The organism is Blautia sp. AM23-13AC (assembly GCF_003435675.1).
Lineage (GTDB): Bacteria > Bacillota > Clostridia > Lachnospirales > Lachnospiraceae > Fusicatenibacter > Fusicatenibacter saccharivorans.
Window position 1 is genome coordinate 1 of sequence record NZ_QTUL01000010.1, and the last position, 57671, is coordinate 57671.

The window sequence follows — 57671 nt, forward strand, 5'->3', positions numbered from 1 at the left end:
TTTATTTTATCACAGAACTTTTCGTTTGTCAAGAACTTTTTTAATTTATTTTTTGAAGCTCTTTCGAACTTCTCTGCTGTTCTCTCGATCAGCAACTCGTTTATTTTAGCAAACTCATTTACTTTTGTCAAGAACTTTTTTCAAGTTTTTTGAAGCAGTTTTTGCAACCCGCGGCAGCCACCCGGCTCCGAACTAGGTTTTTCTGTTTCAAAGAAACTCATTCGCATCAGCTCTCGCTGACAGCTTAGTTATAATAACACCGCCCAAAGCAAAAGTCAACACCTTTTTTCGAATTTTCTTATTTTTAGAAAAATATAGTTAATTCTGCATATTTTGTATTTTATCTGAATTTTTTAAAAAAAGACCGTACGCATCACACGCCGATCCTTTTTCCACAACTTCCTTCTAATTTTTCCCCACGCGCAGAATCGCATCCTGAATATTTTCCACCGGAATCAGTGCGATTCCACCGATTTTCTCCACGGACTTCATGCAGACAGCAGGTAAAATCACCCGCTCGAAGCCCAGTTTTTTTGCTTCCAGTACACGCTGTTCCGCCATGCTGACGGCGCGGACCTCACCGCTTAAGCCGACCTCGCCAAATACGACCGTTTTCTCATCGATCACCTGATCTTTGTAGCTCGATACGACGGCAAGTGCGATGCCAAGATCGATCGCCGGCTCATTCATCTTGATTCCGCCTGCGATGTTGACGTAGGCATCGCTTGTCGAAAGATTGACTCTTGCGCGTTTTTCCAGCACTGCCATCAGCAGGTTCACACGGTTGAAATCGCATCCTGCTGCGGTGCGGCGCGGGATTCCGAAATTACTGTGGCAGACCAGTGCCTGAATCTCGATCAGGATCGGGCGCGTTCCCTCCATGGAGCATGCGACAACCGAACCGGAAGCTCCCTCCGGCCGTCCGTTCAGCATGTACTCCGATGGATTTTTCACTTCCACGAGTCCCTCTGTCTGCATTTCGAAGACGCCGATCTCATTTGTAGAACCAAAACGGTTTTTGACGCCGCGCAGAATCCGGTAAGACGCATGACGGTCGCCCTCGAAGTACAGCACGGTATCTACCATGTGTTCCAGCACACGCGGGCCGGCCACATTACCGTCTTTTGTCACATGACCGACGATAAAGATCGAAATCCCCATTCCCTTTGCAATCTGCATCAGCACATTCGTCGATTCCCGGACCTGGGATACACTGCCCGGCGCGGAGCTGACCTCCTCGTTGTACATGGTCTGGATCGAGTCGATGACGGCCATCTCCGGCTTCTCTTTTTCCATGACGGCGCGGATGATATCAAGATTCGTCTCGCAGAGCAGGGACAGATTTTCGTTAAATTCTCCGATCCGCACAGCGCGCAGTTTGATCTGACGCAGGGACTCCTCACCGGAAATATATAAAACCTGATGTCCTGCTGTGGACAGCATGCGGCACACCTGCAGAAGGAGTGTGGATTTTCCAATTCCCGGATCGCCGCCGACCAGTGTCAGGGAACCCGGCACGATTCCTCCGCCGAGCACCCGGTCGAGTTCTCCGATTCCCGTCGGGATGCGCTCCTCTTTTCCTGTTGAAATTTCCGTCAGATGAACCGGCTTTCTGCCCGCCGCGCTGTGGTTTCCGATCCCCTGCGTTCCCGCCGGTGTTTTGGCCGCTGTCGGTTCCTCCACAAACGTGTTCCATTCTCTGCACGCCGGACACTGGCCCATCCATTTTGCTGACTCATATCCGCAGTTCTGGCAGAAAAAGGCGGTTTTTTTTGCTTTTGCCATAGTTGTGTCTCCCTTATAATTGTCAAAAAAAGCTGCCGCACACGTTCTGCGACAGCCTTCTTTTCTTATTTCATCATGCTTTTACGATTTCTACTGCTACATCCTCTGCTTTTTCCAGCTCTACGCTGAAGGAAAGTTTTCCGCCGAGGTTTGTGGTCATGTGGCCAACGTTTACGCCGTCGAGCAGCACCTTGTATTCGGTCTCTGCTTCCATTTCAACGGTGATCTGTGCATCCTCCGGTCCTTCTACTTTGAAGGTCATGCCGTCGTCGAATACGTTCAGATCGGTAACTGCGGTTCCCGGAACGGATTCGTATACGAACAGTCCGTTTCTCTCCAGCTTTGTGATTTCCTTAAAGGTTTTTACTTTATACAGATCTCCTCTGTGCTCAAAATCAGATTTTTTTGCCTTTGCCGCAAGCTCATAATCTCCGAAGCTGATGCCTCCGTCTGCCTCTGTGCGGATTAATTCTTTTACTACTGACATTTGTAAATGCCCTCCTGGTCTTGTCTTTTGTGGTGTTTCGTTTCTTTGTGAAAATCATACCATAATCAAAAAGATTTTACCATATAATTTATGGAATTTTATATTATTTTTTCTCAAGAACCTTAAATGTAATCTCTTTCTTATTCATTCCAGCCGCAACGGTATCGCCTTTTTTCACTTCTCCGTTCAGGATGGCTTCTGCGAGCGGATCCTCAATTTTGCTCTGGATCGCGCGTTTTAACGGGCGGGCACCGTACTTGCTGTCGAAGCTGTTTTCCACGAGATATTCTTTCACGGTGTCACGGACTTTCAATTCAATGTCCATCTGCTCCTTGCAGCGGCGCTCCAGATCTTTGAGCAGAATCTGCAGAATCTTCTTCATATCCGCCTTGGTAAGCTGATGGAATACAATAATCTCGTCGATTCGGTTCAGGAATTCCGGCTTAAACATCCGTTTGACTTCTTCCATCACCTGGCCCTTCATGTATTCGTAGTCTTTCCGCTCATCTTCTGTCGAAAGGAATCCAAGGCGTTTCGGCGCTACAATGTTCTGTGCTCCGGCATTGGATGTCATGATAATGCAGGTCTGTTTGAAATCAACTTTTCTGCCCTGCGCGTCGGTGATATGGCCATCATCAAGCACCTGCAGCAGAATGTTGAAGACATCCGGGTGCGCTTTTTCGATCTCGTCAAACAGGATCACACTGTACGGGTTGCGGCGCACTTTTTCGGAGAGCTGGCCGCCTTCCTCGTAGCCGACGTATCCCGGAGGGGATCCGATCAGTTTGGAGACGCTGTGTTTCTCCATGTACTCCGACATGTCGACGCGGATCAGGGCCTGCTCTGTACCGAAAACTGCCTCGGCGAGTGCTTTGGAAAGTTCTGTTTTTCCGACACCGGTCGGTCCAAGAAACAGGAAGGATCCTGTCGGACGGTTCGGGTCTTTTAATCCGACTCTGCCTCGTTTTACGGCTTTTGCCACAGCTGTCACGGCTTCTTCCTGGCCGACAACGCGTTTATGGAGTGTCTGCTCCAGTCTTGCCAGACGTTTCGATTCTCCTTCCGCGAGACGCTGTACCGGAATTTTCGTCCAGGTGGATACGGTTTTTGCGATTTCTTCTTCTGTTACCTGCAGTTTTTTGTTTTTGCAACGGCGTTCAAAGCGTTTTCGGATCTGCTCCAGATCTTTTTCGAGCTCCTGCTGGCGCGCCTGCAGTTCTTTTGCCTGCTCAAAATCGCCGGCACTGATCGCGGATTCTTTTTCTTTCTGTACTTCGAACAGTGTCTGCTCCTCTTTTGCCATGTTGTCCGGCACCTGGTAGCCGGCGAGCTGTACGCCTGCGGATGCCTCATCGATCAGATCGATGGCTTTATCCGGCAGGAAACGGTCGTTGATGTAGCGGACGCTCATTTTTACGGCTGCTTCCAGTGCTTCATCGGTGATTTCCACGCCGTGGTGGCGTTCGTAGTATGGGCGCAGGCCTTTTAAGATATCAAGTGCTTCGCTTTCCGTCGGTTCTTCTACTTTGACCGGCTGGAAACGGCGCTCCAATGCGGCATCTTTTTCGATGTATTTACGGTATTCTTCGAGCGTGGTTGCACCGATGAGCTGAATTTCTCCGCGGGAAAGGGACGGTTTTAAGATATTGGATGCATCGAGTGCTCCCTCTGCACCGCCGGCCCCGATGATGGTGTGAAGTTCATCGATGAACAGCAGAATATTTTCATTGTCCGTCACTTCTTTGACGACACGTTTGATACGCTCTTCGAACTCACCGCGGTATTTGCTTCCGGCTACCATTCCGGAAAGGTCAAGGACAACAACTCGCTTATCGCGGATCGTTTCCGGCACAATGCCAAGGGCAATCCGCTGCGCCAGACCTTCCGCAATCGCCGTTTTTCCGACACCCGGCTCTCCGATCAGACACGGGTTGTTTTTTGTCCGGCGACTTAAGATCTGAATGACACGCTCAATTTCCTGCCCACGGCCGACAACCGGATCGAGTTTTCCTTCGCGCGCAAGCTCAGTCAGATCCCGGCTGTACTGGTCCAGTGCCGGCGTTTCGCTGGTCTGCGCTCCACCTCTTGTCTGCGGTCCGCGGCCGGTATTTGCATTTCCGCTTGCACCGCCCTGCAGCGGTGCCTCGCCCATGGCAGTAAGGATTGCTCCATATAGTTTCTGAATGTTGATCCCCATGGTAAAAAGCAAACGGGTAGCAACACAGTCACTTTCTTTTAAGATTGCGATCAGCAAATGCTCGGTTCCCACAGCTCTGCTCTTAAAACGCGCTGCCTCCGCTTCTGCATTTTCAAGCACTCTGCGTACCCGCGGAGTATAGCCCGGTCGGGATTCGGTCACGGTGTTTCCGCCTGGTGCAATCAGACGGTCAATCAGTTCGGTAAGCTGTCCGGCATCTACGTGAAACTCAGAAAGCACCATGCCTGCTGTGCCATCCTCCACGTTCAGAAGTCCGATCAGAAGGTGTTCGGTTCCTACGTAATTATGTCCACATTTTTCAGCTGTCCTAACCGCATATGCCAGTGCTTTTTTTGCCTGACTGGTATATCCTTCTCTCATAATACTATTGTCTCCTTCATGTTTCGTCTGCGTAATTGCTGTAAATTTCATCTACAAGCTGATGTACTTCTTCTTTTGATATATTTTTGCAGACGGCTTTTGCAAGAATCACCTGCAGATCTTCGCGCAGTTCCTGCATGGCATACAGTTTATCCGCATCGATAGAGATAACGGCTCCTTTTCTTCGGTCAATCGAAAGAAGCCCCTCCTGCCGGAGTACGCTGTAGGCCTTATTTACGGTATGCATGTTGATTCCGATATTGTCTGCGAGCTGTCTTACCGAAGGTAGAGTATCTCCTTCCTGAATTCTGGAAGTGGCAATACCCAGAATAATCTGATTTCTCAGCTGGATATAGATCGCTTCATCGCTGTTGAAATCGATCTGTATTGTCTCATAATACATAGTTACACCCTGCTTTCTCGTATCGTTTTGTTATACATATGTTATAACAATTCGCAAACTTTGTCAACAAACGGTTTCCCTACCTGTTTTTCTCGTAGATGATCTGAAGACCTTTCAGGAGCAGATTCTCATCGATGATGATGTCATGTCTGCAGTGCGGAATCACAGCTTTCGCCAGACCTCCGGTAGCCACAATCGTGCATTTGCAGCCAAGTTCTTCTTCCATCCGTTCGATCATGCCGTCGATGCTGGCAGCGTTTCCATAAATCATACCGCCTTTCATACAGTCCAGCGTATTTTTGCCAATGACTTTTTTCGGTGCTGTCAGACTGGTCTGGCTAAGCTGCGCGGCATTTGATACGAGAGCATCCAGCGAAGTACGAAGTCCCGGAAGAATCACGCCTCCGATGAAGCTTCCTTTCTGATCAAGTACACTCATCGTCGTGGCAGTTCCCATATCGATAACAATCTGCGGACATGTGTATTCATTCAGCGCTGCTACTGCTACAACAACAAGATCGCTTCCTGCCGTTGCGGGGTCGTCCAGTTTGATATTAAGTCCGGTCTTCACACCGGGGCCGACAACTTTGACCGGCTTTTTAATCACTTTTTCTGCCGCACTCCGGCAGAGCTCTGTCACCTGCGGAACAACGGAAGAGATGATACCTCCTTCGATCTGCTCCACCGGAATCTCATACAGTTCCAGTACATTTTTCAGGCTGACTGCGTATTCCAGCTCTGTTTTTGCCTTGTCCGTGGAGAGTCTTTCGATAAAGTATGTTTTTTTCCCTTCCACACACCCAAGGACGATGTTCGTGTTGCCGATGTCTATTGCAAGGATCATGATTCAGGTTCCTCCTGTAAAAACTATGAAATGAAATTCTTGTGGTTTTATTATACATGGTGCGGCGCTTTGAGACAAGGAAAAAGACAGCAAGAAAAAGACAATTAAGTCGATTTCATACTGTCTTCTGAATATTTCATTTTGAATTATCTATTCTTGTTGTTCACAAAAATAAATTTTACATCATTCTCAAACGTACGATTTAGCAGAATTTGCCCTGAAAATGTTTGAGTACTATACATTTTTACATCATTCTCAAACCATTACTTACAGATTTAGGGGAGGTGGAAAGTTTGAGTACCATACATTTTTACATCATTCTCAAACTCTTCCCATTCGGCGGGTGGCATATCGTCAGTTTGAGTACCATACATTTTTACATCATTCTCAAACTAGGCTTATACCTGTGCATGAAAACAATGTGTTTGAGTACCATACATTTTTACATCATTCTCAAACGACTGCGATGATGATGAGATAGCAATTAGCGTTTGAGTACCATACATTTTTACATCATTCTCAAACGACAACACGACTGGACAACAACAAGAAAAAGTTTGAGTACCATACATTTTTACATCATTCTCAAACAGCGTTGCAAGACAGTCGCCCTCATGGAAGGTTTGAGTACCATACATTTTTACATCATTCTCAAACAGGCGGCAAATTGGGACTCTGACGGCATTTGTTTGAGTACCATACATTTTTACATCATTCTCAAACGATGTCTCTGTTGTGACCTTCAGGATTGCTGTTTGAGTACCATACATTTTTACATCATTCTCAAACAGTGACATTGAGTTCGCAGAAAGCAAGGCGGTTTGAGTACCATACATTTTTACATCATTCTCAAACCTCAAATTTAAAAATGAACTGCTTTCATCTGCACAAAACAGGTACTCAAACATCCGATGGATATTAATAGACATCACATCCATCTTTGTCAATTATATAATATTCTCTCTGATTCGAAAAGTCCCTTTGTATATTTTCTATGAAAAGCAAGGATATTTCATAGTAGCATGCCATTTGGGAGAGTTTGTTTATTTGTGTTTCGTTCAGATAGGATCGAATATTGACTAAAATCACCAGTTCTTTTTGGAGAAGTTCGGCCATAACTTTGATATATTGCGTTAATTTTTCCAGAAGTCCCATCTCTTTTTCGGTTTCTGTCTGAACTCCCATCAATTTTAGGAGTGCGCTCAAATCGATTTCCTCATTTTGTTCCAATTCGTACCCACTGACAGCTTCCAATTGATAGATGTATTTCTTCAGTTCCGCAATAATTCTCTGTGTTTCCAGAAACATTTCTTCATTTTGCGCACTTTTGACCAGCTCTGTAAATAACCGTTTTTGTATTCTGTGATCCGCAAAATCAAGAGAAAAGGGCGTTAATACCAATTCCACATCTCTTTTCATATTCAGCTCTGTGTCAGCTTTAGAAAGTACGAAATTTCCCTCTTCTCCCTGATTTTGTTTTTGCAGCTGCTCCACATATTTTAAAAACAGCTCCGGTGATTCTATAATCCATTCCGTGGGACAGTTCCGATGAATCGCAATAGGTTTTTCCAAGTCCACATGTACCAGTTTCATAAAATCACCAGCCTTTCATCCGTATTCAACACTTCACTCTTTACGTTCCCAACAATCAGATCCATTTTCGCATACTGCTTCTCAGTCACCGTTAAAAGCTGTACCAGGCCTTCTTCCGGCTTATTTTTATGAATCTGATCCACGATTCCATTCACTGCAGTTGTATTTAACGCAAGCTTACAGTATACGGATTCCTGGAGCATCAGGAATCCGCTTTTCAATAAAAACTTTCGAAATCTCGCATATTCTCTTCTCTGATCGCCCGTCAGCACCGGAAGATCAAACAGTACCAATACTCTCATAAAACGATAACTCATAGGCCATAAAACCGGATCAATGCACTGTCATTCTCATTTAAGGCATCAAATACACTTTTACAGTAAATTTTTATGGCATTATTCACATACTGTGTTTTCCCGTCTATCATGACTTCGTTGTTTAATACATTGACCAACTGTATTTTTTCCTCATGCGTAAATTCTTTCCTCTGCATTTGGATTACTTCCCGGTCAATCAGAACACGGAACGGTTCCATCAAATCGGACGCCAGATTAAACTGATTAAACATATTATCATGAAAGAGTCCGAGCTGTGTAATATAACCGCTCGCTACAATTTCTCTCGCAAACGCAGACAACAAAATGCTATATCCGTAATTCAGCGCTGCATTTTCCGGACAATCCGCAGTTCTGGTAAATGTCATGCCGAACAACGCATTAAAATATACTTTTGCCGCATGCCCTTCCCGGTTTGTCTCATCGTTCCAGCCAATCTCCTGTAAATATGCTTCTAACAGACCCGCTTCTTCCTTTCCCAGATTTTTTAACAGTTCCTTCTGTTTTCGTATTTTTTCCGTCACAATCTCTGTCCAGATCGCTTCTTTACTGTGCCGGCTCCACTGAATCTGCTTTCTGATTTTATTGCTGGTATCATGACTTCCGTAATACCCAACCAGTTCCGACGATGGATTTCTCTTTTCATCGCAAAAAATCACTTTTATTTTCTTTTTGGTCAGCTCTGCCAGCAGACTTGTTGTGACTGTTGCTGCTGTTGACTCAATCAGAATGGTTGAGATTTCACTTAAATGTATTTTTGTTACTTCTTCATTTCGTACCACAAGATAACCAAGCTGATAGTCCAGCTTTGCCCGTTTGGAAATAACCACAATCCGCCAGCTCATAATGCATTCAGGTCTACTGCCTGCTCGTAAATACCGGTTGGCGATTGATGAATCATTTCGATTCGACTGCAATCGGTTATATTTTTGTTGAGATACAAAATTCCTGCTCTTCCAGATCCTCCAATTAATTTCAAATCAGCGGTAACACTCTGGCACTGGAAAAAATGTAAAATTTCATACAAAACGATACACTTTTCTTCTATGCATAATTCTTTAAATTTTTCTCTTTTTTCCGTTAATGTCTTTGCCTGTGCTCCAAGTTTTTTTGCATATACCGTATTTGTTAATTTATTTAAAAAGGTTTCATACAGCATCACCACCTTCTTTTCTTCTAAATGGTCGGAATCGTAAATTTTCAGTTCTTTATTCTGTTTTTTACGTTCCACGTACTGTACTATTTTTTTCAGTATTTCCATTTCTTCCTGGGAAAGTACCAGCTGATTTGCACCTTGCATCAATAGCTGATCTCCTGATCTTCCGGAAACCCACATATAAAATCCGTCCACACAAAACAGAGTATCTATTTTGATTTCCGGCACCAGCACTCGCGGATTCTTTAACTGTCTTTCCTCTTCCAGATACCGAATTATATTTTCTTCTGACTTCTGAATTTCCTTTTTCAGACGAATCGGCACATACTCGATTGTTCGTATTTTCTTTCCCTTTTTGCCCTCCGATTCTGCCAGTACAAAGTAAGCTCCCGCCTCTTTGTTATATCCTCCATACTTCTGTATATCACAAAGCCGTTCATCACTGCTCTTGATCGGAACCTGACCTTTTCCTTTTTTGACAATCTGCTGGTCAAACAATGCACCTGTTGCCTCATACGATCTTCGCGTCACAAGAATGTTGTTCTTTTCCATAAACTTTCGGACTGTCACAATGGTTCCGTTCCCGCCTTCCCAGGCAATTTCTCCGTTTCGTTCAATTCTTTCCTGTTCAAACATCTTCTTCAGATTATAACTTCTTCCCGGATTTTCCTTAATGAAGTGAATCGGATTTGATGTGAATTTTACAAAATATGCGTTGCCAACGACAATATTCAAATAAGCATCCTTCGCATGATGATAATCATTCATCTCCCGTACCTTCAGAAATTTAAAATCCTTACGGAACTTTGAAACGGTTGGCGCTTTCACATAAACAATCTGTGTATCCGGGATCACCTGCTGCAGAATACTTGCTGCCGCTTTTGTACTCTGACGAGTTTCCACCAGCTGCCTGGAAATAAATCCAGCCAATTCAGACGGTTCAAATCCATTTCCTCTTATCAGCCGTTTATATTTTTCTTCACTGATCAATCCGGCATCCACTAAAGATTTCCAGAATGGCTGCATTTTTTTCCGAACTGTTTCATCGATCGGATATTTATCCTCTTTCATCTGATTACACTTTTTCTTTACAAGTACCCGGTTATCCAGGCTATCATCCATCACTTTGGACTGTGGAAAAATATGATCAATGTCATACTTCTGATTATCCCACAATTCCTCCAGTTCAATTGTTTCACCGGAATACATGCATTTTCCTTTTTGCGTATAATACAAATACAGCTTGTCTCTTCTCATTTCCGCATCGGAACGCTTTTCAATCTCATCTATCCAGTCTTTTTCTTCCGCTTTACATTTTTTATAGAGTTCCAGCAGTTTCTTTTTTCTTGAAGTGGTTCTTCCCTGATCGTTTTTTTCTCTTGCCATTTCTATAAAAACACGTTTCGGTGGGTTTCCCATCACTTTACAGATTTCCTTTACAATCAAAAGGCTCTGCCAAATCTGCCGCTTCACTGCCGGTGATACGTAAAGTTCCTCGACTAATTCATACGAAATATCCCGTTTTTTCTGTTCGTTTCCATTCTTTTCTTCGATTGCCGATGCAAACAAATATTTTTCGCTAAGCAGTTGCATCAGATTGTCATTCGTCTCCCACAAAGCCCGAATAATAGACCATGCCTCTCCCGTTTCCGGTGCCGGTGCTTCCGTCTCTTCCAAAAACACTTTTGAGAGTCTTCCCCAAGCACGATACGGCAGTTTACTTATGCTGTCTCTTTGTTTTTCTGTCAACTCCGGAAACAGTTTCTTTAATCTCTGTTTCAGTATCGCTTTATCATCTCCAAACAGCGTTACGTTCAGGATGATGCATTCTTTTTCCGCCTGGTTCAGTGACAAATTTGTTAATTTCTCTTTAAAGTCATGGTATGCCGTAAGAGAACTCTTGAAATCACCATCAATTCCGGTAATTTCAACTTCTTTTCCGGTAATTCCTTCTTTCACTAAATAGTTTTTCAGTTTTTTCTGTGTAACTTTTCTGCTTTTCTGGAATACTTCTTCATATATTTTCTGTTTCTGCTCTACAGATATCTTTTCTCCATCCAAACGCAGATTATTTAATTCATTTAAAACTTCGTATTTGCTGTACAGCAGAGAATACTTTGGTAAAACATCTTCACTTGGCAGATAAGTACATTTATTCGTCATTCTTCGAATAAACTGCTCTGCACTTGCTTCCAAATCTACCATCTCATCGAAGTTCCATGGATATATTTTGCCTTCTTTTCGTACCGCCCAGTTACTCTTCTCCCCTTTTTTTCGAATTCCGTTTAAGGGTCCTACGTAGTACGGAATGCGGAATGTGAAAATCTTTTGAATCTTCTCTCCATTCTCTTTCAGTAGCGGAACTTTATCTTCCAGATTTTTCAGGATTGCATTTAATTCATATAAATGAATCTGATATGGAATGACACTGTTGTCTTTTACAGTCTGTTTCGGAAGAAACGTTCCCATTTCCATTTCCTTCTGCATGCAGGATGCTTTCGTCACATCTGATATCTTGCCCAGAATATTCTTTTTCAGATAACCGTAAAAGTCTTCCTGACTACATTGTTTTGGTGCCTTGATATACGCATAATAATTAGCTTTTTCATCCTTTTTTGCAAACAGTCTCTGATATTCTTCCCTTGAAAGATTCTCTCTGACCAGCTTTTTCAGATCTTTCAGATCTTTTTTATGCTTTTCATAAAGTGCCACTTTTGCCTCTGAAAGAGAAGAATAGTTCTGCAAAATATCAGCCAGAACAGCCCAATCGTACACTGCTTTTGCGTGTTCAATTAATACATATTTTTCTCCCAGCTCTGCTTCGATCTCTCCAGCGTATTCTTCATAACCTGCATCTGCGAAGCAAAGTTTTGGCCGTTCCAGTGTATCCATCTGTTTTTCCCCAAACAGATTTCCCAGTTTTGCTGTTCCACCGGTAATCAATCCCAGCCACTCTTTTTCACAGGATGTTTCTGCCCGCATTGCTTTTACTGCTTTTGTCTTTTTCGCAGATTTGGTCAATGTTCGGTCTTTTAAAATTGCCTCTATTTCCTTGCTTCTTTCCACTCCAATCTCGGAAGAAAAGCCAAGTTCTTCTGCCCGCACTGCTTCAAGGAACTGTTCAAATGTTGTCTGAAATTCTCTTACCTGTTCGATATTTCCGTTTAATAGAAAATGGCCTCTGTGTTTCATCATATGATGCAGAGCAAGATATATCAGGCGAATATCAGGCGTTTCGTCAGTTTCCATTAACCATTTTCTCAGATGATAGATGGTTGGAAACTGTTTATGATATTCTTTGTCTGTGTAATCATCATCCGCAAACAATGCATAGGGAAGTTCCGGACACTTTCCCTGCCTGTCACGCTTATCCTCTGGCCAGTAACGACTCTCTTTCATTCTGCGAAAAAATCCATCATCTATCTTTTCTACTTCTTCCGCAAAAATTTTCTGCAGCAATTCTATTCTCCAATTACGACGATCCAATCTTCGTTTTGCTGTCCGAAACCCTCTTCTCTCTTCTGCAGTCTGTGCACTGTCAAATAGCCGTACACCCCAAAGTGTTTTTCCATGTGCGCGCAAAATTTCGTACTTCTCATTTGTCACAGCCCATCCAACCGAACTGCTTCCCATATCAAGTCCGAGATAATATTCCCCTTTCATCTGTTCTTTCCTCCATTTTCTACATTTTATCTAATTTTACCATATATTTTGATTTTTTACATCTTTTCTTTCCTATTTTCAACAATTCTACTTCCTGGTTCTTGCTGTTCTCACAGTACTGAATCATAACCATGTTTCATTTCTAATTTTAGACAACAAAAAAACTGCTGTCTATGAAGACAACAGTTTTCGTTCCACACACTGTGGACCATCTAACGATGGCGTTTTCGATAAATCGTTATTTGAACTTATGATGTAAAATTTAGTATGGTACTAAACTATCTACACTATACTTCTATTTTTTCCTTTCGTCAATCTTTTTTAGAAAGTTTTTATGATAATTATTCCATTTTTTTCTCTTGCGTCCTTCTTGTTTTTATGGTAAAATATATCTTGTTCTGATTACGAACACTGCCGCTGTGGCGGAATTGGTAGACGCACTTGACTCAAAATCAAGCGGTGAATAACCGTGCCGGTTCGAGTCCGGCCAGCGGCATAGCTAAAAAAGATCTGCAAGAACGAACGTTGATGCAGATCTTTTTTTATTGTCTTCCCTTCAAAAAACAGCTTTTGAAAGAAAGAAAACCCCTTTCGAAGAACCGGCCATCTGCCGCATGGTTCTTTTTGAAAGGGGTTTTACTGTTGTTATCTCTTATTTATTTCCAAACATCTTTTCATACTCCGGTGTTCCATCCAGTGTAGCGAAGTAGTCCTTCGGGGTTTCTGCGCGGCGGATGACTTCAAAGCTGCCGTCCTCTTTTAACAGAACCTCTGCAGATTTTAATTTTCCGTTGTAGTTGTATCCCATGGAAAATCCATGTGCGCCGGTGTCGTGGATGAAGAGGAGGTCTCCGACTTCCACTTCCGGAAGCATGCGGTCGATCGCGAATTTATCGTTGTTTTCGCACAGGGAACCTGTTACGTCATATTTGTGGTCGCACGGCTGATCTTCTTTTCCCATCACCGTGATGTGGTGGTAAGCGCCGTACATTGCCGGCCGCATCAGATTGACCGCGCATGCATCACAGCCGATATACTCTTTGTAAATGTGTTTCTGATGGATGGCGCGGGTAACGAGTCCGCCGTACGGTCCCATCATGAAACGGCCCATCTCCGTGTAAATTGCAACATCGCCCATGCCGGCCGGAACGAGGACTTCATCGTACACTTTATGTACACCCTCACCAATCACGCGGATGTCATTGCCTTCCTGACCCGGTTTGTACGGGATTCCGACACCGCCGGAAAGATTGATGAATTTAATCTTCACGCCCGTCTCTTTCTGCAGCTTTACAGCCAGCTCAAACAGTGTTTTTGCCAGAACCGGGTAGTAATCGTTGGTTACGGTATTACTTGCAAGGAAGGAATGGATGCCGAACTCTTCTGCCCCTTTTGCCTTCAGAATGCGGAATGCCTCAAAAATCTGCTCGGTTGTCATACCGTATTTGGCATCTCCCGGATTGTCCATAATATCGGTGCTGATTTTAAACAGTCCGCCCGGGTTATAACGGCAGCAGATTTTCTTCGGAATGTAGCCTAATGTTTTCTCAAGGAAATCAATATGTGTAATATCATCAAGGTTAATGATCGCACCAAGCTCTGCAGCCAGTTGATACTCTGCAGCCGGTGTTACGTTGGATGAAAACATGATTTTATCTTTCTCAAATCCCATCGCATCGGAAAGCATCAGCTCCGTGTAAGAAGAGCAGTCGCATCCGCAGTCATATTCACCCAGCATTTTGATCAGTGTCGGGTTTGGGTTCGCTTTCACAGCAAAATACTCACGAAATCCCGGATTCCAGGAAAAAGCTTCCTTTACTGCTTTCGCATTCTCACGAATTCCTTTTTCATCGTAAATGTGAAACGGAGTTGGTACTGCTGCTGCGATTTCTTCCAGTTTTTCTTTTGTTACAAAAGGCTTCTTCGTCATTCTCTTTTGTCTCCTTCTTCTGCTTATTTTGCCTGAATAATGTGAAGCATGTTTGTCATATATCCTTCACCCGTCACCTCGTTGGTGGCAGGGTCTCCGGCCGTAAAAATAACCATATCGCCGCGTTCTACGAGCTCCTCACGGCGCACCATATACATGGCATGGGAAATAATGTTCTCCGTAGAATCTTCCTCGTATCCGGTCACCGGACGAACGCCCCAGTAGAGCTGCATTTTTCTTCTTGCCCATTCATATGGGGTAACGCCGTAAATCGGTACACTCGGACGAAGGTTGGAGATCAGTCTTGCGGTCTGACCGGACATCGTCGGGGTCACAATGCAGGCTGCTTTGATGTGTTCTACCATAGAAACGGCTGCACTTCCGACTGCCGCGGAAACATTCAGTTTCCCTTCCAGCGCTTTTCCATCGCGGTAATCTTCGAATTTCAGATAGCGCTCTGTCTGCTCGGCAATCTCTCCCATCATGGTAACTGCCTCGACCGGATATTTTCCGGCTGCTGTTTCGCCGGAGAGCATGATCGCATCCGTTCCATCATAAATTGCATTCGCAACATCGGCTACCTCTGCACGGGTCGGACGCGGATTCCGGATCATGGAATCCAGCATCTGGGTTGCTGTGATAACCGGTTTGTATTTATGATTGCATTTTTCAATGATGATTTTCTGTACATGCGGTACCTGGCACGCCGGAATCTCTACACCAAGGTCTCCCCTTGCAACCATCACACCATCTGCCGCATCGATGATGCTGTCGATGTTCTGCACACCCTCCGCATTTTCGATCTTGGCAATGATATCAATACGCTCTCCTCCGTTTGCCACAAGGAACTCACGGATTTCGTTAATTGCCTCTGCATTTCGGATAAAAGAAGCCGCTACAAAATCAATATCCTGTTCAATACCAAAGAGAAGATCTCCTTTGTCTTTCTCCGTGAGGTTCGGAAGATTGATCGAAACGTTTGGTACATTCACACCCTTCTTCTCTCCGAGCTCGCCGCCGTTTACTACGGTACAGACAATTTCCGGTGCATTTACTTTTTCTACGCGCAGGCCGATCAGACCATCATCGATCAGAATTGTGTCTCCCTCTTTGATATCGTCGGTAAGGCCGGTGTAGCTGACCGAACAGTGATCTTCATCTCCGGTCTCCTGAACGGTTGTCAGGGTAAAAGTCTGTCCGGTTACCAGATTTACTTTTTTGCCATCTTTCAAAACGCCGGTACGGATTTCCGGTCCTTTGGTATCCAGAAGGATTGCCACAGGAGTTTTCAGCTCTTTTCGAAGCTCTTTCAGCATATCCATACGCATTTTCTGCTCATCGTGGTCTCCATGAGAAAAATTAAAACGAGCAACATCCATTCCGGTTTCAATCAGTTTTTTCATCAGGTCACGGGAGTTGGTATTTGGCCCCATGGTGCAGACAATTTTCGTTCTTCTCATACTTTCTCTCCTTCTTTATTTTACATGTTCATGCGTAAACAGGTGATCCTGGCAGTATTCATAATTTCCGTTGCATCTGGAGCAGAAACGGAACTCCAGATTCGGATCATCCTTTTCAGTCCGCCCGCAAATCGCACATTTGTGTTTTGTGATTCCATTTAGATTGCGGTATTCGGCTTCTCCTCTTGATACGGCTTTTTTAAATTCTTTCCTGCGTCTGTTCTGCCGGAAAGAGTTATGTTTTCCCTTTCTTGTCATCAGGAAAAACACCAGGACGTTTGCCAGGGAACACAAAATAACAACACATCCTGCCCAGTTTCCGCTCAGAATGCTGGTAATCATGCTATAAGCAAGAAGTGCTACGTCAAGATACGCCAGCCATTTGATCTTGATCGGGATAATAAAGTACAAAAGCACCTGCATATCCGGAAAACTGATCGCAAAGCCAAGAAAAATAGAAAGGCTGATATAATAGGTGCTGAATGCAGTTCCCATCAGCGCCGGATACCCCTTCACTGCGTACTCGATTCCATACAGCAGGAAGGAACCGAGGATCGTCATCAGAATACCCGAAAAGATATAAACGTTATATTTGAAATCTCCCCAGGCTCTTTCAAGACTCGTTCCGATTGAGTAGTAGAAAAACAGCATAATAATCGTAAAGATGTCGAGACCGCTCGGCGGAATCAGAATCCAGCTCACCAGACGCCAGATCTGGCCATGCAGAATATAGTATGGTTCCAGCGTCAGATACTGTCTCATGATGGGAGCCGCAAGCGCAATGATATATCCCGCAATGTACGTTACGATAATGTACATCGTCAGATGGCTTAACGCATATCTCCCATATTTTCGCTCCATTTTGTCTAAAAAATTCATGCACACTCTTCCTTTTTGTTTGTTTTATTTCACCGGCTTTCACTGCCCGAAAATACATTCTCATTATACGTGCTGCCTTTTCGTTTGTCAAACGGTATAACGGTGAATTTCGTCTCTGAAAAAGAGCTTTACGAATGTTTTACTTTCCGGTATAATTTATTAGAAATCTTTTCCAGTTATTTTATAAATATACGAAAAAATTCAGGAGGACTTTATATATGGCAGGATCATCATTTGGTACCATCTTCAGACTGACCACCTGGGGAGAGTCTCATGGAAAAGGCGTGGGCGTTGTTGTGGACGGAGTGCCGGCCGGCCTTTCGCTTTCCGAGGAGGATATTCAGGTTTACCTCGACCGCAGGAAGCCGGGACAGAACCGCTTTACCACAAAACGGAAAGAATCCGATACCGTTCAGATTTTATCCGGCACTTTCGAAGGAAAAACGACCGGTACCCCGATTTCCATGGTGGTATGGAATGAGGATCAGCATTCCAAAGATTACAGCGACATTGCTTCCTATTACAGACCGGGCCACGCCGACTATACGTTTGATGCAAAATACGGTTTCCGCGACTACCGCGGCGGCGGACGCTCCTCAGGACGCGAGACGATCGCACGCGTGGCTGCAGGTGCCATTGCCTTAAAAATGCTCTCTGAGCTTGGCATCACCGTTTCCGCCTACACCCGCTCCATCGGTGACGTGGAAATCCAGTCTTTTGATGCCGCTGAAATCGCGAATAACGCCCTGAATATGCCGGATGCAGAGGCTGCCGAAAAAGCTTCCGGGCTTTTAACAAAAGCCATGGCGGAAAAAAATTCCGTCGGCGGTGTGGTCGAATGTGTCGTTCACCATATGCCGGCCGGTGTCGGCGATCCGGTGTTTGAAAAGCTCGATGCCAACCTTGCAAAAGCACTCGTCTCCATCGGCGCCGTAAAAGGCGTGGAAATCGGAGACGGTTTCTCGGTCTGCACAGCTACCGGGCTTACCAATAACGATGCCTTCCATGTAAATGCGGACGGCTCCATTGTCAAGCTGACCAACCACGCCGGCGGTATTTTAGGCGGTATCAGCGACGGAAGCGATATCGTTGTCCGGGCTGGTTTCAAACCGACCCCGTCCGTTGCTGCTTCCCAGCAGACCATCAACAAAGATGGTGAAAACATTGCCATCGAAATCAAAGGCCGCCACGACCCGATCGTCGTTGCACGCGCCGTTGTTGTCGTGGAATGCATGACCGCTCTTGTCCTGGCGGACGCACTGCTCGTCGGCATGAGCGCCAAACTGGACAATGTAAAGAAAGTCTGGGCTCTGGACGAGAAATAAAGGCCGGACTGCTTCTTTCTGGCTTCAACACAAAAAATGCCTGCGGGATACAGTTCTTCCTGCAGGCATTTTTGCGTTATTTTTTTAGTGAACGCCTTTTTTCGTAATCAGAATACAGTTCGGCGTCTCCACTTTCATCGGGCGGCCTTTCTGAACCAGCACGTTTTTCTCATAATCAACGGTAAATGTTGTGATCGTGTTGGACTCATGGTTTGCCACTGCGATATGTTTTCCGTCCGGGAACATTGCAATATCCTTTGGATATTCGCCGCTGATCGGAAGTGCAAACTTCTTCTCCAGGCAGCCGGTCTCCGGGTCGATATGGAACATTGCTACGGTATTGTCTCCGGCTGTAGAAGTAAACAGGTAGTGGTGATCCGGGGAAAGGCACATGCCGGATGCAGCGTCGTGCGCCTGGTCCACGTTCGCGGATGTGGTGCTGATCGACTGCAGTTTTTCAAATTCCGGTCCGTTTCCCGTATCACGGTAGCTGAATACATCGACTTTGTTCATCAGCTCGTAAATGACATACGCGTATTTTCCGGATTCACTGAAAACGATCTCTCTCGGACCGGATTCACGCTCACAGCGTAGGATATCCACCAGTTTCAGGCGGTCACGCTGTGTGTTCAGCTTGTACATTTTGATCTGGTCAATGCCGTTGTCGACTGCGCAGACATATTTGTTGTCCGGTGTAGGAACAACACAGCTGACATGCGGGCGGAAGTTACGCTCTGCCACACTGCCAAGGCCCTTGTGGAACACGCCGTCCATCAGACTTCCGAGGCGGCCGTCCTTATGGGTATGTACAACGGTTACTTTTCCGTCATGATAGCCTGCCACGAACAGGTATCTTCCGGTTTTGTCCACCGACAGATAGCAGCCGCGCATGCCGTCGATGTCTACTTTGTTGATCGGGGTCAGGTCTCCGTCATCCTCCACTGCAAACACTGCAACGCCTTCATCTGCAATCGAATACAGGTATTTGCCGTTTAAGGAACGGGCAATGTGGGAAGAGTTGTTGACCGGTATGACTTTTCGCTCTGTCAGAGTGCCTTCTTCTACATTTACATCATATAAATGAATACCAATGCTGCTTCCATGGGTATAAGTGCCTACATAGGCTACGTACTCATCCTTCATGTTGTTTTCATCCTTTCTGCCTTCTCGCACATCGTGTGAATTTTCTAAAAATATTTTAACACAATTTCCGCGCCACGACAACGAGGAAAACGGATTTTTGATATGTAAACGGTAACACTTTATTTTTAGACACAGGATATTCTCCTGCAGAGAATTTTTTAGATATTTCTATTGTTTTTAGATTGTAAGAGTTGAGGTTTCCGCTGCATACCATTTTCATTTTCTACGCTCTCGTCAGACTGATTTCCTGACTCATCATTCCCTGCAGTTTCTTGATTGCGCGGCTGTACTGGCACTGCAGCGCCTGCTCGCTTTTCTTGCAGAATCCGCTGAGCTCTTTGTAGCTGAATCCATATGCTCTCCCCCAGAAAATGCGCTGATCCATCGGATTCAGGTTCTGGATGCAGTTCTGCATCACCATTCGTTCCTCAATCTCGGCTGTCGCGCCCGCCTCCCCTTCATTTCTGTTCTCTTTCTGATACTGTGTATAGGAAACTTCATTCTGATAATAATGTTTTCTGCGCTGATTCTTGATCTTGTTTTTTGCCACACAGAACAGCCATTTCGTCATCTCTTCTCCTTCGAGATCGGCAACGGTTTCAAATTTTACCACCAATACCTCCCATACATCGTTCAGCACATCTTTCGCCGTCTCCCGGTCATTGTTCAACTGACCGCAGATATAACGGAACAGCACATGACTGTTTTTCTCGAATATGATCTGAAAAAATCGTTCCTCCTCTTGTCTCATACACTTCTTTCTCCCTCCTGTTATTTCGCTGTCCTTCTCTTCCGGGCCCGTCATATATGTAATGTGTTGAGACTATCGAAATCTTTCGTTTTTTCAGAATATTTCTACTACTTGACCTTATTACTTTTGTTAATAAAGCAAAATATTGCGTTATAACTGCACCGCGGCGCATAATCAAATTTTTTCTTTCGAAACCAGAAATTACTGTTCTGACAAAAAAATTCCCGCAGAAAGGAGCTTTCTTCCTCTCTGCGGGAATCTTCTATTTTGGTTTTATTTTATTTAAAGTAAGCAACACCGGACTCAAAGATCTTCAGATCCTGCTCTCCGTAGATGTTGACTGCTACGCCGTTGTCGCGGCGCTCTGCGTGTGCCATCTTACCAAAGACACGGCCGTCCGGGCTGGTGATACCCTCGATTCCGCAGTAGGAACCGTTGACATTCCAGTACTCGTCGTTGGTCAGGTTTCCGTTGACATCGCAGTAGCGGGTTGCAATCTGGCCGTTTGCCATCAGCTTGTCGATCCACTCTTTCGATGCTACGAAACGTCCCTCGCCGTGGGATGCCGGGTTGGTGTAAACACCGCCAAGCTCGGCGCCTGCCAGCCATGGGGATTTGTTGGTCACAACCTTCGTGTAAACCATCTTGGAAATATGGCGTCCGATGGTGTTGAAGGTCAGAGTCGGGGAATCCTCCGTCTGTCCGAGAATCTCACCGTACGGAACGAGTCCCAATTTGATCAGTGCCTGGAATCCGTTGCAGATACCAAGGGCAAGTCCGTCTCTCTCATTCAGCAGTTTGGTAACAGCTTCTTTGATCTTCGCATTCTGGAATGCGGTTGCAAAGAATTTTGCTGATCCATCCGGCTCATCACCTGCGGAGAATCCGCCAGGGAACATGATGATCTGCGCCTGGTTGATGGCTTTTTCAAAGGCATCGACAGAACCGCGGATGTCTTCTGCGGAAAGGTTGCTGAATACCTGAGTGATAACTTTTGCACCGGCACGCTCGAAAGCTCTGGTGCTGTCATACTCACAGTTCGTTCCCGGGAAGACCGGAATGAATACGGTCGGCTGTGCCAGCTTGTGGGAGCATACGTGGATGTTCTTTGCCTGATAGCAGCTGTCTGCAACAATTCCGTTTTCGTCTGCTGCTGCCACATTCAGGGCATCTACCTCCGGAAGCTCTGCCCCGGATACGGTCTTGAATACTTTTTCCAGCGGTTTGTTCCATGCGGAAACGGCCTCGCGGATGGTGATTTCGGTGTCTTTATAGGAAAGAACCGGTTTGTCTGTCACTTCACCGATGACGGTGTAGGTGCTTGCCAGCTCTCCGACTTTTTCAGCCGGAACTTCGCAGATCAGATCTGCAATATATGGAGTAAAGAGATCTCTCTCGTCTACATTGTGCTCGATGGTTACGCCGAGAGCATTACCGAATGCCATCTTGGATACGGCTGCTGCGATACCCTGACGGTCTACGACATAAGCGGCTTTCACACGGCCGTTCTGCATATCCTCATGCAGTTTTCTGTAGGTTTCCATGACGCCTTCGTACTCTGGAAGCAGATGTGCGTCGACTGGAAGGTGGATCCACACGAGTTTGTCTCCTGTGTTTTTCAGCTCCGGAGATACTACATCTTTTAATTTTGCAACGTCAACCGCGAAGGATACGAGTGTCGGCGGTACATCGATATGATTGAAGGTACCGGACATACTGTCTTTTCCTCCGATAGACGGCAGGCCGTAGCCCATCTGTGCGTCGTATGCACCAAGAAGTGCTGCGAACGGCTGGCTCCAGCGGTGCGGATCCTCAGTCATTCTGCGGAAATATTCCTGGAAGGTGAAGCGGACTTTGCTGTAATCGCCGCCGACTGCCACGATGCGGGACAGGGACTCGGTTACGGCATAGACTGCTCCGTGATACGGGCTCCAGCTCGATACGTATGGATCAAAGCCGTAGCTCATCATGGTAACGGTGTTGGTCTTTCCATCCGGAACCGGCACTTTTGCAACCATGGCCTGAGTTTCAGTCAGCTGATATTTTCCACCGTACGGCATCAGCACGCTGGCTGCTCCGATGGAGGAGTCAAACATCTCGACAAGACCTTTCTGGGAGCATGCGTTGAGGTCTGACAGGGTGGACAGCCATTTTTCTTTCACGTCGGCAATGTCACCGCTTCTTTTTAACGGGGTGTCCTCTGCTTTTGGAATCTCTACGAAGACATCATTCTCCTGATGTGCTCCGTTGGTATCCAGGAATGCACGGGAAATATTGACGATCTCTTTTCCTCTCCAGGAGAGTACCAGACGCGGGTCCTCGGTTACGACTGCAACTTCGGTTGCCTCCAGGTTCTCTTCTGCGGCATATTTCAGGAACTGCTCACGGTCTTTCGGGTCGATGACAACGGCCATACGCTCCTGGGACTCGGAGATGGCGATCTCGGTTCCGTCGAGGCCGGCATATTTTTTCGGTACTTTGTCCAGATTGATCTTAAGGCCCGGTGCCAGCTCGCCGATGGCAACGGAAACTCCGCCTGCACCGAAGTCGTTGCATTTTTTAATCAGAAGGCTGACTTCCTCGCGGCGGAACAGTCTCTGCAGTTTACGCTCAGTCGGTGCGTTTCCTTTCTGTACCTCTGCACCGCAGGTCTCGATGGATTCTGTCGTATGTACTTTGGAGGAACCGGTTGCACCGCCGCAGCCGTCTCTTCCAGTACGGCCGCCGAGCAGAATGATGATATCGCCCGGATCGGAATTTTCGCGGACAACGGCACGGCGCGGTGCTGCTCCAAGGACAGCTCCGATCTCCATACGTTTTGCCACGTAGTCCGGATGGTAAACTTCTTTGACATAGCCGGTTGCAAGACCGATCTGGTTTCCATAGGAGCTGTAGCCGTGTGCTGCTTCTCTTACGAGTTTTTTCTGCGGAAGTTTTCCTTCGAGTGTCTCGCTCTGCGGACGGGTCGGATCTGCGGCTCCGGTCACACGCATTGCCTGATATACATAGGTTCTGCCGGAAAGCGGGTCACGGATTGCACCGCCAAGGCAGGTTGCTGCACCACCGAACGGCTCGATCTCGGTCGGGTGGTTGTGGGTCTCGTTTTTGAAGTTGATCAGCCACTCTTCGTCTTTTCCGTCTACATCTACCGGTACGACGATGGAGCATGCGTTGATTTCATCAGACTCTTCCTGATCTGCGAGTTTTCCTTCGGATTTCAGTTTTTTCATTGCCAGAAGGGCAAGGTCCATAAGGCAGATGAATTTGTCGTCACGGCCTTTGTAGAGTACCTCACGGTCGCTTAAGTAGCGGTCGTAGCTTTTTTTCATCGGCTCGTAGTAGTCGCCTTCGCCGAAGGTCACGTTGGTAAGCTCAGTGGAGAAGGTGGTATGGCGGCAGTGATCGGACCAGTAGGTATCGAGTACGCGGATCTCGGTCATGGATGGATTACGTTTTTCTTCGCCGCGGAAGTAGTTCTGGATATGCAGGAAGTCTTTGAAGGTCATGGCAAGGCCGAGGGAATCGTACAGGGCTTTTAATTCTGCCTCCGGCATGTCGATGAATCCGTCGAAGATTTTGACGTCTGCCGGCTCTTCAAATTTTGTCACGAGGGTTTCCGGTTTTTCAAGTCCTGTCTCTCTGGAGTCTACCGGATTGATGCAGTGTGCTTTGACTGCGTCAAACTGCTCATCAGTCATCTCTCCTTCGATAACATACGTAACGGCGGAGCGGATGATCGGCTGCTCGTCTTCTTTTAAGAACTGCACGCACTGTACGGCAGAATCGGCTCTCTGATCAAACTGTCCCGGAAGGAATTCTACGGAAAATACTCTCGCACCTTCTGCACGCGGGAAATCTTCCTGATAGCAGATATCAACCGGCGGCTCTGCAAAGACTACTTTACATGCTTTCTCATATGTCTCATCACTGATATTTTCTACATCGTACCGGATCAGCTCCCGTACGTTGGTTACGGTCTGGATGTTCAGATAGTGCTTGATTTCATGCTTCAGATCTTTCGCCTTAATCGCAAATTCCGGCTTTTTCTCCACATAAACGCGTCTGACTGTACTCATTTTTATCCTCCATTTGTCTGAATCATAGTCCCCCAAAAACGGGACAATCTTTCGTTACTTACAGAATAGCATATTTATCTTTATAAATGAAATTAATATATCTTATATGTTTTATAAGTGTTGTTTCTTAATAGACGGACGCATTCCATTTTTCCTGCACTACCATCCCACTCATCACCCATTCTCTCCCGTCCTAAACCGTCAGGCCCGCGCACTTTCTGGTGCGCGGGCCGTCCGTTTCCGTTTTTACATTCTATATTTCGCTTTTTTCTCCCGTGTCCGCAGTGCATTCCCCGCCTTTGCCGGCCGGTACAGCAGCATACAGGTTCCCGCATTCATAACAAGCGCACAGCACACATCCGATACGGAGTGCTGTTTTAAAAACATGGTCGAAAACACAATCAGCACCGTCAGGCCCAGGCAGACGTTTCGGAATACCGGGCGGTTTTTGAGCTGCTCGCTGTGTTCTACGGCAACAGCTACGGCTACGGAATTATATACGTGAATACTTGGGAATACGTTGGTCGGTGTGTCTGTCAGGTAAAGGCCTCTGACCAGATCCGTGAAAATGTTCTCCCGTGGGAATACCGTCGGGCGCAGGTTCTGGCCGTTCGGGTACAGATAGGAGATCACGAGGAACGCCGTCATTCCGATTCCCAGGTTGATAATCAGCTGATAATATTCTCTGCGGTTCTTGTTGCAGAAGCCGAAATAAAAGACAGACCATGCAATATATCCAAACCACATAAAATAAGGAATCACAAAAAACTCACAGAACGGAATCATATCATCAAACGGAGTATGAATCAGATGATAACCTTTCGTAATGTGAGTTTCCAGATATTGAAAACATTTCAGATAGAAAATACCATAAACCACTACCGGAAGAAAATGCTTATATTTTTTTATTGTCTTCATAGTTTCCCTCCACTTTTCTGACGAGGTTTTTCTCTTCAACCTGCTGAAATTATAGCACACCGAAAACCGAAGTCAATAAGCTTTATTATTTTTTAAGAAACAATTCATCGGTTTCTGAAAACCGTCCTTGGGATGGAAATGTTCAAAGATCGCCGCGTCGAATTTTTTCCGTGTCCGGTTATATACATGCTCATCTTTTACCGTCCATGCAAATGCCGGTGTCCGAAACAGCATACGGTCGATCAGGAAGCCCGGGCAGTCGGCATAGCGGTGGTCGTAGGCGATAAAATCCGGTTTCCCGATAAAATTCAGCATCAGATGACGCGCCATTATCCGCAGGATCAGATGCACCTTATCATCCTTTGAAAAACGGCCGGAAAGCTGGCCGCGCAACGTCTGCGGCATGTGGCGGCGGCACCAGCGGAGGGCCAGGCTGTTGAAGGATTCCATGCAGAACATACCGGTGTACCCCTCCATCTCCTTCTGAAATCCCGCACAGACCGCCGTGGAAAGTCCCGGCATCTTGATTTCGATTAAAAGCGGCACGCGGCCGTCTACCGTCTGCAGTACCTCACGAAGCAGCGGAATCTTTTCCGTGCTGTCGCCCAGATGGAACTGCTGGAGTTCCTCATACGTATAATCGCTGATTTTTCCCTCGTTTCCACACATCCGCTTCATCGTGTCGTCGTGGAACACCACAATCCGGCCATCCTTTGTGATCTGAATATCCAGCTCGATGGCATATCCCTGCTCCGCCGCGCGGGCAAAAGCCGGAAGAGAATTCTCCGGAACTCCCTCCGCCGCGTTCCACAGACCGCGGTGCGCATAATTCCATTCCGCAAATTTCAGACATTCCTGCCGTCTCGATGTAGCCGGCAGAATGGAAAAGAAATAACCTGCTGCCAGGACGGCAAGCACTGCAAAAAATATGATCCAGAACATCATCTTTCCATCCCTTCTTTCACCCAGTCGCCCAAAAGGCGGAGACGCTCCGTTTCCAGTCCGATCCTTTCCTCCGTGCGGTGTCCGCCCGATTCTCCGTCCAGGTGGACCGGTTCCGCGCGGTCTGTCTGAAAGGAAAGGCTGCTGCACCGCTCCATATGTACCTCAGGAAATCCCGTGTGGCGTCCAAACAGCGCCATCGGCAGAAGATAGCTGACTTTCCATTTGGCAAGATTGGAAACCACCATCACGTCGAGCAGATCATCCGTCCCGTCCGCCTCCGGGCAGAAGCAGAAGCCGCCGCCTTCGTACGGAAAATTCATTGCCACTGCAAAAAGAACATTTTCAAACGAACGGTGTTCTCCGTTTTCCAGAGCTGCATCCAGCGTGAACGGTTCGAGATAAAAGAGCTGCCGCAGTGCAATCATCACATACGTAAGTTTTCCCAGATGCAGCCGGTTCAGCGTATTCTTGATTTTTGATGCCAGCGCCTCGTGGCAGATGCCTGCATCAAAACCGATGCCGGTGCTGACGAGAAATCTCCGCTTTTGGCTGCCAAGAAGCGCCGTTCCAATGTTGATCTCCTTTTCCTCCCCTTTCAGCACAGCTTCCAGCGCCTGCAGCGGATCGGAGGGAATTCCGGCACCGCGCGCAAAATCGTTGCCGCTTCCCGTTGGAATATAACCGAACTTTACATCCGACAGGCTGGTGATTCCATCGACCGCCTCATTCGCCGTACCGTCTCCGCCGATCGCCAGAAGGACATCATCGGGATTCCATACCCCTTTCGCGGTCAGCCGTGCTGCCGTCTCCCGTGCGCTTCCGTGATACTTTGTCGGATATACACGAAATTCCGTCCTGCGCCGCTCAAGCTCGCCCTCAATCACCGGCCACAGCTTCTCGCCGCGCCCCGACCGCGATTTTTTATTTACTATAATATGATACATCAAAGTCATACCTTCCTTTTTCTTCTGTAAAAAACCACTTCAAATCACCTGAATCATGTTCTTACGCAGCGAAACAGCAAGTGTTTCACTGCTGAGTGAACAGTAACCAAATCAGCCATATTGTAGCAGTTTTCCCCGCAAACCACAACTATCTTCACAAAATCTTAACTTGTTGCCGCCGTAAAAATTCCCGCACCCCTGTCTTTTCTTTCTTGACAGACCTTTTTGTTCTGCTAAAATAAAAAGTACCGCGGTTTCGTCCGCAGAACGTCACTCATTTCTGAGGAGGTTTTTATGAATTTTTACGATATGACACGCGCAGGGAGGATGATACGATGAAGCTCTCCCCCGCATTTCTCGCTTATAAACTAAGCAGCGCTTTTTCGGTTCTTGCACCGGAAAACCTGCCGCTCTCCGGCACACTGGAGCTGCCTGTTCTTTATCAGACAGGCTCCGCAGCCACTGCGCACCGGGTCTTTCTCTGCACAGAAGAACAGATCGGCTCTCTTTCCTCCCTCCCGGAAGAAAGCAGCTCCCTTTTTCTTCTCTGTACCGAAGAACTGCCGGAGGAACTTCCGGCTCCGGTTTCGATCGCCGTTAAGAGCAGCGTATCCGCTGTTTTTTCGTTCCTGCAGGAGCTTTTCTGGACGTACGATTCCTGGCAGAAGGAGCTGATGCAGGCACGGCTCGACGGAAAATCGATCCAGCATCTTTTAAATCTCTCCCTGCCTGTTTTTGCCCACCCGCTGATGGTGGTCGGCATGGATTTTTCCATCATCGCCGCAGCGTCCGAAGAACCTTCCTTTTTTCCCGAGAAGGTGTTTGGCTCCCTCGATGCAACGCGCCCACTTCTGCTCTCCTTGACAGAAAGCAGCGAATACGCGTCCGTCCGCGATCTCGATGGATGGTTCCGCTTTCCGGATCACGTAACGGGACTTGGTTCCCTCTGCGTCAACATCACGCAGCATGGTCAGAGCGCCTACCGCCTGCTGCTCCTCGACACGAAAAAGGATCTTTCTGATTCCGAAGGCTTTCTTCTTGAATTTCTTGCAGAAATGATCCATCACGCCTTCCTGCACAATGTGATGCAGAAAACCTCGCCGGCGCAGTCGCTTCACACCGTGCTGCTCCGTGCCCTCGACGACCGGATGGCCGACTATATTGCGGTCAGCCAGGCTCTCGATGCGCTCGGCTGGCATTCCCGCCACACCTACTGCTGCCTCTATCTGCAGCTCTCCGATATGGATCAGAAAAACCTGACGGCAAACTCGGTCTGCGCCTATCTGGAAAATATTCTGACCGGCTGCTCCGCGTTTCCGCACGGCGGCGGTATCGTTGCATTCTTTAACCTCACGCTGTCCGATTTTTCCATGACCGATCTGATGGAACGCATGGTGCACTTTGTGGAGGACAGTTCCTTAAATGCCGGCTTTTCGCGCTGCATGAACGGCCACATGAATCTGCGCCGCCAGTATATCCAGGCAAAAATCGCCCTGCAGTTCGGTACGCGAAAATATCCCGACAAGCGGATGCATCCGTTCAACGATATCTCGTTTGACTACATCCTCGATCAGGCAACAAAAAAGCTCCCAGGCTACATGCTGTGCCATGAGAGACTTCTCTTTCTGCAGGAGCACGACGACAGCTCCGGCAGTGACTATATGCGGACGCTCCGCTGCTATCTGGACAACCACTGCAATGTCGTCCAGACGGCGCGTGAGCTTTTTATCCACCGCAGTACCCTGCTCTACCGCCTGGAAAAGATCAAGGAAATTTTAGAATCTGATCTTTCCAGCCCGGATGAAATTCTGTATCTGATGCTTTCGTTCCGTTTTATCGACCTCGAGAATGAAGAAGAAAACCGTTCTGGATCTTCGCAGCCAGAAAAGCACAGATAAAACCAACCGCAATTCCCGCCAGGACATCGGTCGGGAAATGCACAAACAGATACAGTCTGGAAAATGCAATCAGGCAGGCCAGAATCAGTGCGGCAGCTCCTTCTTTTTTGTGCATCACAAAAATAGAGACTGCCGCCGCAAACGAGGCTGCCGAATGGCCCGATGGGAAGGAATAGTCCTTCGGAGCGGCAACCAGCAGCTTTACCTGCTCGTCAATCCAGCACGGACGCGGGCGCGCTGCCAGCGGCTTTAACACCAGATTACATAAAATCAAATCTAAAATCAGCGCGATCGCCATTCTTACACCGCATTTCCGGTATTTCGGAAGGATTAAGAAAACGGCGGTCAGCGCAATCCAGATCCATCCCGCATTTCCAAGTGAAGTAATTCCCACCATCACCCGATCGAGCACTGCATTGTGAAGATGCTGCAGTGCATATAAAATTGAAAAATCCATTCTTACCCCTCTCTGTAAAAAATGGGCATTTTTCTGCTGTACATCTGCTGATCGGCGGCCGCCTCGTACAGAAATTCCGCTAGGGCCTCTCTCGAGTATCCAGGCCGGAACTGGCTGCCGTCCAGCGAAATACTGCAGTTCTGCCCTACCTTTTTCACTTTCCCGTCTCTTCCCGGACACGTCCGCACCAGTGTCCAGTTCAGATCGCTCCGTGCCAGAACCTGTCCCATCTTCTGCATATCTTTATAGACACCTGGCCAGAAAATCTGCATGAATTTCGTACTCATTCTCTGGTATTTGTCCTCGCAGTCTCCAAACGCATGAATGCAGACATGGCCTACCGTCACAAACCGCGTTTTTCCAAGCTGCTTCATGGCTGAGAGAATCATCGCGTTTCCGTCAGCCAGCGGTGTCTCCTCTTCTTTTACATGTTTCACACGCATCGGAGTCAGCACGCTGATGACTGCATCCGCTTCCAGCAGTGCCTCCAGCACGCGTTCCCGGTTCTGAAGGCTTCCCTCAATCACGGTCAGATTTTTTCTCGGCCAGATCGCTTTTGCATCCGGCACGTAGGCGGTCACCTGTGCGCCGTGAAGAAGCGCCGTGTTGGTCACATACTGCCCAAGCAGTCCCCCCAGACTGAATATTGTAATTCTCATGAAATCCTCACTCTCATCTGTGTGTCTTTTGTATCCTCCGCAGATTTTTTGACACACTTTCCTAATGTTATCTCCTATTCTAACACACCGCCCGTATACGATACAATGAAATAAAACTAAAAAAAGTATAACCTTTTTCGTCCTTTCTTCATATCGTAAGTAGAACCGTATTTTCAGGAGCTTTGATCTTATGCCCTATACTATCGTAATCGATGCCGGACACGGGGGAAGTGATCCGGGCGCTGTCTATGAGGGACGCAGGGAAAAGGATGACAATCTTTCCCTCGCCATCGCGGTCGGCGAGCTTCTTTCCCGGCAGGGTGTCTCTGTCATTTATACCCGCACAACCGATGTTTATCAGACACCGTTTGAAAAGGCGCAGATGGCCAATCAGGCGGATGCCGACTTTTTTATTTCTTTTCACCGGAATTCTTCGGAGGAACCGAACCAGTATACCGGCGTGGAAACGCTTGTCTATGACAACTCCGGCATCAAACAGACAATGGCAGAAAACATTAACGGCGCGCTCTCGGAGCTGGGATTCCGGAATCTCGGTGTCAAGGCACGGCCAGGGCTTGTTGTTCTGCGGCGGACGAAAATGCCGGCTCTTCTGATTGAAACCGGCTTTCTGAACAATGAGCAGGACAATACGCTCTACGATGAAAAGCAGGAAGAAATCGCCCGCGCCATCGCGGATGCAGTGCTTGGAACGCTGGATCTCGAGACGGTCACGGAGGCTGACCGGCGCGCTGCGGAAACGGAAGCCGCCCGTCCGTCCGTTTCAACAGCGGATACCGTCACTGCTTCCGCTTCGCCCCGTCCCACGCCGCCGGAACAGGAAAATCCTTCCGACACACCGGAAACCTTCTACCGTGTCCAGACCGGTCTTTTCCGCATCCGCCAGAATGCCGACCGTATGCTTTACGACCTTCTCGACCAGGGCTATCCCGCTTTTCTTCTCGCCGAGGACGGCTTTTTCAAGGTCCAGGTCGGCGCTTACCGCCAGCTCGGAAATGCCATTCTGATGGAACGCCGCCTGCGCCGCGACGGCTATTCCACCCTGATTACCACCTGAGCGTCTGACGCACCAGTCGAAAAAAGAGCGTGCCGGAATTTTGTTTTCCGGCACGCTCTCGTTCTCCTTATAACTTTTTCAGTTTTGCAAACGAAGCAAACATTTTCTTCGTACCAGCCTGGTCGAAGTTGACGGTAACTTCATAATCTCTTCCGCCGTCCACGATATCCGTGACAATGCCGACACCGAACTTGATATGGCGCACCGTATCCCCGATTTCGTAATCGAGTTTCGTCGCCTTCTGCGCGCCAAAGGTTTTCGCCTGTTGCGGCTTCTCGCGGAATGCCTGCTTCATCGCCGCATAGACGCTGCCTCTCGTCGGAATGTCCATCTTCGGCTTCCGGTCTTCGATCTCCCCGCGCTCCCGCTCCAGGGAAATCAGCTCCCGCGGAATCTCTTTGACAAAACGGGACATCTTGTTGTACTGCACTTCGCCGCGGATCATTCTCTGGCGCGCACACGTCAATGTCAGATGCTGCATCGCACGCGTGATGCCCACGTAGCAGAGACGGCGCTCCTCCTCCAGCTCCGACGGATCATCCCCGGTGATCGTCATGTAGCTTGGGAAAATGCCATCCTCCATGCCTGCAAGGAATACGTTCGGGAACTCCAGTCCTTTTGCGGAATGCAGTGTCATCAACAGCACGTAATCGCTCTCCTCATCCACCGAGTCGATATCAGACACCAGCGCAACCTCCTGCAGAAAACCACCGAGAGATGGCTGTTCGGCGCTCTCCTCATAATCCGCAATCTTTGAAATCAGCTCGTCGATGTTCTCGATGCGGGCTGCCGCTTCTTCGGTTCCCTCCGCCTGCAGATCTGCTACATAGCCGGTCTCCTCGATGATTTCATTCAGCAGCTCTTTGACCGACAGATAATCTGCTTTCGCGCGGAGTACCTGTAAAAAGGACGTGAAGGATTTAATCTTATTTAAAGACCGCATCAGCCCCGGCACATACTCGGCCTCGAGAAGCGCATCGTAGAAACGGATGCCCTGCTCTGCCTCCCAGTCCTGCACTTTGTTGATCGTCGCCGCTCCGATACCGCGCCGCGGAACGTTGATGATACGCAGTACCGCAAGGTCATCCTCCGGGTTCTCGATCACACGCAGATACGCCAACAGATCCTTGATCTCGCGTCTCGCATAGAAGTTAACACCGCCCACGATTTTATATGGAACATTTGCAAGCAGCAGTTTCTCCTCAAAAAGACGGGACTGTGCGTTGGTACGGTAGAGAATTGCATAATCACGGTACTTCTTTCCCTCCGTGCGGACGCCGCGCGTGATTTCTCCTGCCACGTACTCCGCCTCCTCAAAACCGCTCTGGAACTGCCGCAGATCGATCAGGTCACCCTCCGGGTTCTCTGTCCACAGGCGTTTTGCTTTTCGTCCCTGGTTATTCGCAATCACTTCATTTGCCGCATTCAGAATATTCTGCGTAGAACGGTAATTCTGCTCCAGTTTAATGACCTTCGCATCCGGGAATACATGCTCAAAACTCAGAATATTTTCAATATTCGCCCCGCGGAATTTGTAGATCGACTGGTCATCATCGCCGACAACGCAGAGATTGCGGTATTTTGCCGCCAGAAGGCTCACAAAGCGGAACTGAACCGTGTTGGTATCCTGATACTCATCGACCATGATATAGCGGAACTGCTCCTGATAATAGTCGAGCACTTCCGGGAACTGCTGGAATAATTTTACGGTCTGTACCAGCAGATCATCGAAGTCCATCGCATTGTTTTTCTTTAACTCTGCCTGATACTCCGCATAAACTGCCGCATACTTCTGCAGCTTCCAGTCGATTCCCGCGTCAATCCGGTACTGGTCCGGCTCGATCATCTCATCCTTTGCGGACGAAATTGCCGCCATGATCGCACGGTCGCGGTACAGTTTCGGATCCATCTGGAGCCGTTTCATGATGTCCTTGATCAGCGATTTCTGGTCATCGGTATCGTAAATTGCAAAATTGTTGGCGTATCCCAGACGTTCAGCATGGCGGCGCAGAATCCGCACGCAGCTGGAATGGAAGGTGCTGACCCAGATCCGCTCCGATCCGTATCCCACGATTTTATCGACACGCTCACGCATTTCTCCGGCGGCCTTATTCGTAAAGGTGATTGCCATAATATTCCATGGATTGACGCCTTTGTCCCGGATCAGGGAGGCGATGCGGTGCGTCAGTACCCTCGTCTTTCCCGAACCGGCACCTGCAAGGATCAGAAGCGGCCCTTCGGTGTGCTCCACAGCTTCCATCTGCATCGGGTTTAATCCTGTTTCTGTCTGATTCATGTTCTTTCTCCTTCATCTGCTTCGAATCTTTTCACATGCATCTCAGTATATAACAAATCCGCCCCGGTTACAAGTAAGAACGAACATACGTTGCATTTTTATCATGGAAACTTTTTTTCGCAAAGTCCTTGCTATCTGGTATTAAAAACTATATAATGGGAACCGTGAGGTGATAACAAATGACGATAGACTCAGATAAAATTCTTCATGATTTACTGAATTCACTGGATTCTCTCGAAGGCATCCGCCCGGGGGAAATCCCGAACATTGCTTTATATATGGACCAGGTCACGACCTTTATGGACGCACAGCTCGCTTCTTCGCGCCGTTTCGAGTCCGATAAGGTTCTGACAAAAACAATGATCAACAACTATGCAAAAAACAAGCTGCTCCCGCCGCCGGTCAAAAAGAAATATTCGCCGGAGCACATGATGCTTCTGGTTTTTATTTACTACTTTAAAAACATCCTCTCGATCACGGATATCCAGACACTGCTCGCCCCGATCACCGATCGGTATTTCGGCACGGAGAGCGGCTTTTCCATCCAAGATATCTACGACGAAATTTTCCAGATGGAAAAAGAAGAAATTGCATCCGTAAAAGAAGATCTTCTGAAAAAAGCGGATGTATCCAAGTCCATGTTCGGCAGCTCACCGGAGGAAGACCGGGAATTTCTCCAGCTCTTTTCGTTTATCTGTCTGCTGAGTTTCGATGTCTATCTGAAAAAACAGATGATCGAGCACATGGTGGATGAACTGGCATCCCTCGCGGCGCCTTCTGATCCGAAAAAGAAAAATTAAGAACAAGCGTGTAATTAAAAAAAGACGGCTACGTTGGAATCGCACCGTCTTTTTTGATTTTACACATTTTCTTTCTTTTCCATCCGTTCAAACACCATCTCATACCCGTCGTTTCCATAGCTTAAGGAACGGTTCACGCGGCTGATCGTCGCCGTGGATGCTCCCGTCTTTTCGGAGATTTCCAGATACGTTCTCTTCTCCCGCAGCATTTTCGCCACTTCAAACCGCTGCGACAGCGAAAGCAGTTCATTGATGGTGCATACATCCTCAAAAAAAGTATAGCATTCTTCCTTATTCTTCAGACACAAAATTGCCTCAAAAAGCTGGTCTACTGCTTCTGAATGAAGTTTCTTGTTCATTTCAAGCCCTCCTGTACGAAAATTAAGTCCCCATCTCATTCTTATAACTTGGAATACTACCATTTTAGCACAGTAAAGTGTGAAATACAAGTCCTTTTATCCCTGCATCAGCAAAGCCTGTACCATCGACTCCCGCTGTCTGCGGTAATCGCTCGGCGAACAGGCCTTTACCGTCTTGAAGGTACGGTTGAAGGCACTTAAAGAAGAGAATCCGGAATTCATCGCCACATCCGTGATACTCATCTTTTTGTCATACAGAAGCTCCTCTGCGCGTTTGACGCGTTTAGAATTGAGGTACTCATAGAATGTCATGTTCATGTACTGCTTGAAAATTCTGGTAAAGTGGAACTTGGAAAATCCGCTGACCGCAGCTACTTCCTCGAGAGAAAGATTCTCCATGTAATGGACATTGATATAACGGCAGACGCTTAAAACAGCCTCTATATATTCCTGCTGCTTCATTGCCCCGAACGTATTCTGCGCGTTGGCATCCGAAAAGCCCTTGCGGCCAAACTCTGAAAAAAGCTCTTTGAGGCCGGTGCAGATTCTGTGCGTCATCACTGCGCCCTCATTATCGTATTCCCGCACCAGTTCCAGAATCTGGCTGCGTAGAAACAGATAGAAGGGATCTTCCTCATCCTCTTTTTTGAAGTAGATGGCCGGAAGCCGCAGGAAAATCGTTTCCATTTCTTCCTGATTCTCCACACAGCCCGGTTCCACCAGCATGACAATCCGTTCTCCCTGGGATACGAATCTCATTCCGTGTACAACGCCGGAATTGATCATAATGATGTCGCCCTCTTTGAGATTATAGCTGTCTTTTCCGACAACAACCTCATATTCGCCTCTGGTCGGCATGATAATTTCAATTGCGGTATGCCAGTGCTTCGGATAGCCTTCTGTCACGGTGTTGTGAAAGATTTCAAACGCCGGCGGGTTTGCTGCATTCCGGTCAAATGTTTTCCCATGTTCCACTTTCTTCATCTTATTTCTTACCTCTTTTTATTACAGCAGCTCTGTAAACAGATCTTTTACGGTCGGATAAATCTTTGCAAATTTCTGATACTGGCGCTCATATTTCTCAACCAGTTCCGGTTCCGGCTCGATGGTCTCTGTCACACGAACAATTTTTTCTGCCGCCTCTTCTACGGATGAAAAGACACCGCAGGCAACGGCTGCCAGCATGGCTCCGCCAAGTGCCGGGCCTTCCTCGGACTCAATACGGTCCACTTTGATGTTCAGCACGTTTGCGATCATGCGTCTCCACAGCGGGCTCTTTGCACCGCCTCCGCAGATCTTCGTTCTCTCGATCTGGATGCCGAGGGATTTTGCTACCTCAAAGGAATCGCGGATCGCAAAGGCAACGCCCTCGAGAACAGCCTGGGTCATATCCTCTCTTGTGGTGTCCATGGTCAGGCCGATGAAGGTTCCTCTTGCATCCGGGTTGTTGTGCGGGGAACGCTCGCCCATCAGATACGGCAGGAAGAATACATTATTCTCGCCAAGTTTTGTGATGTTCTCCTGCTCTTTTGTATATTCTTTTGTGCGGATGATTTCATCCATCCACCATTTGTTGCAGGAAGCTGCACTCAGCATGCATCCCATCAGGTGATAGTGGCCGTCTGCGTGTGCGAATGCGTGCAGGGCATTGTGGCTGTCTACGCCGAATTTGTTGCTGGAAATGAATACGGTTCCGCTTGTACCAAGGGAAACGTTGCACATGCCGTCGCCTACGGTTCCGGTTCCGACTGCGGCTGCTGCGTTGTCTCCGGCTCCTGCTACAACTTTACAGGTCTCCGGCAGTCCAAGTTCTGCTGCTACTTCCGGTTTTAAGGTTCCGACAGCGTCAAAGCTCTCATGGAGCTCCGGCAGCATCTCCAGGGAAATACCGCAGATTTCTGCCATCTCTTTGGACCAGCATTTGTTCTTGACATCCATCAGAAGCATGCCCGATGCATCGGAGTAGTCGCTTACGAATGCGCCGGAGAGACGGTATGCCAGGTAATCTTTTGGAAGCATGATTTTGCAGATTTTTGCGAAGTTATCCGGCTCATTTTCTTTCACCCAGAGAATCTTCGGTGCGGTAAAGCCTGCAAATGCAATGTTTGCGGTGTACTCGGAGAGTTTTTCTTTTCCGATTACGGTGTTCAGATAATCGGTCTGTTTTGCGGTACGGCCGTCGTTCCAGAGGATCGCCGGGCGGATGACGTTATCGTTCTCATCCAGGATGACAAGGCCATGCATCTGGCCGCCGAAGCTGATGCCGGCTACCTGGGATTTGTCTACGTCTTTTACCAGCTCGCGGATTCCCTCTTTGCTCTGCTCCCACCAGTCTTCCGGTTTCTGCTCAGACCAGCCTGGATGCGGGAAATACAGCGGATACTCTCTCGATACAATATTTACAATTTTGCCTTCCTCATCCATCAGAAGCAGTTTGACAGCGGAAGTACCAAGGTCAACACCAATAAAATACATGTCGAATCTCCTTTTTCTACTCTTTTTCAAAAAGGGCGGCAGCAGACCTAGATCTCTGCTCCGCCCTTTTGCTTATGCGTTACTGCATATCTTTCTTATTTTTCAGTGATTCTTCCGGAACGGATTAGCCCCACGGATTCTCTGTCGGGTAACGAACACCCTTCGGCTGGTTGTAGCCGATCTCATCTACTTCAACACCGAGCATTTTGAATACTTCGAATAACGGTTTTCCGAAGTGTCCGAATGCTACTGCGCCGTGATGCGGATAGTTTTTCTCTACCAGTACGTGACGGTAGAATCTGCCCATCTCCGGAATAGCGAAGATACCGATGCTTCCGAAGGAACGTGTTGCTACAGGAAGAACCTCGCCCTCTGCGATGTATCCGCGCAGTTTTGCGTCAGATGTGCTCTGCAGACGATAGAAGGTGATGTCTCCAGGAACGATATCTCCCTCGAGGGTACCCTGTGTTACTTCTTCCGGAAGGGTTCTTGCCATGATCATCTGATATTTCATAGAGCAGAATGCCAGTTTGGTGGAAGCGGTATTTCCGCAGTGGAATCCCATGAAGGTATCTTTTAAGGTGTAATCAAATTTGCCTTTGATTTCGCTCTCATACATATCCTTCGGAACGGTGTTGTTGATGTCGAGGAGTGTTACGGTGTCTTTGGATACAACGGTTCCGATGAACTCGGACAGTGTTCCGTAGATATCTACCTCACAGGATACCGGGATGCCCATCTTGGTCAGACGGCTGTTGACATAGCAAGGAACGAATCCGAACTGTGTCTGGAATGCCGGCCAGCATTTTCCGGTCAGGGTTACGTATTTTCTGGAGCCTTTGTGTGCTTCGATCCAGTCTAACAAGGTGATCTCGTACTGAGCCAGTTTCGGCAGGATTTCCGGTTTCAGGTTTCCTTCGCCGAGCTCTTTTGCCATATCTTCTACGACTGCCGGGATTCTCTCGTCGCCTGCGTGTTTGTTGAATGCTTCAAACAGGTCAAGCTCGGAGTTCTCTTCGATTTCTACGCCGAGGTTGTACAGCTGTTTGATCGGTGCGTTACATGCCAGGAAGTTGGTCGGACGCGGTCCGAAGCTGATGATTTTCAGGTTCTTAACAGCTACAACTGCAGTTGCAACCGGTACGAAATCTTTGATCATGGCTGCTACGTCTTCTGCATCGCCAACCGGGTACTCTGGAATGTATGCGTGCAGGTTGCGCAGTTTCAGGTTGTAGCTTGCGTTCAGAACGCCGCAGTATGCATCGCCGCGTCCGCCTACAAGGTCGTCGCCGGTCTCTTCTGCTGCTGCTACTACCATGCAAGGTCCGTCGAAGTATTTTACAAGCAGGGTTTCCTCGGTCTCCGGTCCGAAGTTTCCAAGGTATACAACAAGTGCATCACACTCTGCTTTTTTCAGGTCTTCGAGTGCGTTCATCATGTCGATTTCATTCTCGACGATGATTGGACATTCGTAGATTTCTCCGTCGTATGCTTTTACGACTGCTTTTCTTCTGTTCTCGGAAAGGCTGTTCGGGAAGCAGTCACGGCTTACTGCAACGATACCTAATTTGATTTCCGGTGTATTGTTGATCATTTTTGAAGATCCTCCTTTTTTTGGTTTTCTTGGTTTTTGGTTTCTTTTTATGTTCAGAACTGCTCTTTTGGGGCAGTGTTTCTGATTTCTGGTTTTGTCTCTGGTTTTATTTTACCGAGAGGTTTTCTCCTTTGATGCCTGCTACGCTTCCAGCGATGTTTGCATCCGGGTGGCTTAAGAGCCATTTGTTTCTGGCGAAGAGCAGGTCGTCTTCCGGTGTGTGTTTTTCTTCCAGGGTGATGTCGGTATTGGTTCCTTTTGGAAGGACTACGACGCATTTGAATCCGCTGGCTGCCACGTTGCATGGTGCGTAGTGGAGGGTGGTTGCGTAGACTTCAATGGTGGTTCCGGCCGGGATTAAGAAGGCCTCCATTTTGGATGAGTCGTAGGTGTGGTCTTCGGTGATGTCCTGTTCTTTTCCGAGGATCAGGATCAGGTCGGTTACGGCGATGTTGATTTCGCTGTCGCGGTGGTATTCTACGGCGTTCAGTAAATGGTTGTGGCCGTTGCAGTAGCCGATCTGGATCGGCATGCCGCCGTAGAGGCTGTCGGATACGGACTGGGCGCTTTTGCAGGCTTCGAGGCTTTCAATGGAAGGCTCGTAGACTACGTCGTCGGGACATGGGGTCTCGGACATGGCGGTGATGATGTCGCTGACGTCGAGGTCTTTGATGACTTTGCCGTACTGGCGGAATGCTTCGTCTGTTACTTTCAGAATCTGCATTGTGTTGGTGCTCCTTTCGTACAATTAGTTTAATGATTGAACTAATTGTAATATAGCACTTGTATGTACTTCTTGTCAACATGTATTTGGATGAAAAAACGGGTAGGTTGACAAATAAGGGGGAGGTTGGTATACTTTAATACGTTAAAATAATAAGACGCTAGGGGAGCCTTTGGCTGAGAACGTGGGACAGGGATAAGCTCACGGACCCTCACTACCTGAACGGGATAATTCCTGCGTAGGGAAGCTGGAACGTGGTTTCGGAGGTGATTCGGGACTGTGTTTTTATGTGAGCCCCTCCAAGCGGAATGCGAAGGAGGTTTTTTTATGAGTTTTTTTGTTACTGCTGACGGCGGACTGACGACGGCCGGTTATGTTGGATGCGTGGTGCTGATGGTGGCGCTGGTGGTGATTGCTTCGGTTCTTTCTGCTCAGAAGAGTAAGGGGACGGGAATGGATGCAAGGAAGCTGGCGTTTTGTGCGATGGGGATGGCGCTGGCGTTTGTGACTTCGTATGTGAAGGTGTTTGAGCTGCCGTACGGGGGATCGGTTACGTTGTTTTCGATGCTGTTTATTGTGCTGATTGCGAACTGGTATGGGGCGAAGACGGGTATTCTCGTTGGTTTTGCTTATGGACTGCTGCAGTTTATCCAGGGGCCGTATGTGCTGTCGCTGTTCCAGGTGTGCTGTGATTATGTGTTTGCGTTTGCGGCGCTGGGTGTGGCCGGATTCTTTGGAAAGAAGAAAAACGGGCTGCTGATCGGGTATATTGTAGCTGTGCTGGCGAGGGGATTTTTCCATACGTTAGGCGGGTATCTGTACTGGATGGATTATATGCCGGAGAATTTCCCGCAGTCTTTAAAGGCGCTGTATCCGATTATTTACAACTACAGCTATCTGCTGGCTGAAGGTGTGCTGACGGTGATTCTGATCTCGCTGCCGCCGGTGAAGAAAGCACTGCAGACGGTTGCAAGAACAGCACATGGTGCAAATTAAATAGAATTACGTGAAAAAATCCGGGAACGCATGATTTTGCGTTTCCGGATTTTTTACGTGGATATCAAAATTTACTGAGCACTCTCCTCTGCGGCTGTGTCGGCGGCGGAGCTCATGGGGGTGATGACGATGTTTTCTACGCCGATTCCGGTTTTGCGGGTTACGATGTCTTCGATCTGGGCACGCTGTTCCTCGGTTACTTCTTTCATCGGAACGACGATGTCGGCGGTTTCGCCGGTCAGGTTTACAACGACGTCGGTGAAGCCTTTGGCTTCGAGGAGGAGTTCAGTTGCTGACTCTTTTTCTACGAGTTCCGTCATTTCCACCATGCTCTGGACAGCGCTCTGGCGCTCGGTTTCGGAGAGGTTGGTGTTGTTGATGATTTCATTTAAGGTGTCTTTGTTCTGGGAACGGATCTGTTCGCGGTCGATTCTGGCCTGGGCCATGTATGTAGATGCCCCGGCAAGGACTGCCTCTCCCGGCGTTTCGGTGACGGTCCGCGACGAGTCCCCTGCTGTGCCGGCATCCACCTCGTCGGTGATGTCGGTGTCCAGGCTGGAGATGTCTTTTAAAACGGTGCTGGCATCCGCCGTGGTTCCGTCTGCCTTCTCCTTCGTGGACAGGGTACTGTCAGCATAGTTGATGTATCCGGCGACGGCAATCATGATCGCAAGGGCGGTGATGATGACCTGATTTTTCCGGAATTTTTTCTTTTTCCCGGCCGTCTTTTTCGGCGATGGTGTCTCTGCCATTTTCTCAGGTGCATTCATTTCCTGTTCTAATTTTTCCACGCATTTGACTCCTTTACTTCATTTTGACTACTTTAATCTTATTTGCGCCCACCTGAAATAATGCCATCACGGCCTCCTGAATCTCCTGTATCGTCACCGGGTTTCCCCCGCCTTCTGCGATAACGAGCACGCCGCGCACCGCCGGGTACTCCTCGGAAACCACATACGGTGTCTCGGCTCCGTTCTGTGTCTTTTCATAGACAGTTGCCTCATCCTGCGACGAGGATGTAACGCTTCCGGTCTCCTCTCCCTTCTTGTTTTCCTCCGTTGTACTCCGCGTTGGGACATCTTTTTCCACAATCTTTTTTCCTGTGGATTCCAGCGTCACCACGACGTGCACTGCGCCCACACCGTCCATCTGGGAAAGTGCGTCACAAAGGCGCTGTTCCATCTCCTCCTGAACCGAAAGTCCCGCATCCCCCGCCGGACGCGCAGCCGTCTCCTGCGGCTGTTCTGTCTCCTCACTGGTCTTTTTTGTTCCCGTCGGCAGCAACAGGACAACGCCGATTGCCGCCAGCAGGAAGTACAGCATCCACTGCTCCTTTTTCTGTTTCCGGAAAAACGCCGCTGCCTTTTCCCTCATAGGCCTATTCCGAAATCTCTACCATAATATGCGCCGGATCGGTTCCGTAGACCTCACTTAAAACACTTTTGATCTCTGTCAGCTTTTCATCGAGCATTTCCCGCTGTTTTTTCTGTTCTTCGCGGTAAATGCTCGTCTGCCGCATCGGCGCTTCAATGCGGATCTCTTTTGCCTCACCGGTGTTTCCCGGCTCCAGCGTTACCGAAACAGCTGCCCCCGGAATGCCGCTCTCTGACAGATACATCCGGATCTGGCGCTCCGTCTCTTTTTCCCAGGCGCCCACGTAATACTGTTTTTCAAAGCTTTCTGCACGAATCTGTACATTTTCCATTGCTGCTGCCTCCTCTTCCAGCGTCAGACGGTCGAGCGTCTGCGCCATTTTCTGCTCCAAACCTCCCGCTTTTAGCACGGGCTGGAAAAAAATCAGTACCATCACAATTCCAAGAAAAAACTGAACCGGCTTCTTGTCCTCCTTCTCCGGGATCAGGTTCAGCACAGTTGTCATAAAAATCAGAAAAATTGAAATATTCTTAAGCCACTGCAGAATCTCTTCTACCATGCCGCCTCCCGCCGCTGCCTGCCCAACTACACGCTAGAGCATGTCTGAAAAATCATTTCCGCAATCTGCAAGCCCCAGTTTGCGAAAAGCCTTTTTCAGACACGCTCTAGGAAAAAGTTCCCGCCAGGATTGCAATCGTCAGCAGAAACAGGACTTCTACGGTCAGAAGGAGACGCAGAAGCATCGCATATCCTTTTCCTGCCGCCGCAAGACATCCCGCGATCCGCTTGTCCGAGACGGGCTGCGCCGCCGCGGCGAGAAGGCGGAAGGAAAGACCCGAAACGAGAAGCTGAACGGCGGGGACCATGCCTGCTGCGAGCAGTACCAGCATTGCCGTCACGCCAAAGCAGTTGCGGATCAGCACCGCGGAGCCTGCCACCAACTCGGTTACAGCATTCACCGCATTTCCGATGCCGGGAATCATTCCGGCAGTCCGCCAGAGTGCCATCTGCCGCAGGGAATCGAGCGCCGGTGCGATCAGATTCCGGATCATCTGCATTCCCACAAGTACGCCGAGCGACGATTTTAAAAGGCCGTTCACGCAGGTTTCCAGCAGCTCTGTCATATGGGACAAAATCTCCTCGCCGGAAAGATCGTTTACAAGGGCGATGAGCAGATAGATATGGATCATCGGGAGGACGAGGGCGAGCAGAAGCTTTTCGACAGCCAGAATCACTAGAAGGAGCATCTGATAAAACATCACGGCTGATGATGCACCACCGGCGGCCGCGGCCGCCAGATAGTAGGATGGCGTCAGGATCCGCATAAAAGCGACCAGCGATGTGATGACAGCTTTCAGGTTTTCCCCGCTCGACTGGAAATTTTTCAGAATCAGTGCAAGCGCAAGCAGATAGACCATATAAAAACTGGCGTCCCTGACCTGTTTTCCTTCAAAGAGAGAGGAAAAACTGCCGAGCACCGCGCCTGCCAGAACGAGGAGAAACAGCTCCTTCATCAGCCCCTTCTGCGCAAGGAATGCTGTTTTGGCACAGGAGAGAACGGCATTTCCGGCACGGAAGGTGCGGAAGGGATCGCCATCCTGCAAAAGAGAACGCACCGTACCGGCAAAAGAAAACTGCTGGCTGGACAGCAGGCTGTCCACTTCCTGCTGGATTGCATCGAAGTCGAGTTCTGCAAGAAGTTCGTCCTGCGCTGCTGCTGCCTGATCCGTTTCGGTATCCGCTGCTTCGATTTTCTGCGTTCTTCCCGTTCCGAAAATGAGACACAGAAAAAGCAGCGCCATGCCCCATCCGGCTTTTTTACAGAAAATCATGAACCGTTTCCAGCAGAGCGAGCAGCACTGGCATACTGACGGCAAGGACCGCCAGGCGGGCGAACAGTTCAATCTGCCCTGCAATGGAAGAATAGCCCGCATCCTTACAGATCCCGGCGGAAAACTGCCCCACATACGTGATCCCAAGCATTTTCAGCAGCGTATTCAGATACGATGAGTCCACCGGGAGATACGATTTCATTTGTGCGAGCATGCCGAGCAGATACTGCATTTTTCCGACGGTCCCGGCAAGAATGCAGAGGCCGGCACCGACCGTCACAAGAAGGGCAAATTCCGGCTTTGCTCCCTTTACTGTGATTCCAAGCAGCACGCCCGCCGTGCCAAGCGCAGCGATCCGAAGTATATCCATATGATCCCCTCCGTTTTTTCTCCCTGCTCTTAAATTGTAAACAGTTGTTTGATGTCCTCAAACAGCGCGGAAATATAGGGAAGAATCCAGAACAGCACCAGCACAAGACCGGCAAGGCTTGCAAGAAATGCCTGTTCTTCCCGGCCGCTGTGTTTTAATACCTGGCACAGGACCGATACCAGAATCCCGACTGCCCCGATTTTAAATAGAATCCCGACCTCCACGCCTGCTCCTCCGTTTTCAGACACGCCCTAAACCAGAATCAAAAATAAAAAAAGGCCTCCCATGATTCCAAGACTCTGACAGAGCCTCTTCCTTTCCGGCAATCCTTTCTGCAGTTCCGCGATCCGCTGCACAAGGCGTGCCTCATACCGGTCCAGATTCGCCTTCTGCATGGCGCGGTCCCCGGTTCCAAGGCTGCATCCGGCCTCCTGCAGCTCTTCTTTTTCTTCTTTTGTAAGGCGTGTGTCCGCCAGGTGGACTGCCGTATTCTCTTCCAGAATCGCCGGCAGTGTCTTTCCGTCCGGGCGGCGCATATCCTCGGAAATATCCTGTAAAAAATCCCGGTACGGATCCCGCATCCGCCTTCCCGTCTCCCAGAACGCATCCGGCAGCGGGGAAGCCGCCGTCACAATCTCTCCACGCAGATACTGGATAATTTTCTGCAGTGTTTCCAGATCTTTCACATGAGCCGACAGCGCCGCACTCTTTGCAAAGCCGATCCCGACGCAGGCAAGAGAAGCCGCCAGTAAAACTGCAAGCCGCATCACAGAAACGCCTCCCTTCGGTACAGTGTCGTTCCTCTTCCGTCAAAAATAGCCTGTACGCTTCCGGCGTGGGGTTTCGCATCCAGCACGATGTACCGCTCGAAAACGTGGGATTCCACGAGGCGGTTCAGGAGAGGCTTCTGCTTCATATCCTCCATGGAATTGCCATGCACGGTCGCGAGCAGCTTGCACCCGCAGTTAACGACGGACTCGATCGCACGGATGTCCTCGCCCGTTCCGATCTCATCGACTGCCACCACATCGGGCGACATGGCGCGGATCAGCATCATCATGCCCTCCGCCTTCGGACAGCAGTCGAGCACATCGGTGCGGATGCCGACATCATTCTGCGCAACGCCGAGATAGCAGCCTGCGATCTCGCTCCGTTCATCGACCACACCGACGGTCAGCCCCGGATACGGCGACTCCCCGTCCGAAATCTGGCGGATGATATCGCGCAGCATCGTCGTTTTGCCGCAGCCGGGTGCGGAGACAATCAGGGTGTGCAGGAAACGGCCGTCTTCCCAAAGGTACGGCATCACTCGGTCCGCGCAGCCCTTTTTCTCATGAGCAACCCGCACGTTGATGCAGGATATATGGCTGATGCCTTTCACCTTTTCCCCTTCGATTACCGTCTTTCCGGCAATGCCGATCCGGTGGCCGCCCTCCACGGTCAGAAAACCCTGCCGCAGTTCATCCTCGTAGGCGTAGAGGGAAAAACTTCCTATGTAATCCATCGTATCGCGGATATCCGTCGGTGAGACGGGATAACCTTTCTCCCACTCCCCGGTCAGTGCTCCGTCCGGGGTCAGAAAGTACTCCTGATCCTTTGCGACCACCAGAAGCGGCGCGCCGGTCCGCAGACGGATTTCCTGCAGGTCATCGGCCAGCAGATCTGTGTTTTTCAGAATTTTCCGTATATTCGCAGAAAACAGGCGCAAAAGTTCCCTTTGCTCCTGTTTTTTCTCTGGCGTAACAATATCCTTTTGTCTTCCTGTCCTTTTCATCTTCACCACCTCTTATCGTTATATATATGAGATGGCGGGACAGGTTATGCACGATTTTTATGGTTCTATTCTTTTCATGCAGATTTTCACGGGCTCCGCTGCCCAGACGGCGCCTTCATATCCTTTCTCCGGACTGAAATGCGTGCAGAAGCCCTCTTTCTTTTCCGTTCCAAGAGAACCCGAAAGACCGGTTCCCCTCCACTTGCCGTAGCTCTCCTCTTCGGTCCAGATCCGGAAAAACAGCGTTTCAGCATTCTCCGCTGCGGCAAGGCGTTTCTGGTCTTCGGCGGAAAAATACCGTTCTGCCATGCGCTCCCAGGCAGCGCGGCGGTGCTGTTGCAGATCCATGCCGATCGGAATGGAAGCAAAAGCGCAGGCAGCGTATTCCCCCGAATGAGAAATATTAAAACAGATCTGCGGATGCCCCGGCAGGTACGGTTTTCCGTGCACATTCCGTTCGATCGTTATCTTTTCTCCATCCAGCCCATACTGTTCCTGCATTCCCATCCGGAACAGCTCCCATCCGCACTGCGAGAGTTCCCGTTCCAGCTCTTTTTTTTCGCCCTCCGGCTGCGTAATTTTTTTCAGATAAACTACCGTCTCCTGCATTCTGCTTCTCCCTCTTCATAGAAAAAGAGACCGCGAAGCCTTTCAACTTTCGGCTTCCCGGTCTCTTCTCGAAAATTCTTTCTTATGCGTTTTTACCGCAGCAGTATTTGTATTTCTTTCCGCTTCCGCACGGGCATGGATCGTTTCTTCCGATTTTTTTGCCTTTGATTACAGTGCCGGATTTTTTCTGCTCCATGTAAAGCGTTTTCTTCTGCTCTTCTGTGAAGATCTCATCCCACATCGGCAGGTTGTACAACCAGTCTGCTTTTGCGTCTACCATGTTTTTGTACAGAAGCTCTTTATCGTAAGCCAGTGTAACAACGGTATCCTCTTCCATCTCCTCGATCGGGTTCGGGATCACAAGGCTGTCGTTGATGCCGTCCAGGAAACCAACCATGGTCATAACGTCCACTTTGTATTTCTCTGCCAGCTCTTTTACGGTTCCTTTTACCACTTCATCCGGGTTGGAAAGAAGCTGCTCGTAAATGTTTTTCTCAATCAGGAAATAATTGGTCCAGAACTGCTGGAGCTGTCTTTTGTCTGCTTCCTGATTATAGGCGATATCACGCCAATTCTGTAATAAACTCATGTTATTATCCATCCTTTATCTGTTTCTCTGAGCGCGTTTTTTCGCGCCGTCCCCTAGCGGGATTCCGGTTTTTGTAACACGCTTTAGTATATCGGAAAGTCCGCAGAAAATCAACCTTTTTCTTCTTCCTGCTCCAGAATCGGGATTCTGGTATCCCCGAGCGGAATTCCTCTGTGTTCCACCGATGTAGAGAACACGATCTGCGTCTTCGTTCTTCCAAAATGCTGAAGCTGGCCGATAAACTGATCCAGCTCAGATGTTGTGTGGAACACAACCTCCATCAGCATCGAATAGTCGCCGGTCACGCAGTTGCACTCGATCACATTCGGGCAGTCGGTGATGTACGGATAGAATTCCTTTTTCCGCACCGGCTCAACCTCCAGATTGATGAATGCCTTGATCCGATAGTCGAAAACCTCCGGGTTCACACTCGCACGGTAGCCGGTGATCACCCCGTCCTTTTCCAGGCGGTCGATTCTCGCCGAAACCGTCGGCGAAGTGAGACTTACCTTGTCTGCAATACTTTTGAGCGGAAGCCTTGCATCTTCCTGCAGCAGTTCCACAATTTTCCGGTCTGCTGTATCCAGTTCACGTTTCATTCCCTCTCCTTACGTTCCTCCTGCTCTCCTTTTTCTTTCGGAGGCAGTTTCTTTACCACCGTATTTTCCACGCGGTGTTCTTTGACCCGCATGACCTTGATCCAGAGATCGTCGGTCTCAAGTTCAAACTGGCTGCCGTCATCCGGAACCGCACCGAGTTCGCCGAAAATGTAGCCGCCGAACGTTTCATATTCATCGACCGGCAGTTTGATCTTCAGTTCCTCCGCCACATCATCCAACGAGGCACTTCCCATGATTTTCCAGGTGTCTGTGGAAATCAGCTCAATTTCCGATGGCTGCCCGATCTCCGCCTCATCATTCAAGTCCCCGACAAGCTGCTCGATCAGGTTACGCACGGTGATAATTCCATCCATGCCGCCGTACTCATCCAGAACCACGGCAAAATAGTTGCCGGTCTTTTTCATGTTCTGGAACAGCGTGGCAGCCTTGATGTTTTCAGGAACAAAATAAGGCTGTTTGATTGCTTCTTTCATGACATGATCGCGGTCCTTGGTGCGAAGCCGGAAATAATCCTTGGCGTCCAGAACGCCGATGATATCGTCCACATTTTCACCACAGACCGGGTAATAAGAATGGCGGCTTTCATGGATCAGCTGCTCCCACTCCTCCATCGAGTCTTCCAGCCACAGAAGATCTACATCGGTTCTGTGGACGCAGATTTCATCAATGGTCAGATCATCGAACTCAAATACGTTCTGAATCATATCTTTTTCTTCATTGTCGATCGCGCCTTTTTCGCTGCCGGCATCTACCATCATCCGGATTTCTTCCTCCGTCACCTGATCGTCGTCCTCATCCGGATCGATCCCCAGAAGGCGCAGGATACCGTTTGTCGATGCAGTCAGCAGCCACACAAGCGGTGCAAACACTTTCGAAGCACCGCTTACAAGACCGGAAATCCCGAGCGCAATCTGCTCAGCCTTCTGCATTGCAATCCTTTTCGGCACCAGTTCGCCAAAGATCAGGGTGATATAAGATAAAAGCAGCGTAATCAGCACAACGGCAATCGCATCCAGTGTCTTTTCCGGAATCTTCATACCCGCGTCCACAAGAGCAGAAACGATTCGATCCGAAAAATTTTCTGCTGCAAAGGCACTTCCGAGAAAACCGGACAGAGTGATGACCACCTGTATCGTTGCAAGAAAACGGGATGGCTGTTCCGTCAGATGAAACAGCTTCGCCGCTCTTTTGTTTCCCTCCTGTGCCATTTTTTCCAGTTTAGCGTCGTTGCAGGAGACCACAGCGATCTCCGCGCAGGCAAATACCGCATTGACCGCTATCAATACGACCTGCAAAAGAATACTGCCGACTATGTCACTGTCCAAACGTTTCAAACCTCCTCAATATTATTTATGCGTTTTTCAAAAATGCCACATAGGCCTTCTTGGCCTCGTAAACATCTGCTTTGCTGGTTACTTCCCATGGAGCATGCATGCTGAGAACCGGTACACCGGAATCAATCACTTCCATACCGTACAGAGACATGATGTAGGCGATGGTTCCGCCGCCTCCGACATCAACTTTACCAAGCTCTGCTGTCTGCCAATTTACTTTTGCATCATCAAAGATAGCGCGAAGAGCTCCGACGTACTCTGCATTGGCATCGTTTGAGCCGCTCTTTCCGCCTGCTCCTGTAAATTTGTTAATTACGATACCTTTTCCGAAAAATGCAGCGTTTTTCTTCTCAAATGCTGCTGCATACAACGGATCAAACGCTGCACTTACATCGGAAGAAAGCATTCTGGAAGAAGCCAGACATCTCCGAAGTGCAAGCTCCGTTCCCTCACCTGCAAGTGCAAGCAGCTCTGCCATGGTGTTTTCGAAGAAATGAGACTGCATGCCGGTTGCTCCGACGCTTCCGATCTCCTCTTTATCTACGAGCAGGCAGCAGGATGTCTTCTCCGGTGCTTCCACCTCGAGCATTGCGACAAGAGAAGTGTATGCGCATACACGGTCATCCTGGCCGTATGCAAGAATCATGCTGGCATCCATACCAAGCTCACGCGCTTTTCCTGCCGGTACAATTTCAAGCTCTGCGGAGAGGAAATCCTCTTCTTCGATGCCATACTTGTCGTTTAAGAGCTTTAAGGTCATGGCTTTCACTGCATCTTTCTCTGTTCCTTCCAGCGGCTGGCTTCCGATCAGAAGATCGAGGTTCTCGCCCTCTACTACCGTACTTGCCGGTTTGGTCTGCTGCTCTCTGGAAAGGTGAATCAGAAGATCTGTCACACAGAATACCGGATCGTTATCATCCTCGCCGATGACTACATCCACTACTTCGCCATCCTTCTTGGCTACAACACCGTGGATTGCAAGCGGAAGCGTTACCCACTGCCATTTTTTGATACCACCGTAATAATGGGTATCAAGATATGTAAATCCGTTGTCCTCATACAGTGGATTCTGTTTTACGTCAAGACGCGGAGAATCGATGTGCGCACCGAGAATATTCATACCCTCTGTCAGAGGCTTTGTTCCGATCTGGAACAGGGCAATGGCCTTCTTCATGCATACAGCATAAACCTTGTCACCCGGTTTTAACGCACGATTTTCTTTTACATAGGTGTCGAGGCTTACGTATCCGGCCTCTTCTGCCTGACGTACACTTTCCTTTACACACTCACGCTCCGTTTTTCCGTGATCCAGGAATGCGCGGTAGCCGGCGTTTAATTTTTCCAGCTTTTTCATATCTTTTTTCTTGTACTCATTCCATGCTGTTTTTCGTTCCATAGCTTTTCTCTCTTTCTGTTTTCTTTCTATGATCCGTTCGTATTTTTTTGCTCCGGTCATAATTGCGATCTCTTTCATTATAATCTGTTTTGATGGGAAAAACAAGGACTTTCGGCTGTTAGAAAAAAGCCCCACAGCGAACCGTTTTTTCGGTTGCAGCGGGGCTTTTAAGGGGAGGATAAGTATTTCCTTATTTTTCTTTTGTATCATCGAACAGGGGAATTTCGATGACACTGTTATTCTCCCCTGAATGTTCACTTTTATACATTTCTTGTAATTATTTTTTGATCAACAGCAGAAAAATCCCCGTCCGCCGCAGCAACAGCAATTGCAGATGGCATTGATTGCCATACATTCACAGCACCATTTTCCGAGATCACCTGCACTTCTCTCGTAGCCATAGCCGCTTCCCATGTCGGAATACCACTGGCCGCTGCCCTGGAGCTGGTTTAAAAGCTGCTGGTACTGCAGATTCTGCGGTTCTAATTTGACTGCCATCTCGGCATCCTGCACGGCATTGATGTTGTTGCCGAGGCGCGAATTTGCGATCGCATGCAGGAAATACCATTTTCCGCTGCGGTCGGAAATGTCGTTCAGCACGTTCATCGCCTCGCGGAAGTGGCCGCTGTTGATGTAGTTGGCTGCCGCCTGCAGCCGCATTTCCTGCTCGGAATTTCCATAATCATTCCGTGCGGAGCCGCCGTTTCCGTACGCGCCGCCGAATGGGTCGAAGCCGCCGAACGGGCCATAGCCGCCGTAAGCATCTCCGCCATACGACGAACCTCCGCTCTGGTACGTGGTGCCGTGCTCGCGTTCATCCATGATCTGTTTGTACGCCTGCTGCACCTGTTTGAATTTTTCTTCTGCTTCTGCTTTATTCGGATTATTGATATTGGCATCCGGGTGATACGTCCGGCTGAGTTTTCGGTATGCTTTTTTGATTTCATCGTCCGAAGCCCCGCGGGACACGCCCAGCACCTCATATGGATCTGTCATCAGTCTTTATTTCTCCTCTTTTTGGCGCTCTTTTGCGCTTTTTCGCATTTCGTATTTTTCCCAGATACCAGCATACAATATATTTCGCAGAATGTCTACATTTTCCAGGATCGGAAGTTTTTCAAATGCACGCGACGCTTCCGCCGTCATCATCAACAGGATTTTTTCTGCGGTTTCCTCGAAGTCCGGCTGATCTGCGATGGACAGAAACGGGTTGTAGTTTCCGCTCTTTTTATCTTTTTCCACGTCATCAAGCGCATCCATCAGGTAAATGAATTTTCCGATGTAAAAGCCGACCTGGCGCAGATCATCGCTCCAGATGTCCTCCTCCGGAATATAGATCTCCGCCATCACCTCTCCGGTATAGCCCGCCGCAAGATCGAGGTCTGGATTGTTTTCCTTCTCGCATGCATGCAGCTTTTCGAGGTAATCCTGCACTGCTTTCGTCTGGCGCGGATACGATGCCTCGATGCGTGTCACAGATTTTTTCAAAGCCTTTGCCACTGTAAACGCCGCGTAGTTTTTCTCGTCCTCCCAGTCATCCAGCAGATTGTAATAGGCGAGCAGCACGTTCATGTCTGCGCAGTATTTTGTGTATTTGTTCCGCAGGCATTTATGTTTTTTGCCGGGATGAAGAAAGCAGTAATGCTCCTCTTCTTTTGTCTCACACTCATAAAGCCCGGTCAGCAGGATGGAAAGAAATGTCATATCAAACGTCAGCATCGCCTGACCCTTTTTTCCATACGCCTCTTTGATATCCTGACACAGACCGCAGTAGTATGCCTGATATTTGTTGTAATCTTTGACTTTCAGGTCATCCTTTCGGATGGTCACATAACCAAACATGAATCGCACTGCTCCTTTTTATCAGGTGTTTTTGATGAATTTTGTTCCGCATTTCGGGCAGCAGATCTCGATGTGGCCTTTTCCTTTCGGCACACGCACCTGCTGATGGCAGGACGGGCAGCGGAAGTAGCAGTGCTCTTTATCCTTGAATGCACGGGTTCCGCCTCGGAAGAATCCGGCGACGCGGTTTTTCAGTTCCAGGAATTTCTGGTTTTCCGCATACCGTTTGGAATGGTTCTTGGACATGATGCGCACATCCGCCCAGACGATCAGGACGAGTGCCAGGGTGTAGATAAGGGAGCTCCGTACAACCGCTCCGAAAATCATCATGGCAACTGCCGCCCACATCATAAAATTGCCCAGCTGATCGATGCCGTAGCGGCCATACATCAGGCGGGAAAGTTTTTCTTTCAGTTTATCCATTTTGTTCTCGTTTCTCCTTTTTCAAAGTATATGCCAATACTCTATCCCTTTTGAGGGAAAAAAGCAATCGAAAGCGCCATTAATTTTTTCTAAAAAATTCTTAAAACTTGCGGTGGATGTTTCTTTTCAACTGTGCTACACTTGGTTATGTTTCTTTATATTTTATTTTCAGTAAACGATCGGAGATTTTTATGAAACGACTCAAACAGATCGGCGCCCTTCTCGCCATCGCGGTCCTGATCGGATTCGGGCTTGGCGCCATGATTTTTGCGTTTATCGACACGCCGTTTGCACACAAGGCGCTGACGGTCTGCCTCTACTGTGCGATTACCGTACCAGTGCTCATCTATGCCATGATGCTGGTTGCCAAGGTTCTGTCGCACCGCGATGAGAACGACAAATCAGACAAAGGAGAAAAACAGTCATGATTGATACCATTATTTTTGATGTAGGCCGCGTACTCGTCAACTGGGACTACGAGTCCTATCTGAAACGCTTTGCTTTCGGTCCGGAAAAGACGAAAGCAATCGCCGCCGCAACCTTCGAAAGCCCTTACTGGCGCCAGTTCGACCGCGGAATTCTCACACCGGCGGAGATTGTAAAAGGATTCTGCTCCCTCGCCCCGGAATACACCGAAGAAATCAAAGAGGTTTTCGCCCACTGCGAGGAAACCATCACCCCGCTGCCGTATGCAGAAAGCTGGGTACGCTCCTTAAAAGAAAAAGGCTACCGCCTCTACATCCTCTCCAACTACTCCGGAGACCTCTTCGAGCGCACCAAAGAGAAAATGCCCTTTCTCCCCTACATGGACGGAACCCTCTTCTCCTACACCTGCCATTTAACAAAACCGGAACCGGAGATCTACCAGCACCTGATCCAGAAATTCTCCCTCACCCCGGACCGCTGCGTATTCCTCGATGACACCAAAGCAAACGTCGAGGCCGCAGAGCAGGCAGGGATTCATGGAATTCATTTTACGGGGTATGAAGATGGCGTGGCACAGTTGAAAAAACTGGGCGTTCTTTAAAAAAACAGGCTGCCGCATTCGTGCGTCAGCCTGTTTTTTAGTATTAACTTACGCTTTCGCCGCCTCTTCCATCAGCCGCAGCATCAGTCCGACGCTGCCGACGTTATATCCGGCATAAGCGCGTCCGCCGATGTTTCCCGGCAATGCGAGGATCAGCAGTGGGCGTTTTTCTGCGTCGATTCCCATTTTTTCGGCGATCACCGGGGCGTCGTCGGATGGGTCGAGGTAGAGGGACATGTTGTGGATTGCTGCGCGGGCTTTCTGGAAAGTCGTGTTTTCCAGGTCGGCTTTCGTGCGGAGTACGGCTGCCATGGCAGCGTCTTTTGCGTTCCACTTCTCTGCGATTTCGATCAGCTCATTCAGAACATGCTCGGTCGGCTCCTCTCCGGTTCCGAGGAAGGCCAGAAGGATCGGGCCGTCTTTGGTGAGATCGTTCAGGGTATGCGCCTTTCCATCCAGATCCTCCAGCGTGATCTCCGGCAGTTCGATGTGCTCTAACAGCTCGTCCAGCTCTTTTTTCACGGTTTCCAGATAAATCTCTTTTGCTTCTCCCGCCTTCAGTTCAAACACGCGGAATGCGGCATGCTGGTCACCGTTCGGCATACGCATACTTGTAATCAGACGATAGCAGCCCGGCTCCAGGGTCAGAGCCAGTGTTTTGCCATTGAATGCGGTTTCTTCGTAATTCAGCGTCTCAAACACTGTTCCGTTCCACTTTCCGATGGTCCACGTCTGATAATACTTCCATGCGCTTCCATCCTCCGCATTCAGTGTCAGAACCGCACTTTCCGTTTCCTCCTTCAAAACAGCAGCTTCTGTTTCCACACTGTGGAATGCCCCATCACGGTAATACTCCGGCTCCAGGGTCACCGGATTCAGTCTTGCCGCTACATTGAGACTCCGGCAGATTGCCACAAACAGAATCTTCTGCGCCAGAGGACTTCCCTGTTTCATCGTAAGGACGCCGACCGGTGTTGCCATGATCGTGTCATACTCTTCTTCTGCATGGAAGGTAATATTCTTCTTAAGATAATCCAGAATCCGTTCCGGCTGCTCCACAAAGCTGCGTTTTGTCTCCTCTTCAAAAAATCCGCGGATCATGCTCCGATACGGCGTCAGCTCCTCGAGGAAAATACGCGGGCAAAGAAGATCCTTTCTGAAAATCTCCTCTGGAAGATCCCCCTGCTCACAGTCGAGATGATCCTCTAAAACGGATGCCTTCAAGTCCTTCGCATCCTTTAATGCCAGCGAAAACAGCAGCTTCTTCCGGTTCGGATTTTCATCTTTGGAAAGGAATGTATAAACCTCCTCAAAATTCTCTCCTGCCCGGTGGAAAATCTCTTCCGCTTCCGGATACGCAGCAGCCTTTTTCTCATCAAAGCATGCTGCAAACCGTGCCTTCCGAAGCCGTTCCGCCTCTGCCATCCGTGCCGCATTGCGCTCCTTCTGCTCCTTTGTGGCAACGACATTCCGTACCGGCACCTCCTTCGGTGCCCGGATTTCCAGCGTCTGCCACCTGTCATCCGCTTCCGGAACCGCCTCTTCACGAAGCACCAGTTCCAGCGAATCCTCCTCCTCAATCCGCATCATTGCTTCCGCCCGGCGTATTCCGTCAAATGCCCGTACCCGGATATCGCCAAGGCCAAGTGTCATCCGAACTTCTCCGTCCGCATCCGCAATCATCACTGCAGCCGGGAAAAGCTCTGCCATATTCAGGATTTCAACCGCAATATGCGCTCCTGCAGCCGGTTTTCCATTCTCATCCTTCACAAGAATCTTCACCAGCTTCGTTCTGCCATAAAAATCTGTATGGTTAAAGTAGTACAGCGCTCCTTCTTTTCCAAGATACTCCTCGTTACTTTCCTTCACATAATCCGAGAAGTTCCGCGTATGAATCAGAATTGCCCGATTCGCCGGACCCGAGAACCAGCCGGTATCCAGCACTTCTTCCGGCTCACAGGCGCCAAGGAAATGCCACTCGCCGTCCACAAACACCTCAACCCACGCATGATTGTCATCACAGTGCGCCCATCTTGGTGTATAGACCTGTCGCGCCGCAATACCGACACTCCGATACGCCGTAACTGCAAACGTTGACTCCTCGCCGCAGCGTCCCTTTCCACTCCGATACATTGTCATCGGAGATGCTGTTCTGCTGTCCGTTGCCTCATACGTTGCATGTTCCGCACACCAGTAATTAATCTCCAGAATTGCCTCCCAAAGGCTCATTCCGGCCACACGCCCCATAATCTGCTCATAAAAAAACGGTCTGCAGTCCGTAATATCCTCGGAATTGATCCGGTCATACAGCACATAATTTACAAACACATCCTCCGGCAGCTCCTTACACCATGCCACCTTCTCCCGCAGCATCAGCGCATGCTTCACGTACGAAAGAAAAAGGTCAAATCCATATTCTCCCGCATCCCTTACCGGCATCGTACCATACAGAAACTTCATCAGCACAACCTCTTCTTCACTGCACTGTTTCAATTTTTCTTCGATAACAGGCATCACCGGAGCCAGAAGCTCTCTCCGTCCCTCAAATTTTTCCGTTGCATATTTTTTCAAATTTTCTGAGATCATGATTCTATCTATCCCTTTCTCTTTTTTCCTATCCGTCTCCACAACGTACATCCGCCCACCGGCGGCAGACGCCATGTGAAAAAGGATTCCTTGCGATTTTTCAGGAACACCGGAGCGAGGAGCCTTTTCACATACCGGCTGTGGGTCACTACGCTACATATTTTTCTTTATAAATGAAAGTAATTCTCCGCTGGGATCGCATTTATACTCCCAGAACATAATGCCCCCCATGCCCTTTTCTTTCAGGTACGCAATTTTCACCCCAAGTGACTCGCAGTCCTCATAGCTGATAAATGTTTCCCCGTCAAACAGATACGGAACCTTTGCCTGCTCATCCCAATACCGGATAAATCCCCTCTTTCCGATCCAGCTCTCTTTGAGCTCGCCATAGTCACCGCCATATCCTCCGACCGTCTCTGCTTCCATTCCAAGCCCGTTGCGGCATCCGGCGCCTTTTACTCCATCCCATTTTCTGGAATAAAACGGTACGCCAAGAATCAGCTTCTCCATTGGAACGCCTGCATTTACAAAACCGTTCACTGCCTTCTGCACACATGCATCAAACAAATTTCCCTCACTGTGATACAGCGCCGCATGATGTCCCGTCACCTTCTGGAAACCGCCCTGCAGATCATACGTCATCAGCTGCACATAATCCAGATACCGGGAGGCCTCCTTCATATCTGTCTGCAGTGCAAAGTAAACATCTCCGCCGACTGCTGTCGTTACAAGCATGCCTTCTCTGTACGCGTCCAGTGTCTTCCGAAGCTCCGCCAGAAGCAGCGTATAATTCTCTTTATCCGATCTGTCCGACGCAATTCCTGCCAGCGATGTGCCCGGATACTCCCAGTCAATGTCAATGCCGTCCAGACCATACTCCTTCACAATTGCAAGTGCACTCGCAGCAAACCGCTCTCTTCCCTCTTTTGTTCTTGCAGCCTGGGAAAAGCCGTCTGCTCCCCAGCCGCCTACGGACAATACAATCTTCAGCTCCGGGTTGCTTTTCCGAATGGATACTATTCCATCCCGTGCATCCTTTGCATCCCATACAACTTCTCCGTCCCGGATCAGACCAAATGCAATATTGATCACGGTAAGTGCCCGCACATCCTCTTCTCGCATATGATTTAAGTCCGCCGTATTTACATAGCCAATTATTCTCTTCATCTCATAAGCTCCTCTGTCCGAATCGTTTTACTCATTAAAGGTTACGACTTCCCCGTGTCCCAGATTGTAGGTGATCTCATCCTCAAGCTCTACCTTCACAACCGTTGCAAACGGATGAATACTCATCTCGCCGGCCCAGATCCAGAGTGTTCCCGGAATACCGCTCCATGGAAGGGAACC

Annotated in this window: 52 protein-coding genes, 1 tRNA gene, 1 pseudogene, 1 CRISPR repeat array and 1 riboswitch (1 of these 56 running past the window's edge); of the genes and pseudogenes, 8 read left to right on the top strand and 46 right to left on the bottom strand. The window is 48.6% G+C overall.

Annotated elements, in window-relative coordinates; genetic code table 11:
* Positions 1-405 precede the first annotated feature (405 nt).
* From radA to cas9, 9 genes are all read right to left on the bottom strand, one after another.
* On the bottom strand, positions 406-1785 hold the full coding sequence (gene radA, locus DW642_RS11305; protein ID WP_117510238.1) for a DNA repair protein RadA: 1380 nt from the start codon (positions 1783-1785) through the stop codon (positions 406-408).
* Positions 1786-1858: 73 nt separating this feature from the next.
* Entirely contained in the window at positions 1859-2272 is a 414-nt protein-coding gene (locus DW642_RS11310; RefSeq protein ID WP_055221437.1) for a hypothetical protein, read from the bottom strand.
* A gap of 103 nt (positions 2273-2375) precedes the next feature.
* Positions 2376-4850, bottom strand: a complete 2475-nt coding sequence (locus DW642_RS11315; protein ID WP_117510239.1) for an ATP-dependent Clp protease ATP-binding subunit — start codon at positions 4848-4850, stop codon at positions 2376-2378.
* Positions 4851-4866: 16 nt separating this feature from the next.
* Positions 4867-5253 carry a GntR family transcriptional regulator gene (locus DW642_RS11320; protein WP_117510240.1) on the bottom strand — a complete coding sequence of 129 codons (387 nt, stop codon included), beginning with the start codon at positions 5251-5253 and terminating at the stop codon, positions 4867-4869.
* A gap of 79 nt (positions 5254-5332) precedes the next feature.
* A complete protein-coding gene (locus tag DW642_RS11325) occupies positions 5333-6097 on the bottom strand; it encodes a type III pantothenate kinase (RefSeq protein WP_117510241.1) in 765 nt (254 codons plus the stop codon).
* Positions 6098-6322: 225 nt separating this feature from the next.
* Positions 6323-6952: direct repeats of the CRISPR family, unit length 36 nt; unit sequence GTTTGAGTACCATACATTTTTACATCATTCTCAAAC.
* 63 nt (positions 6953-7015) lie between these two features.
* Complete coding sequence (gene csn2, locus DW642_RS11330; RefSeq protein WP_117510242.1) at positions 7016-7690, bottom strand: type II-A CRISPR-associated protein Csn2; 675 nt, start codon at positions 7688-7690, stop codon at positions 7016-7018.
* A complete protein-coding gene (gene cas2 / locus DW642_RS11335; protein WP_117510243.1) occupies positions 7687-7992 on the bottom strand; it encodes a CRISPR-associated endonuclease Cas2 in 306 nt (101 codons plus the stop codon). Before cas2 ends, csn2 begins: the two co-directional genes overlap by 4 nt.
* 11 nt (positions 7993-8003) lie before the next feature.
* On the bottom strand, positions 8004-8870 hold the full coding sequence (gene cas1, locus DW642_RS11340; RefSeq protein WP_117510244.1) for a type II CRISPR-associated endonuclease Cas1: 867 nt from the start codon (positions 8868-8870) through the stop codon (positions 8004-8006).
* Complete coding sequence (cas9, locus tag DW642_RS11345) at positions 8867-12844, bottom strand: type II CRISPR RNA-guided endonuclease Cas9 (RefSeq protein ID WP_117510245.1); 3978 nt, start codon at positions 12842-12844, stop codon at positions 8867-8869. Before cas9 ends, cas1 begins: the two co-directional genes overlap by 4 nt.
* Before the next feature lie 413 nt (positions 12845-13257).
* Here cas9 and DW642_RS11350 point away from each other — a divergent pair.
* Positions 13258-13340: transfer RNA gene (locus DW642_RS11350), tRNA-Leu, on the top strand.
* Between the two features lie 156 nt (positions 13341-13496).
* Here the strand turns inward: DW642_RS11350 and DW642_RS11355 are convergent.
* Genes DW642_RS11355 through DW642_RS11365 form a run of 3 tightly spaced genes read right to left on the bottom strand, consistent with a single transcriptional unit; the run spans position 13497 to position 17113 of the window.
* Positions 13497-14774 carry a diaminopimelate decarboxylase gene (locus DW642_RS11355; RefSeq protein ID WP_117510246.1) on the bottom strand — a complete coding sequence of 426 codons (1278 nt, stop codon included), beginning with the start codon at positions 14772-14774 and terminating at the stop codon, positions 13497-13499.
* A gap of 23 nt (positions 14775-14797) precedes the next feature.
* Positions 14798-16234: a pyruvate kinase gene (gene pyk, locus DW642_RS11360; RefSeq protein ID WP_117510247.1), complete on the bottom strand. Its 1437-nt coding sequence runs from the start codon at positions 16232-16234 to the stop codon at positions 14798-14800.
* Between the two features lie 15 nt (positions 16235-16249).
* Positions 16250-17113, bottom strand: coding sequence for a hypothetical protein (locus DW642_RS11365; protein WP_117510248.1), 864 nt, complete (start codon positions 17111-17113; stop codon positions 16250-16252).
* A gap of 218 nt (positions 17114-17331) precedes the next feature.
* Here DW642_RS11365 and aroC point away from each other — a divergent pair, with 218 nt between their 5' ends.
* A complete protein-coding gene (gene aroC, locus DW642_RS11370; protein ID WP_117510249.1) occupies positions 17332-18438 on the top strand; it encodes a chorismate synthase in 1107 nt (368 codons plus the stop codon).
* Between the two features lie 84 nt (positions 18439-18522).
* Here the strand turns inward: aroC and DW642_RS11375 are convergent, their stop codons facing one another.
* From DW642_RS11375 to DW642_RS11400, 6 genes are all read right to left on the bottom strand, one after another.
* Positions 18523-19581: a lactonase family protein gene (locus tag DW642_RS11375; RefSeq protein ID WP_022463215.1), complete on the bottom strand. Its 1059-nt coding sequence runs from the start codon at positions 19579-19581 to the stop codon at positions 18523-18525.
* A gap of 223 nt (positions 19582-19804) precedes the next feature.
* Positions 19805-20332, bottom strand: coding sequence for an RNA polymerase sigma factor (locus DW642_RS11380; protein ID WP_055228517.1), 528 nt, complete (start codon positions 20330-20332; stop codon positions 19805-19807).
* Between the two features lie 278 nt (positions 20333-20610).
* A complete protein-coding gene (locus DW642_RS11385; protein ID WP_117510250.1) occupies positions 20611-24408 on the bottom strand; it encodes a phosphoribosylformylglycinamidine synthase in 3798 nt (1265 codons plus the stop codon).
* Positions 24409-24654: 246 nt separating this feature from the next.
* Positions 24655-25326: a phosphatase PAP2 family protein gene (locus tag DW642_RS11390; protein WP_117510251.1), complete on the bottom strand. Its 672-nt coding sequence runs from the start codon at positions 25324-25326 to the stop codon at positions 24655-24657.
* A 72-nt stretch (positions 25327-25398) separates the two neighbouring features.
* The gene (locus DW642_RS11395) at positions 25399-26271 is read right to left on the bottom strand and encodes a glycerophosphodiester phosphodiesterase family protein (RefSeq protein WP_022463211.1); all 873 of its coding nucleotides are present in this window, start codon (positions 26269-26271) and stop codon (positions 25399-25401) included.
* Positions 26268-27215 (bottom strand): diacylglycerol/lipid kinase family protein, encoded by a 948-nt coding sequence (locus DW642_RS11400; protein WP_055228514.1) that lies wholly within the window; start codon positions 27213-27215, stop codon positions 26268-26270. The genes DW642_RS11395 and DW642_RS11400 overlap by 4 nt, the downstream gene beginning before the upstream one ends.
* Before the next feature lie 335 nt (positions 27216-27550).
* On the opposite strand from DW642_RS11400, the gene DW642_RS11405 reads away from it, so the two are divergent.
* Positions 27551-29113, top strand: a complete 1563-nt coding sequence (locus tag DW642_RS11405; protein ID WP_117510252.1) for a PucR family transcriptional regulator — start codon at positions 27551-27553, stop codon at positions 29111-29113.
* Here the strand turns inward: DW642_RS11405 and DW642_RS11410 are convergent.
* Both DW642_RS11410 and DW642_RS11415 read right to left on the bottom strand, forming a co-directional pair.
* Positions 29049-29570, bottom strand: a complete 522-nt coding sequence (locus tag DW642_RS11410; protein WP_055221420.1) for a phosphatase PAP2 family protein — start codon at positions 29568-29570, stop codon at positions 29049-29051. The two genes, DW642_RS11405 and DW642_RS11410, sit on opposite strands and share 65 nt — an antisense overlap.
* Before the next feature lie 2 nt (positions 29571-29572).
* Entirely contained in the window at positions 29573-30229 is a 657-nt protein-coding gene (locus tag DW642_RS11415; protein WP_147326119.1) for an NAD(P)-dependent oxidoreductase, read from the bottom strand.
* Positions 30230-30419: 190 nt separating this feature from the next.
* Here DW642_RS11415 and DW642_RS11420 point away from each other — a divergent pair, with 190 nt between their 5' ends.
* Positions 30420-31304, top strand: coding sequence for an N-acetylmuramoyl-L-alanine amidase (locus DW642_RS11420; RefSeq protein WP_117510254.1), 885 nt, complete (start codon positions 30420-30422; stop codon positions 31302-31304).
* Positions 31305-31371: 67 nt separating this feature from the next.
* Here DW642_RS11420 and pcrA read toward each other — a convergent pair whose 3' ends face one another.
* A complete protein-coding gene (gene pcrA / locus DW642_RS11425; protein WP_117510255.1) occupies positions 31372-33600 on the bottom strand; it encodes a DNA helicase PcrA in 2229 nt (742 codons plus the stop codon).
* Positions 33601-33779: 179 nt separating this feature from the next.
* On the opposite strand from pcrA, the gene DW642_RS11430 reads away from it, so the two are divergent.
* On the top strand, positions 33780-34400 hold the full coding sequence (locus DW642_RS11430; RefSeq protein ID WP_117510256.1) for a DUF1836 domain-containing protein: 621 nt from the start codon (positions 33780-33782) through the stop codon (positions 34398-34400).
* Between the two features lie 59 nt (positions 34401-34459).
* Here the strand turns inward: DW642_RS11430 and DW642_RS11435 are convergent, their stop codons facing one another.
* The 5 genes from DW642_RS11435 to DW642_RS11455 all read right to left on the bottom strand — a co-directional run bounded on the left by DW642_RS11435 (position 34460) and on the right by DW642_RS11455 (position 39552).
* Entirely contained in the window at positions 34460-34759 is a 300-nt protein-coding gene (locus DW642_RS11435; protein WP_022463203.1) for a YerC/YecD family TrpR-related protein, read from the bottom strand.
* 96 nt (positions 34760-34855) lie between these two features.
* A complete protein-coding gene (locus DW642_RS11440) occupies positions 34856-35743 on the bottom strand; it encodes an AraC family transcriptional regulator (RefSeq protein ID WP_117510257.1) in 888 nt (295 codons plus the stop codon).
* A gap of 21 nt (positions 35744-35764) precedes the next feature.
* Positions 35765-37234, bottom strand: coding sequence for a xylulokinase (gene xylB / locus DW642_RS11445; RefSeq protein WP_117510258.1), 1470 nt, complete (start codon positions 37232-37234; stop codon positions 35765-35767).
* A gap of 124 nt (positions 37235-37358) precedes the next feature.
* On the bottom strand, positions 37359-38825 hold the full coding sequence (locus DW642_RS11450) for an L-fucose/L-arabinose isomerase family protein (protein WP_055221457.1): 1467 nt from the start codon (positions 38823-38825) through the stop codon (positions 37359-37361).
* 109 nt (positions 38826-38934) lie between these two features.
* A complete protein-coding gene (locus tag DW642_RS11455) occupies positions 38935-39552 on the bottom strand; it encodes a DUF4867 family protein (RefSeq protein WP_055221409.1) in 618 nt (205 codons plus the stop codon).
* A 152-nt stretch (positions 39553-39704) separates the two neighbouring features.
* Positions 39705-39814, top strand: a riboswitch (TPP riboswitch).
* A gap of 65 nt (positions 39815-39879) precedes the next feature.
* Between DW642_RS11455 and DW642_RS11460 the strand changes: the two genes are divergently transcribed.
* Complete coding sequence (locus tag DW642_RS11460) at positions 39880-40548, top strand: energy-coupled thiamine transporter ThiT (protein WP_055221407.1); 669 nt, start codon at positions 39880-39882, stop codon at positions 40546-40548.
* Between the two features lie 71 nt (positions 40549-40619).
* Here DW642_RS11460 and DW642_RS11465 read toward each other — a convergent pair whose 3' ends face one another.
* From DW642_RS11465 to DW642_RS11540, 17 genes and pseudogenes are all read right to left on the bottom strand, one after another.
* Positions 40620-41339, bottom strand: coding sequence for a SpoIIIAH-like family protein (locus tag DW642_RS11465; RefSeq protein ID WP_238033485.1), 720 nt, complete (start codon positions 41337-41339; stop codon positions 40620-40622).
* 13 nt (positions 41340-41352) lie between these two features.
* Positions 41353-41922 carry a hypothetical protein gene (locus DW642_RS11470; protein WP_055228505.1) on the bottom strand — a complete coding sequence of 190 codons (570 nt, stop codon included), beginning with the start codon at positions 41920-41922 and terminating at the stop codon, positions 41353-41355.
* Between the two features lie 4 nt (positions 41923-41926).
* The gene (locus tag DW642_RS11475; RefSeq protein WP_022463195.1) at positions 41927-42481 is read right to left on the bottom strand and encodes a stage III sporulation protein AF; all 555 of its coding nucleotides are present in this window, start codon (positions 42479-42481) and stop codon (positions 41927-41929) included.
* A 26-nt stretch (positions 42482-42507) separates the two neighbouring features.
* A pseudogene (locus tag DW642_RS16805) lies at positions 42508-42564 on the bottom strand (DUF6783 domain-containing protein); the annotation flags it as partial.
* Positions 42565-42587: 23 nt separating this feature from the next.
* Complete coding sequence (locus tag DW642_RS11480; RefSeq protein ID WP_055221402.1) at positions 42588-43754, bottom strand: stage III sporulation protein AE; 1167 nt, start codon at positions 43752-43754, stop codon at positions 42588-42590.
* Positions 43741-44124, bottom strand: a complete 384-nt coding sequence (locus DW642_RS11485; RefSeq protein ID WP_055221401.1) for a SpoIIIAC/SpoIIIAD family protein — start codon at positions 44122-44124, stop codon at positions 43741-43743. Before DW642_RS11485 ends, DW642_RS11480 begins: the two co-directional genes overlap by 14 nt.
* A 29-nt stretch (positions 44125-44153) precedes the next feature.
* Complete coding sequence (spoIIIAC, locus tag DW642_RS11490) at positions 44154-44348, bottom strand: stage III sporulation protein AC (protein WP_022463192.1); 195 nt, start codon at positions 44346-44348, stop codon at positions 44154-44156.
* 27 nt (positions 44349-44375) lie between these two features.
* Positions 44376-44891: a stage III sporulation protein AB gene (locus DW642_RS11495; RefSeq protein ID WP_055221399.1), complete on the bottom strand. Its 516-nt coding sequence runs from the start codon at positions 44889-44891 to the stop codon at positions 44376-44378.
* On the bottom strand, positions 44891-45898 hold the full coding sequence (gene spoIIIAA / locus DW642_RS11500) for a stage III sporulation protein AA (RefSeq protein ID WP_055228503.1): 1008 nt from the start codon (positions 45896-45898) through the stop codon (positions 44891-44893). Before spoIIIAA ends, DW642_RS11495 begins: the two co-directional genes overlap by 1 nt.
* A gap of 57 nt (positions 45899-45955) precedes the next feature.
* Entirely contained in the window at positions 45956-46507 is a 552-nt protein-coding gene (locus tag DW642_RS11505; RefSeq protein WP_117510259.1) for a 4'-phosphopantetheinyl transferase family protein, read from the bottom strand.
* Between the two features lie 82 nt (positions 46508-46589).
* Complete coding sequence (locus DW642_RS11510) at positions 46590-47096, bottom strand: SEC-C metal-binding domain-containing protein (protein WP_022463188.1); 507 nt, start codon at positions 47094-47096, stop codon at positions 46590-46592.
* Positions 47097-47206: 110 nt separating this feature from the next.
* Positions 47207-47683 (bottom strand): Lrp/AsnC family transcriptional regulator, encoded by a 477-nt coding sequence (locus DW642_RS11515; RefSeq protein WP_055221452.1) that lies wholly within the window; start codon positions 47681-47683, stop codon positions 47207-47209.
* Positions 47684-47691: 8 nt separating this feature from the next.
* Positions 47692-49041: a hemolysin family protein gene (locus DW642_RS11520; RefSeq protein WP_022463186.1), complete on the bottom strand. Its 1350-nt coding sequence runs from the start codon at positions 49039-49041 to the stop codon at positions 47692-47694.
* 25 nt (positions 49042-49066) lie between these two features.
* Positions 49067-50446 (bottom strand): aminopeptidase, encoded by a 1380-nt coding sequence (locus DW642_RS11525; RefSeq protein ID WP_055221450.1) that lies wholly within the window; start codon positions 50444-50446, stop codon positions 49067-49069.
* Between the two features lie 288 nt (positions 50447-50734).
* Positions 50735-51442, bottom strand: a complete 708-nt coding sequence (locus DW642_RS11530; RefSeq protein ID WP_117510260.1) for a DnaJ domain-containing protein — start codon at positions 51440-51442, stop codon at positions 50735-50737.
* A 6-nt stretch (positions 51443-51448) separates the two neighbouring features.
* Complete coding sequence (locus DW642_RS11535; RefSeq protein ID WP_022463183.1) at positions 51449-52288, bottom strand: DUF5685 family protein; 840 nt, start codon at positions 52286-52288, stop codon at positions 51449-51451.
* A gap of 21 nt (positions 52289-52309) precedes the next feature.
* Entirely contained in the window at positions 52310-52711 is a 402-nt protein-coding gene (locus tag DW642_RS11540) for a hypothetical protein (protein WP_117510261.1), read from the bottom strand.
* A gap of 191 nt (positions 52712-52902) precedes the next feature.
* Between DW642_RS11540 and DW642_RS11545 the strand changes: the two genes are divergently transcribed.
* Both DW642_RS11545 and DW642_RS11550 read left to right on the top strand, forming a co-directional pair.
* Positions 52903-53139 carry a hypothetical protein gene (locus DW642_RS11545; RefSeq protein WP_022463181.1) on the top strand — a complete coding sequence of 79 codons (237 nt, stop codon included), beginning with the start codon at positions 52903-52905 and terminating at the stop codon, positions 53137-53139.
* Entirely contained in the window at positions 53136-53738 is a 603-nt protein-coding gene (locus DW642_RS11550) for an HAD family hydrolase (RefSeq protein WP_117510262.1), read from the top strand. The genes DW642_RS11545 and DW642_RS11550 overlap by 4 nt, the downstream gene beginning before the upstream one ends.
* Before the next feature lie 48 nt (positions 53739-53786).
* On the opposite strand, the gene DW642_RS11555 is transcribed toward DW642_RS11550, so the two are convergent.
* From DW642_RS11555 to DW642_RS11565, 3 genes are all read right to left on the bottom strand, one after another.
* Positions 53787-56324 (bottom strand): transglutaminase domain-containing protein, encoded by a 2538-nt coding sequence (locus DW642_RS11555; protein ID WP_117510285.1) that lies wholly within the window; start codon positions 56322-56324, stop codon positions 53787-53789.
* Between the two features lie 153 nt (positions 56325-56477).
* Complete coding sequence (locus tag DW642_RS11560) at positions 56478-57491, bottom strand: glycoside hydrolase family 18 protein (RefSeq protein ID WP_117510263.1); 1014 nt, start codon at positions 57489-57491, stop codon at positions 56478-56480.
* 27 nt (positions 57492-57518) lie between these two features.
* Positions 57519-57671 carry the 3' end of an alpha-L-fucosidase gene (locus DW642_RS11565; protein ID WP_117510264.1) on the bottom strand. It continues 1137 nt past the right edge of the window, so the window shows 153 of its 1290 coding nt (coding positions 1138-1290); its start codon lies off the right edge, out of view — the gene reads right to left on this strand; its stop codon occupies positions 57519-57521.

Bases quoted from the DNA above. Each gene is read 5' to 3' on its own strand.
- radA (WP_117510238.1), bottom strand. From the start codon at position 1,785: ATGGCAAAAGCAAAAAAAACCGCCTTTTTCTGCCAGAACTGCGGATAT.
- DW642_RS11310 (WP_055221437.1), bottom strand. From the start codon at position 2,272: ATGTCAGTAGTAAAAGAATTAATCCGCACAGAGGCAGACGGAGGCATC.
- DW642_RS11315 (WP_117510239.1), bottom strand. From the start codon at position 4,850: ATGAGAGAAGGATATACCAGTCAGGCAAAAAAAGCACTGGCATATGCG.
- DW642_RS11320 (WP_117510240.1), bottom strand. From the start codon at position 5,253: ATGTATTATGAGACAATACAGATCGATTTCAACAGCGATGAAGCGATC.
- DW642_RS11325 (WP_117510241.1), bottom strand. From the start codon at position 6,097: ATGATCCTTGCAATAGACATCGGCAACACGAACATCGTCCTTGGGTGT.
- csn2 (WP_117510242.1), bottom strand. From the start codon at position 7,690: ATGAAACTGGTACATGTGGACTTGGAAAAACCTATTGCGATTCATCGG.
- cas2 (WP_117510243.1), bottom strand. From the start codon at position 7,992: ATGAGAGTATTGGTACTGTTTGATCTTCCGGTGCTGACGGGCGATCAG.
- cas1 (WP_117510244.1), bottom strand. From the start codon at position 8,870: ATGAGCTGGCGGATTGTGGTTATTTCCAAACGGGCAAAGCTGGACTAT.
- cas9 (WP_117510245.1), bottom strand. From the start codon at position 12,844: ATGAAAGGGGAATATTATCTCGGACTTGATATGGGAAGCAGTTCGGTT.
- DW642_RS11355 (WP_117510246.1), bottom strand. From the start codon at position 14,774: ATGACGAAGAAGCCTTTTGTAACAAAAGAAAAACTGGAAGAAATCGCA.
- pyk (WP_117510247.1), bottom strand. From the start codon at position 16,234: ATGAGAAGAACGAAAATTGTCTGCACCATGGGGCCAAATACCAACTCC.
- DW642_RS11365 (WP_117510248.1), bottom strand. From the start codon at position 17,113: ATGAATTTTTTAGACAAAATGGAGCGAAAATATGGGAGATATGCGTTA.
- aroC (WP_117510249.1), top strand. From the start codon at position 17,332: ATGGCAGGATCATCATTTGGTACCATCTTCAGACTGACCACCTGGGGA.
- DW642_RS11375 (WP_022463215.1), bottom strand. From the start codon at position 19,581: ATGAAGGATGAGTACGTAGCCTATGTAGGCACTTATACCCATGGAAGC.
- DW642_RS11380 (WP_055228517.1), bottom strand. From the start codon at position 20,332: ATGAGACAAGAGGAGGAACGATTTTTTCAGATCATATTCGAGAAAAAC.
- DW642_RS11385 (WP_117510250.1), bottom strand. From the start codon at position 24,408: ATGAGTACAGTCAGACGCGTTTATGTGGAGAAAAAGCCGGAATTTGCG.
- DW642_RS11390 (WP_117510251.1), bottom strand. From the start codon at position 25,326: ATGAAGACAATAAAAAAATATAAGCATTTTCTTCCGGTAGTGGTTTAT.
- DW642_RS11395 (WP_022463211.1), bottom strand. From the start codon at position 26,271: ATGATGTTCTGGATCATATTTTTTGCAGTGCTTGCCGTCCTGGCAGCA.
- DW642_RS11400 (WP_055228514.1), bottom strand. From the start codon at position 27,215: ATGTATCATATTATAGTAAATAAAAAATCGCGGTCGGGGCGCGGCGAG.
- DW642_RS11405 (WP_117510252.1), top strand. From the start codon at position 27,551: ATGAAGCTCTCCCCCGCATTTCTCGCTTATAAACTAAGCAGCGCTTTT.
- DW642_RS11410 (WP_055221420.1), bottom strand. From the start codon at position 29,570: ATGGATTTTTCAATTTTATATGCACTGCAGCATCTTCACAATGCAGTG.
- DW642_RS11415 (WP_147326119.1), bottom strand. From the start codon at position 30,229: ATGAGAATTACAATATTCAGTCTGGGGGGACTGCTTGGGCAGTATGTG.
- DW642_RS11420 (WP_117510254.1), top strand. From the start codon at position 30,420: ATGCCCTATACTATCGTAATCGATGCCGGACACGGGGGAAGTGATCCG.
- pcrA (WP_117510255.1), bottom strand. From the start codon at position 33,600: ATGAATCAGACAGAAACAGGATTAAACCCGATGCAGATGGAAGCTGTG.
- DW642_RS11430 (WP_117510256.1), top strand. From the start codon at position 33,780: ATGACGATAGACTCAGATAAAATTCTTCATGATTTACTGAATTCACTG.
- DW642_RS11435 (WP_022463203.1), bottom strand. From the start codon at position 34,759: ATGAACAAGAAACTTCATTCAGAAGCAGTAGACCAGCTTTTTGAGGCA.
- DW642_RS11440 (WP_117510257.1), bottom strand. From the start codon at position 35,743: ATGAAGAAAGTGGAACATGGGAAAACATTTGACCGGAATGCAGCAAAC.
- xylB (WP_117510258.1), bottom strand. From the start codon at position 37,234: ATGTATTTTATTGGTGTTGACCTTGGTACTTCCGCTGTCAAACTGCTT.
- DW642_RS11455 (WP_055221409.1), bottom strand. From the start codon at position 39,552: ATGCAGATTCTGAAAGTAACAGACGAAGCATTCCGCCAGTACGGCAAA.
- DW642_RS11460 (WP_055221407.1), top strand. From the start codon at position 39,880: ATGAGTTTTTTTGTTACTGCTGACGGCGGACTGACGACGGCCGGTTAT.
- DW642_RS11470 (WP_055228505.1), bottom strand. From the start codon at position 41,922: ATGAGGGAAAAGGCAGCGGCGTTTTTCCGGAAACAGAAAAAGGAGCAG.
- DW642_RS11475 (WP_022463195.1), bottom strand. From the start codon at position 42,481: ATGGTAGAAGAGATTCTGCAGTGGCTTAAGAATATTTCAATTTTTCTG.
- DW642_RS11480 (WP_055221402.1), bottom strand. From the start codon at position 43,754: ATGATTTTCTGTAAAAAAGCCGGATGGGGCATGGCGCTGCTTTTTCTG.
- DW642_RS11485 (WP_055221401.1), bottom strand. From the start codon at position 44,124: ATGGATATACTTCGGATCGCTGCGCTTGGCACGGCGGGCGTGCTGCTT.
- DW642_RS11495 (WP_055221399.1), bottom strand. From the start codon at position 44,891: ATGCGGCTTGCAGTTTTACTGGCGGCTTCTCTTGCCTGCGTCGGGATC.
- spoIIIAA (WP_055228503.1), bottom strand. From the start codon at position 45,898: ATGAAAAGGACAGGAAGACAAAAGGATATTGTTACGCCAGAGAAAAAA.
- DW642_RS11505 (WP_117510259.1), bottom strand. From the start codon at position 46,507: ATGCAGGAGACGGTAGTTTATCTGAAAAAAATTACGCAGCCGGAGGGC.
- DW642_RS11510 (WP_022463188.1), bottom strand. From the start codon at position 47,096: ATGAGTTTATTACAGAATTGGCGTGATATCGCCTATAATCAGGAAGCA.
- DW642_RS11525 (WP_055221450.1), bottom strand. From the start codon at position 50,446: ATGGAACGAAAAACAGCATGGAATGAGTACAAGAAAAAAGATATGAAA.
- DW642_RS11530 (WP_117510260.1), bottom strand. From the start codon at position 51,442: ATGACAGATCCATATGAGGTGCTGGGCGTGTCCCGCGGGGCTTCGGAC.
- DW642_RS11535 (WP_022463183.1), bottom strand. From the start codon at position 52,288: ATGTTTGGTTATGTGACCATCCGAAAGGATGACCTGAAAGTCAAAGAT.
- DW642_RS11540 (WP_117510261.1), bottom strand. From the start codon at position 52,711: ATGGATAAACTGAAAGAAAAACTTTCCCGCCTGATGTATGGCCGCTAC.
- DW642_RS11545 (WP_022463181.1), top strand. From the start codon at position 52,903: ATGAAACGACTCAAACAGATCGGCGCCCTTCTCGCCATCGCGGTCCTG.
- DW642_RS11550 (WP_117510262.1), top strand. From the start codon at position 53,136: ATGATTGATACCATTATTTTTGATGTAGGCCGCGTACTCGTCAACTGG.
- DW642_RS11555 (WP_117510285.1), bottom strand. From the start codon at position 56,324: ATGATCTCAGAAAATTTGAAAAAATATGCAACGGAAAAATTTGAGGGA.
- DW642_RS11560 (WP_117510263.1), bottom strand. From the start codon at position 57,491: ATGAAGAGAATAATTGGCTATGTAAATACGGCGGACTTAAATCATATG.